Source organism: Pollutimonas thiosulfatoxidans (genome assembly GCF_004022565.1).
Classification (GTDB): domain Bacteria; phylum Pseudomonadota; class Gammaproteobacteria; order Burkholderiales; family Burkholderiaceae_B; genus Pusillimonas_D; species Pusillimonas_D thiosulfatoxidans.
This window is the reverse complement of the sequence record NZ_CP022987.1, coordinates 2,504,557-2,559,078: the sequence shown is the minus strand read 5'-3', so window position 1 is coordinate 2,559,078 and position 54,522 is coordinate 2,504,557. Positions and strand designations below refer to the sequence as shown.

The 54,522-nt window shown below is 60.5% G+C and carries 58 protein-coding genes, 2 pseudogenes and 1 riboswitch (2 of these 61 cut by a window edge); of the genes and pseudogenes, 30 read left to right on the top strand and 30 right to left on the bottom strand.

Annotated elements, in window-relative coordinates; translation table 11 throughout:
- Positions 1-867, top strand: the 3' portion of a protein-coding gene (gene lipA / locus CKA81_RS12430; protein ID WP_128355544.1) for a lipoyl synthase. It extends 126 nt beyond the left edge of the window; the window shows 867 of its 993 coding nt (coding positions 127-993); its start codon lies beyond the left edge, outside the window; the stop codon is at positions 865-867.
- Between the two features lie 373 nt (positions 868-1,240).
- Here the strand turns inward: lipA and CKA81_RS12425 are convergent, their stop codons facing one another.
- The gene (locus tag CKA81_RS12425; RefSeq protein ID WP_128355543.1) at positions 1,241-2,047 is read right to left on the bottom strand and encodes a metallophosphoesterase family protein; all 807 of its coding nucleotides are present in this window, start codon (positions 2,045-2,047) and stop codon (positions 1,241-1,243) included.
- On the bottom strand, positions 2,044-3,018 hold the full coding sequence (locus CKA81_RS12420; protein ID WP_128355542.1) for a diacylglycerol/lipid kinase family protein: 975 nt from the start codon (positions 3,016-3,018) through the stop codon (positions 2,044-2,046). Before CKA81_RS12420 ends, CKA81_RS12425 begins: the two co-directional genes overlap by 4 nt.
- A gap of 242 nt (positions 3,019-3,260) precedes the next feature.
- Here CKA81_RS12420 and CKA81_RS12415 point away from each other — a divergent pair, with 242 nt between their 5' ends.
- From CKA81_RS12415 to CKA81_RS12380, 8 genes are all read left to right on the top strand, one after another.
- The gene (locus tag CKA81_RS12415) at positions 3,261-3,596 is read left to right on the top strand and encodes a BrnT family toxin (protein ID WP_228255855.1); all 336 of its coding nucleotides are present in this window, start codon (positions 3,261-3,263) and stop codon (positions 3,594-3,596) included.
- On the top strand, positions 3,523-3,834 hold the full coding sequence (locus tag CKA81_RS12410) for a helix-turn-helix domain-containing protein (RefSeq protein WP_128355541.1): 312 nt from the start codon (positions 3,523-3,525) through the stop codon (positions 3,832-3,834). The genes CKA81_RS12415 and CKA81_RS12410 overlap by 74 nt, the downstream gene beginning before the upstream one ends.
- Before the next feature lie 353 nt (positions 3,835-4,187).
- Positions 4,188-5,768, top strand: coding sequence for an ABC transporter substrate-binding protein (locus CKA81_RS12405; RefSeq protein ID WP_128355540.1), 1,581 nt, complete (start codon positions 4,188-4,190; stop codon positions 5,766-5,768).
- Positions 5,769-5,783: 15 nt separating this feature from the next.
- On the top strand, positions 5,784-6,758 hold the full coding sequence (locus tag CKA81_RS12400; protein ID WP_128355539.1) for an ABC transporter permease: 975 nt from the start codon (positions 5,784-5,786) through the stop codon (positions 6,756-6,758).
- The gene (locus tag CKA81_RS12395; protein ID WP_128355538.1) at positions 6,755-7,648 is read left to right on the top strand and encodes an ABC transporter permease; all 894 of its coding nucleotides are present in this window, start codon (positions 6,755-6,757) and stop codon (positions 7,646-7,648) included. Before CKA81_RS12400 ends, CKA81_RS12395 begins: the two co-directional genes overlap by 4 nt.
- A 9-nt stretch (positions 7,649-7,657) precedes the next feature.
- Positions 7,658-8,683, top strand: a complete 1,026-nt coding sequence (locus CKA81_RS12390; RefSeq protein WP_128355537.1) for an ABC transporter ATP-binding protein — start codon at positions 7,658-7,660, stop codon at positions 8,681-8,683.
- Positions 8,680-9,699, top strand: coding sequence for an ABC transporter ATP-binding protein (locus CKA81_RS12385; protein WP_128355536.1), 1,020 nt, complete (start codon positions 8,680-8,682; stop codon positions 9,697-9,699). Before CKA81_RS12390 ends, CKA81_RS12385 begins: the two co-directional genes overlap by 4 nt.
- A complete protein-coding gene (locus tag CKA81_RS12380; protein ID WP_128355535.1) occupies positions 9,696-10,556 on the top strand; it encodes an N-formylglutamate amidohydrolase in 861 nt (286 codons plus the stop codon). The genes CKA81_RS12385 and CKA81_RS12380 overlap by 4 nt, the downstream gene beginning before the upstream one ends.
- On the opposite strand, the gene CKA81_RS12375 is transcribed toward CKA81_RS12380, so the two are convergent.
- Both CKA81_RS12375 and CKA81_RS12370 read right to left on the bottom strand, forming a co-directional pair.
- Positions 10,553-11,569: a C45 family autoproteolytic acyltransferase/hydolase gene (locus CKA81_RS12375; protein WP_128355534.1), complete on the bottom strand. Its 1,017-nt coding sequence runs from the start codon at positions 11,567-11,569 to the stop codon at positions 10,553-10,555. The genes CKA81_RS12380 and CKA81_RS12375 overlap by 4 nt on opposite strands.
- A gap of 14 nt (positions 11,570-11,583) precedes the next feature.
- The gene (locus CKA81_RS12370) at positions 11,584-12,450 is read right to left on the bottom strand and encodes a MurR/RpiR family transcriptional regulator (protein ID WP_128355533.1); all 867 of its coding nucleotides are present in this window, start codon (positions 12,448-12,450) and stop codon (positions 11,584-11,586) included.
- A gap of 76 nt (positions 12,451-12,526) precedes the next feature.
- Here CKA81_RS12370 and CKA81_RS12365 point away from each other — a divergent pair, with 76 nt between their 5' ends.
- Together CKA81_RS12365 and CKA81_RS12360 are read left to right on the top strand one after the other, a co-directional pair.
- Positions 12,527-13,852, top strand: coding sequence for an aspartate aminotransferase family protein (locus CKA81_RS12365; protein WP_128355532.1), 1,326 nt, complete (start codon positions 12,527-12,529; stop codon positions 13,850-13,852).
- Between the two features lie 26 nt (positions 13,853-13,878).
- Positions 13,879-14,409, top strand: a complete 531-nt coding sequence (locus CKA81_RS12360) for a carboxymuconolactone decarboxylase family protein (protein WP_128355531.1) — start codon at positions 13,879-13,881, stop codon at positions 14,407-14,409.
- Between the two features lie 11 nt (positions 14,410-14,420).
- On the opposite strand, the gene CKA81_RS12355 is transcribed toward CKA81_RS12360, so the two are convergent.
- Positions 14,421-14,996 (bottom strand): cob(I)yrinic acid a,c-diamide adenosyltransferase, encoded by a 576-nt coding sequence (locus CKA81_RS12355; protein WP_128355530.1) that lies wholly within the window; start codon positions 14,994-14,996, stop codon positions 14,421-14,423.
- A 67-nt stretch (positions 14,997-15,063) separates the two neighbouring features.
- On the opposite strand from CKA81_RS12355, the gene CKA81_RS12350 reads away from it, so the two are divergent.
- Entirely contained in the window at positions 15,064-15,366 is a 303-nt protein-coding gene (locus CKA81_RS12350; protein ID WP_128355529.1) for a copper-binding protein, read from the top strand.
- A 16-nt stretch (positions 15,367-15,382) separates the two neighbouring features.
- Here the strand turns inward: CKA81_RS12350 and hslU are convergent, their stop codons facing one another.
- The 5 genes from hslU to CKA81_RS12325 form a co-directional block, all read right to left on the bottom strand.
- On the bottom strand, positions 15,383-16,714 hold the full coding sequence (gene hslU, locus CKA81_RS12345) for an ATP-dependent protease ATPase subunit HslU (RefSeq protein WP_128355528.1): 1,332 nt from the start codon (positions 16,712-16,714) through the stop codon (positions 15,383-15,385).
- 12 nt (positions 16,715-16,726) lie between these two features.
- On the bottom strand, positions 16,727-17,260 hold the full coding sequence (gene hslV, locus CKA81_RS12340) for an ATP-dependent protease subunit HslV (protein ID WP_128355527.1): 534 nt from the start codon (positions 17,258-17,260) through the stop codon (positions 16,727-16,729).
- A gap of 117 nt (positions 17,261-17,377) precedes the next feature.
- Positions 17,378-17,821, bottom strand: a complete 444-nt coding sequence (gene dksA / locus CKA81_RS12335; RefSeq protein WP_128355526.1) for an RNA polymerase-binding protein DksA — start codon at positions 17,819-17,821, stop codon at positions 17,378-17,380.
- Between the two features lie 78 nt (positions 17,822-17,899).
- Positions 17,900-18,997: a CobW family GTP-binding protein gene (locus CKA81_RS12330; protein WP_128355525.1), complete on the bottom strand. Its 1,098-nt coding sequence runs from the start codon at positions 18,995-18,997 to the stop codon at positions 17,900-17,902.
- 142 nt (positions 18,998-19,139) lie between these two features.
- Complete coding sequence (locus CKA81_RS12325; RefSeq protein WP_128355524.1) at positions 19,140-19,613, bottom strand: Fur family transcriptional regulator; 474 nt, start codon at positions 19,611-19,613, stop codon at positions 19,140-19,142.
- Between the two features lie 218 nt (positions 19,614-19,831).
- Here CKA81_RS12325 and CKA81_RS12320 point away from each other — a divergent pair, with 218 nt between their 5' ends.
- The 3 genes and pseudogenes from CKA81_RS12320 (at position 19,832) to CKA81_RS12310 (ending at position 22,471) form a co-directional block, all read left to right on the top strand.
- Entirely contained in the window at positions 19,832-20,548 is a 717-nt protein-coding gene (locus CKA81_RS12320; RefSeq protein WP_128355523.1) for a metal ABC transporter ATP-binding protein, read from the top strand.
- Positions 20,548-21,446 (top strand): annotated as a pseudogene (locus CKA81_RS12315) (metal ABC transporter permease). The gene CKA81_RS12320 and the pseudogene CKA81_RS12315 overlap by 1 nt, the downstream one beginning before the upstream one ends.
- A gap of 128 nt (positions 21,447-21,574) precedes the next feature.
- Positions 21,575-22,471: a metal ABC transporter solute-binding protein, Zn/Mn family gene (locus CKA81_RS12310; protein ID WP_228255854.1), complete on the top strand. Its 897-nt coding sequence runs from the start codon at positions 21,575-21,577 to the stop codon at positions 22,469-22,471.
- On the opposite strand, the gene xerC is transcribed toward CKA81_RS12310, so the two are convergent.
- The 7 genes from xerC to CKA81_RS12275 all read right to left on the bottom strand — a co-directional run bounded on the left by xerC (position 22,472) and on the right by CKA81_RS12275 (position 28,286).
- Positions 22,472-23,422 (bottom strand): tyrosine recombinase XerC, encoded by a 951-nt coding sequence (xerC, locus tag CKA81_RS12305; protein ID WP_128355522.1) that lies wholly within the window; start codon positions 23,420-23,422, stop codon positions 22,472-22,474.
- A 9-nt stretch (positions 23,423-23,431) separates the two neighbouring features.
- Positions 23,432-24,118 (bottom strand): DUF484 family protein, encoded by a 687-nt coding sequence (locus CKA81_RS12300; RefSeq protein ID WP_128355521.1) that lies wholly within the window; start codon positions 24,116-24,118, stop codon positions 23,432-23,434.
- Positions 24,115-25,008: a diaminopimelate epimerase gene (dapF, locus tag CKA81_RS12295; RefSeq protein ID WP_128355520.1), complete on the bottom strand. Its 894-nt coding sequence runs from the start codon at positions 25,006-25,008 to the stop codon at positions 24,115-24,117. Before dapF ends, CKA81_RS12300 begins: the two co-directional genes overlap by 4 nt.
- Positions 25,009-25,425: 417 nt before the next feature.
- The gene (locus CKA81_RS12290) at positions 25,426-25,701 is read right to left on the bottom strand and encodes a type II toxin-antitoxin system RelE/ParE family toxin (RefSeq protein ID WP_128355519.1); all 276 of its coding nucleotides are present in this window, start codon (positions 25,699-25,701) and stop codon (positions 25,426-25,428) included.
- 45 nt (positions 25,702-25,746) lie between these two features.
- The gene (gene relB, locus CKA81_RS12285; protein WP_128355518.1) at positions 25,747-25,941 is read right to left on the bottom strand and encodes a type II toxin-antitoxin system RelB family antitoxin; all 195 of its coding nucleotides are present in this window, start codon (positions 25,939-25,941) and stop codon (positions 25,747-25,749) included.
- A gap of 603 nt (positions 25,942-26,544) precedes the next feature.
- Positions 26,545-27,435 carry a lysophospholipid acyltransferase family protein gene (locus CKA81_RS12280; protein WP_128355517.1) on the bottom strand — a complete coding sequence of 297 codons (891 nt, stop codon included), beginning with the start codon at positions 27,433-27,435 and terminating at the stop codon, positions 26,545-26,547.
- On the bottom strand, positions 27,432-28,286 hold the full coding sequence (locus tag CKA81_RS12275) for a lysophospholipid acyltransferase family protein (protein ID WP_128355516.1): 855 nt from the start codon (positions 28,284-28,286) through the stop codon (positions 27,432-27,434). Before CKA81_RS12275 ends, CKA81_RS12280 begins: the two co-directional genes overlap by 4 nt.
- A 245-nt stretch (positions 28,287-28,531) precedes the next feature.
- On the opposite strand from CKA81_RS12275, the gene metK reads away from it, so the two are divergent.
- The 5 genes from metK to metF all read left to right on the top strand — a co-directional run bounded on the left by metK (position 28,532) and on the right by metF (position 32,754).
- On the top strand, positions 28,532-29,695 hold the full coding sequence (gene metK, locus CKA81_RS12270) for a methionine adenosyltransferase (RefSeq protein ID WP_164878391.1): 1,164 nt from the start codon (positions 28,532-28,534) through the stop codon (positions 29,693-29,695).
- A gap of 2 nt (positions 29,696-29,697) precedes the next feature.
- Positions 29,698-29,943, top strand: a complete 246-nt coding sequence (locus CKA81_RS12265; protein WP_128355514.1) for a DUF1289 domain-containing protein — start codon at positions 29,698-29,700, stop codon at positions 29,941-29,943.
- Positions 29,944-29,994: 51 nt separating this feature from the next.
- Positions 29,995-30,068: riboswitch (S-adenosyl-L-homocysteine riboswitch) on the top strand.
- Positions 30,069-30,139: 71 nt separating this feature from the next.
- Positions 30,140-31,558: an adenosylhomocysteinase gene (ahcY, locus tag CKA81_RS12260; protein WP_128355513.1), complete on the top strand. Its 1,419-nt coding sequence runs from the start codon at positions 30,140-30,142 to the stop codon at positions 31,556-31,558.
- Positions 31,559-31,576: 18 nt separating this feature from the next.
- A complete protein-coding gene (locus tag CKA81_RS12255) occupies positions 31,577-31,915 on the top strand; it encodes a phage holin family protein (protein ID WP_128355512.1) in 339 nt (112 codons plus the stop codon).
- Positions 31,912-32,754: a methylenetetrahydrofolate reductase [NAD(P)H] gene (gene metF / locus CKA81_RS12250; protein ID WP_128355511.1), complete on the top strand. Its 843-nt coding sequence runs from the start codon at positions 31,912-31,914 to the stop codon at positions 32,752-32,754. Before CKA81_RS12255 ends, metF begins: the two co-directional genes overlap by 4 nt.
- Here the strand turns inward: metF and CKA81_RS12245 are convergent.
- A complete protein-coding gene (locus tag CKA81_RS12245; protein ID WP_128355510.1) occupies positions 32,751-33,380 on the bottom strand; it encodes a 5-formyltetrahydrofolate cyclo-ligase in 630 nt (209 codons plus the stop codon). The genes metF and CKA81_RS12245 overlap by 4 nt on opposite strands.
- A gap of 27 nt (positions 33,381-33,407) precedes the next feature.
- Here CKA81_RS12245 and CKA81_RS12240 point away from each other — a divergent pair, with 27 nt between their 5' ends.
- Both CKA81_RS12240 and CKA81_RS12235 read left to right on the top strand, forming a co-directional pair.
- The gene (locus CKA81_RS12240; RefSeq protein ID WP_128355509.1) at positions 33,408-35,552 is read left to right on the top strand and encodes a lytic transglycosylase domain-containing protein; all 2,145 of its coding nucleotides are present in this window, start codon (positions 33,408-33,410) and stop codon (positions 35,550-35,552) included.
- 20 nt (positions 35,553-35,572) lie between these two features.
- On the top strand, positions 35,573-36,709 hold the full coding sequence (locus CKA81_RS12235; protein ID WP_128356782.1) for a tRNA CCA-pyrophosphorylase: 1,137 nt from the start codon (positions 35,573-35,575) through the stop codon (positions 36,707-36,709).
- Between the two features lie 35 nt (positions 36,710-36,744).
- Here the strand turns inward: CKA81_RS12235 and CKA81_RS12230 are convergent, their stop codons facing one another.
- From CKA81_RS12230 to CKA81_RS17595, 3 genes are all read right to left on the bottom strand, one after another.
- Entirely contained in the window at positions 36,745-37,914 is a 1,170-nt protein-coding gene (locus CKA81_RS12230; RefSeq protein WP_128355508.1) for a class I SAM-dependent methyltransferase, read from the bottom strand.
- Complete coding sequence (locus CKA81_RS17095) at positions 37,911-38,066, bottom strand: hypothetical protein (RefSeq protein WP_206750839.1); 156 nt, start codon at positions 38,064-38,066, stop codon at positions 37,911-37,913. Before CKA81_RS17095 ends, CKA81_RS12230 begins: the two co-directional genes overlap by 4 nt.
- Positions 38,067-38,249: 183 nt before the next feature.
- Complete coding sequence (locus CKA81_RS17595) at positions 38,250-38,333, bottom strand: hypothetical protein (RefSeq protein WP_449421227.1); 84 nt, start codon at positions 38,331-38,333, stop codon at positions 38,250-38,252.
- A gap of 147 nt (positions 38,334-38,480) precedes the next feature.
- Between CKA81_RS17595 and CKA81_RS12225 the strand changes: the two are divergent.
- Positions 38,481-38,580: pseudogene (locus CKA81_RS12225) on the top strand (IS3 family transposase); the annotation flags it as partial.
- A gap of 66 nt (positions 38,581-38,646) precedes the next feature.
- On the opposite strand, the gene CKA81_RS12220 reads toward CKA81_RS12225, so the two are convergent.
- From CKA81_RS12220 to rpe, 9 genes are all read right to left on the bottom strand, one after another.
- Complete coding sequence (locus CKA81_RS12220; RefSeq protein WP_128355507.1) at positions 38,647-40,290, bottom strand: DEAD/DEAH box helicase; 1,644 nt, start codon at positions 40,288-40,290, stop codon at positions 38,647-38,649.
- Between the two features lie 327 nt (positions 40,291-40,617).
- On the bottom strand, positions 40,618-41,370 hold the full coding sequence (locus CKA81_RS12215; protein ID WP_128355506.1) for a uracil-DNA glycosylase: 753 nt from the start codon (positions 41,368-41,370) through the stop codon (positions 40,618-40,620).
- A gap of 10 nt (positions 41,371-41,380) precedes the next feature.
- Positions 41,381-41,833 carry an HIT family protein gene (locus tag CKA81_RS12210; protein ID WP_128355505.1) on the bottom strand — a complete coding sequence of 151 codons (453 nt, stop codon included), beginning with the start codon at positions 41,831-41,833 and terminating at the stop codon, positions 41,381-41,383.
- On the bottom strand, positions 41,830-42,624 hold the full coding sequence (trpC, locus tag CKA81_RS12205) for an indole-3-glycerol phosphate synthase TrpC (protein ID WP_128355504.1): 795 nt from the start codon (positions 42,622-42,624) through the stop codon (positions 41,830-41,832). The genes CKA81_RS12210 and trpC overlap by 4 nt, the downstream gene beginning before the upstream one ends.
- A complete protein-coding gene (trpD, locus tag CKA81_RS12200; protein ID WP_128355503.1) occupies positions 42,621-43,652 on the bottom strand; it encodes an anthranilate phosphoribosyltransferase in 1,032 nt (343 codons plus the stop codon). The genes trpC and trpD overlap by 4 nt, the downstream gene beginning before the upstream one ends.
- A gap of 28 nt (positions 43,653-43,680) precedes the next feature.
- Positions 43,681-44,247 carry an anthranilate synthase component II gene (locus tag CKA81_RS12195; RefSeq protein WP_128355502.1) on the bottom strand — a complete coding sequence of 189 codons (567 nt, stop codon included), beginning with the start codon at positions 44,245-44,247 and terminating at the stop codon, positions 43,681-43,683.
- A gap of 22 nt (positions 44,248-44,269) precedes the next feature.
- Positions 44,270-45,790, bottom strand: coding sequence for an anthranilate synthase component I (gene trpE / locus CKA81_RS12190; protein ID WP_128355501.1), 1,521 nt, complete (start codon positions 45,788-45,790; stop codon positions 44,270-44,272).
- A 226-nt stretch (positions 45,791-46,016) separates the two neighbouring features.
- Positions 46,017-46,688, bottom strand: a complete 672-nt coding sequence (locus CKA81_RS12185) for a phosphoglycolate phosphatase (RefSeq protein ID WP_128355500.1) — start codon at positions 46,686-46,688, stop codon at positions 46,017-46,019.
- A gap of 252 nt (positions 46,689-46,940) precedes the next feature.
- A complete protein-coding gene (gene rpe / locus CKA81_RS12180; RefSeq protein WP_394342514.1) occupies positions 46,941-47,675 on the bottom strand; it encodes a ribulose-phosphate 3-epimerase in 735 nt (244 codons plus the stop codon).
- 63 nt (positions 47,676-47,738) lie between these two features.
- Between rpe and apaG the strand changes: the two genes are divergently transcribed.
- From apaG to CKA81_RS12145, 7 genes are all read left to right on the top strand, one after another.
- Positions 47,739-48,113, top strand: a complete 375-nt coding sequence (apaG, locus tag CKA81_RS12175; RefSeq protein ID WP_128355499.1) for a Co2+/Mg2+ efflux protein ApaG — start codon at positions 47,739-47,741, stop codon at positions 48,111-48,113.
- A 23-nt stretch (positions 48,114-48,136) separates the two neighbouring features.
- Positions 48,137-49,429 (top strand): murein transglycosylase A, encoded by a 1,293-nt coding sequence (mltA, locus tag CKA81_RS12170; RefSeq protein ID WP_128355498.1) that lies wholly within the window; start codon positions 48,137-48,139, stop codon positions 49,427-49,429.
- On the top strand, positions 49,426-50,601 hold the full coding sequence (locus tag CKA81_RS12165; RefSeq protein ID WP_128355497.1) for an FAD-dependent monooxygenase: 1,176 nt from the start codon (positions 49,426-49,428) through the stop codon (positions 50,599-50,601). The genes mltA and CKA81_RS12165 overlap by 4 nt, the downstream gene beginning before the upstream one ends.
- A 23-nt stretch (positions 50,602-50,624) precedes the next feature.
- Complete coding sequence (locus CKA81_RS12160) at positions 50,625-51,497, top strand: DsbC family protein (RefSeq protein ID WP_228255713.1); 873 nt, start codon at positions 50,625-50,627, stop codon at positions 51,495-51,497.
- A 938-nt stretch (positions 51,498-52,435) separates the two neighbouring features.
- Positions 52,436-53,233, top strand: coding sequence for an IclR family transcriptional regulator (locus tag CKA81_RS12155; protein WP_128355496.1), 798 nt, complete (start codon positions 52,436-52,438; stop codon positions 53,231-53,233).
- 25 nt (positions 53,234-53,258) lie between these two features.
- Positions 53,259-54,413 (top strand): acyl-CoA dehydrogenase family protein, encoded by a 1,155-nt coding sequence (locus CKA81_RS12150; protein ID WP_128355495.1) that lies wholly within the window; start codon positions 53,259-53,261, stop codon positions 54,411-54,413.
- Positions 54,413-54,522 carry the 5' portion of a class I adenylate-forming enzyme family protein gene (locus CKA81_RS12145; protein ID WP_128355494.1) on the top strand. Its footprint extends 1,465 nt past the window's final position, so only the first 110 of its 1,575 coding nucleotides appear in the window; the start codon lies at positions 54,413-54,415; its stop codon lies beyond the right edge, outside the window. The genes CKA81_RS12150 and CKA81_RS12145 overlap by 1 nt, the downstream gene beginning before the upstream one ends.

Below are 54,522 nucleotides of genomic sequence, written 5' to 3'. Positions count from 1 at the left end.
CGCCTGAAAAAGCCCGACTGGATACGCGTGAAGGCGGCGGCGCCTGGCTCGCGCTTTTACGACATCAAGAAGATACTGCGCGAGCACAAGCTGCACACGGTATGCGAAGAGGCGTCCTGCCCGAATATCGGCGAGTGCTTCGGCAAAGGCACGGCCACCTTCATGATCATGGGCGACAAATGCACCCGTCGCTGCCCGTTCTGTGATGTGGGCCATGGTCGGCCCGATCCCCTGGATGTGGACGAGCCGGCAAACCTGGCCCGCAGCATTGCGGCCATGAAGCTGTCATATGTGGTGATCACTTCGGTGGACCGCGACGATCTGCGCGACGGCGGGGCTGCCCACTTTGTGGAGTGCATCCGTCAGGTGCGCGAGCGCTCGCCGTCCACGCGAATCGAGGTGCTGGTACCGGATTTCCGGGGGCGCCTGGATCGTGCGCTGGGTATTTTGAATGAAGGGCCGCCGGATGTGATGAATCACAATCTGGAGACGGTGCCTCGTTTGTATAAGCAGGCCAGGCCGGGTTCAGATTATCAGCATTCGCTGAGGCTGCTGTCTGAGTTCAAGGTGCTGCACCCTGGGGTTCCGACGAAGTCGGGGCTGATGCTGGGGCTGGGCGAGACGGACGAAGAGATCCTTGAGGTGATGCGGGATCTGCGCGCGCACAATGTGGATATGCTGACGATAGGGCAGTATTTGCAACCTTCGCCGCATCATTTGCCGGTGCTGCGCTATCCGCATCCGGATGTGTTCAAGATGCTCGAGCGCGAGGCCTATGCGATGGGGTTTACGCATGCTGCGGTTGGGGCGATGGTGCGGTCTTCGTATCATGCGGATGAGCAGGCTTCGCATGCTGGGGTTGCCTAAGGTCCTTATGAACCACGCCTCGTCGTAGCGGCGGAGTCCTTAAAACGGCGGCTGTGGGTGGGGTTTGCGCTTGGCTCGATGGGCACGATCATGGCCTGTGGCCATGACTTCCCGCGAAACAGCGCCGTTCGGGGCGGTCGCAAAACTCGCAACGTCGGGGCAGTGCCCCGACAAGCTTGTTGCTCAAGCAATTGCTCCCTTGAATCCCCGAACAACGCTGTTTCGCGGCGTGCCCATAAGCCGCCAAGCGCAAACCCCACCCACAGCCGCCTGCGTTGAATGGATGCGCGATGGCGTCGTTTCTTCTGCCTGTGTTAGGTGCGGGTTGACAGGTTTCTTCGGGCGCGGCGGCTGGGCTTATGAGCTTATGAGCTTATGAGCGTCTTATTGTGTGGGTGTCGACCATTGTGAACTCGGTCGCATCGTCGTTGTAGTCCCAGCGCTCTACGATGCAGTGGCGGGACATGCCATTAAAGCCGTGGCGAATCAAATTTACAGAGTTGTTGGAATCGTGCCGAATGCGTCCGGACACGGCGGTGCCGGCCTGGATGGCCCAGACCGGTTGGGCCAGGCCCGGAAGATGGTCATGCAGGGCGCGAATGAAAGGTCGGTGGATGTGGCCGCCCAGGATGAGATCGACGCCGGCTTCGGCCCACTTGCTGATGGCGCGCTGGTGGCCGCGCAGGAGGTGCTCCTGGTCGATAGCGTGGGTGACGTGCACGGGTTGGTGGGTTACGACTATGCGTAGTTGTTGATCGCTGGCCTGCCGCAGGCGCTGGGCGACGCGTTCGATTTGTCGGGCCGAGACTTCGCCTTCGATATGCCGATAGCGGCGCGTTGTTCGTACGCCGATGGCCAATAGGTCCGGGCTTTCATGTATGGGCTCGAGGTCGGAGCCGAAGATGCGTTTGTAGCGGGAGTAGGGGCGCAGTATACGGGTGGCAAGGTCGAACAGCGGGATGTCGTGGTTGCCGGCGATGACAAGGCGGGCAGGGGCGGCAAGCCGGTCCATGAAGGAACCCGCCGCTGTGAATTCCGCCCTTCGTGCGCGTTGTGTGATGTCGCCGGACAGGATCACCAAATTGGGCTGCTGCGCTTGCGCCAGGCGTTCCAGGGCTTTGACGACAGGCGGGCGTTCAGTGCCGAAATGCGGGTCCGAAATATGTAGCACTACCTTCATGCCGTGCCACCACGCTTGATCAACAGCAGGCGCTCCGGCGCTACGCGGAACTCCAGTGGCGCATGCAGCCAGACAATCTCGCCATCAATGGCGACCTTGATGCGATGCTTGCGTGGCGGCTTATTAGAGCCGCGCATCCCTCGCCATAAGCCCAGCGGGACGACGGTCAGATTTCGGAAGCTGAAGCCGGTGACGTTGTCGGCGTCGGCCAGCTTTCCCAGTGCGCCTCGCGCAGCTAGCCAGAGCATGGCCATGGTTCCGACGGGATTCACCGCGATGGCTGCAAGCTGGCCTTGCTTTACCGACTCGGCTTGTGGCATGCCGACTTGTTCCAGTTGCAGGCGATTATTGCCAATAAATAGTGTCGTGGTTCGAAGATGCATACGCTGGCCATTTTGTTCCAGTGCGATCTCCAGGTATCGATGCTGGCCGAACGCCGTGACAAGAGCAGACCATAGGGCCACGGCACGGCTGCGGCCATAGCGCTGCTTGAATTGCTCGCGATCCTCAAGCAGCTCCGGATACAAGCCCACGCTGGCGTTGACCAGAAAGACCCGGTCGTTCACCAGGCCCACCTGTACCGACAAGGGCTGGCCCTCCAATAAGTCCTGCAAAGCCGCCACTATGTCTTCAGGGATGCCATGGGTACGACCAAAATAATTGAACGTACCTTGAGGGATGGCGCCGAACAGGCAACCGCTGGCAAGTGCGGCGCTTGCCACCGCATTGATCGTCCCGTCTCCGCCCACAGCCACCACGGCACCGCCTTGTTCCTTGGCCGCGTCGGCTGCTTTTTGGATCGTTGCATCCAGATCCGCGACGTTTTCGATGATGAATATATGGTGGCTGCGTCCCGCCAAACGCATCGCGGATGCTATAGCCTCGCAGGCCGCGTCCAGATTGGGGCGCCCTGAACCACCGTTGATGACGAAAAACAGTGGTGGTGCAACTGCGTGTGGGGTGGGTTCCATAGGATCCGTTAGATGACCGCGCGATGCAATTGCTTATGGTAGTTTCCCGGACGCCGCACCGCAAACGGCGATGATTCCCAGCCTTCCCCTACGCTCACAATCCCACCTATCTCAGCAGCCACCTTTGTCGATTGACGCGGCTTGTTTTATCAGAGCGGTTCGCACAATTGTGCCCGGAATAATCTCGTGTGAGACTCATCCAAACAATTCTAGATAACCATTTCATCGTTCATTGGACTACAATGAGAATAAGTTTTGAATGGGACGGAAGCAAGAGCGATACGTGCTATCAGCAGCGTGGATTCGATTTCGCTTATGCAAGCCGTGTGTTCGATGACCTTGGCAAGATCATTGTTGAAGACCGAAGGTGGGGCTACCGTGAGCGCCGTTATCAGGTTCTAGGAAGGATCGAAGGAAGACTTTTCATCATCGTATACACGATTAGGCCTGGCCGGATCCGGATCATCTCCGCCAGAAAGGCAAATTATCGAGAGGTAAAGGCTTATGAAACAGGGCTTTATGAACCGCCCGAAGGGCCGCATCGATGCGGCGCGGGTAGACGCTACTTCGGAAGATGACATTCGTCGCCAAGCCGGGGAGGACGAACTTCTTGCGCTCCGGGACGTCGCAGAGTTCACCCGAAATGTGCGGCGGCGCTTGGGTTTGACCCAGAAGGAATTTGCGCGTCGCATTCATGTATCGCTGGATACCATACGCAACTGGGAGCAGGGTCGACGATATCCCACGGGCGCTGCCAAAGCGCTCCTTATCATTCTGGACAAAGCCCCCGAAGTCGGTCTGAGCGCGCTTCGATAAGCTTCATTATTGAAATCTTCCAGTAACCCAGAGGCGACCGCCCCGACCAGTGCTGTTGGCCCGGGCAGTCATGGCCAACGGCCATGACCGTGTGCGTCAAGCCGGGCACAGCCTCCGCCACAGCCGCCGCTGTTTCTTAAGAACACGACCCACAGTAATCCCACATTTAAAGAGCCAGCCAACAAACCCAAGCATGCAATAACCGCTCACCATTCATCGGGAAAACACTGATCATTCCCCGTTCGCCTCCTCGCTACACTGCCTTCATGCCACACCCCCGGCATCGCGCTCCGAGCAGCAAGCCCAGTTATCCGCTTACCCGTCCAACAGATCATATAAAGGGCAGCATAACCATGAAGCGACTTAGCAAAACCCTGATCGCAACCCTGGCAGCCAGCGTACTGTGCCTATCCGGCATCGCCCAGGCCCGCGACCTTACCATTGCGCTGCGCTCTGAGCCCAGTTCCATGGACCCTCAGTTTCACTCCCTGACGCCCAATACCCAGTTGTCCGAAACCCTGTTCGATCCATTGGTGCGCACGGACGGCACCGCCAAGCCCGTGCCATCCCTGGCTGAATCATGGACGGTCGACGGCAATGTCTGGACCTTCAAGCTGCGGCCCGGTGTCAAATTTTCTGATGGTTCGGACTTTACCGCCCAGGATGTCCTCTTTACCTACGATCGGGTTCCAAAAGTGCCCAACAGCCCGTCTTCCTACTCGCTATACCTGAGTACGGTCGACAAGGTCGAGGCGCCCGATCCCATGACGGTGGTCATCACGACCAAAGGGCCGTCCCCGGTCTTGCTGGCCAATCTGTCCATGGTTCCCATCATGTCGCACAAGGCGGCATCCGGCCCGGCACCCGAGGGCAAGACCACCGTCGAGCTTAACCGCGGCGATGGCCTGGTGGGCACCGGCCCCTATAAATTCGTGTCGTGGAAGCGGGGCGCCGAGATCATCTTCGAGCGCAACGAGCACTACTGGGGCGAGAAGCCGGCCTGGGACAAGGTTACCTATCGGCCTATTTCGAACTCTGCCGCGCGGGTGGCCGCCTTGCTGGCGGGTGATGTCGACGTAATTGAAGATCCCTCCACCGATGACCTGCCGCAGCTGAAGAAGGACGACAGGCTTTATGTGCAGGAAACGCCATCGGTGCGGGTCATTTATCTGGCGCTTAATCAGGGCGACGAAGTGCCGCCCGGCATGACGGGCACGGATGGCAAGAATCCGCTGACGGACCCGCGCGTGCGCAAGGCGCTGTCGTTGGCCATCGACCGTAAGGCCATTGTCGAGCGTGTGATGGACGGGGTCGGTCTGCCCGCCGGCAACTTGCTGGCCTTTCCGGCTTTTGGCACGTCCGAGAAGTATTCGAAGGTGGCGCCGGCCGATCCCGAGCAGGCCAAGAAGCTGCTGGCCGAGGCGGGGTACCCCGATGGCTTCAGCCTGTCGTTGGGCTCGCCCGATGGCCGCTACACCAACGACAAGCGCATTGCGCAGGTGGTTGCCGCCATGTGGGCTCGCATCGGCGTGAAGACCGATGTGCAGACCATGGCGCCGCCCGTTTTCTTCAAGCAGCGCAACGCCTACGCGTTCAGCACCTATTTGGCCGGGTGGGCTGCCAGCTCTGGCGAGATGCTTAACCCGCTGACCTCGCTGGTGGTAACCAAGGACTCGACCAAGGGTCTGGGTACGACCAACTGGAGCAAATACTCCAACCCGGAGATGGACAAGCTGGTGCAGGAAGCCTCGCAAACCCTGGATGACGACAAGCGTGCGCAACTGTTGCAACAGGCCGGCGCCATGGTCATGGACGATTACGGCATCTTGCCATTGCAGTTCGAACTCTCGGTGTGGGCGATGAAGAAAGATGTCCGCTATGGCGGCCGCGCCGACCAGATGACGCTGGCGCAAGACATGACGCTGGCAAAATAGCGGGCGGTCGGCCAGGTGTTGTCGGCTATCGTTCGTCGCTTGCTGCAAACCGTGGTGGTGGTGCTGGTGATGTCGGCACTGGTGTTCGCCGGCCTGTATATGGTCGGCGACCCGGTGCTGATGCTGGCCAGCCCCGAGGCTACCGACGCCCAGCGAGAACAGATTCGTCAGGCCCTGGGCCTGCATCTTCCCTTATGGCAGCAATACGGCCTGTTCCTTGCCAAGGCCTTCCAGCTTGATTTTGGCGCCAGCTTCCTGACCGGCGAGTCGGCCATGCGGCTGATTCTCGAACGCATGCCGGCCACGCTGGAACTTGCCACGCTGGCCATGCTGATGTCCGTACTGATAGGCGTGCCGCTGGGCATCTACGCCGGCCTGAGGCCGGACAGCGTGGGCGCGAGGGGCATCATGACGGGCTCGGTGTTGGGTTTCTCGCTACCTAATTTCTGGGTGGGCCTGATGTTGATCATGCTGTTCGCCGTCATGCTGGGCTGGCTGCCGGCGGGCGGGCGGGGGCCGGTGGAGGCTTACGGTCCTATCGAGCTCAGTGTCTTCAACTGGGAGGGCTTCAAAAGCCTCATCCTTCCGGCCAGCACGATAGCGACCGCCAAATGCGCATTGATCATCCGCGTAACGCGGGCGGCCACGCGTGAATGCCTGCCGCAGGACTACATCAAATTCGCACGCGCCAAGGGGCTGCGCGAAAAGCGCGTGCTGGGCGTGCACCTGTTGAAGAACATCATGATCCCTATCGTCACCATAGGCGGACTGGAGTATGGGCAGGTGTTTGCCTTTGCGGTCGTGACCGAGACGGTCTTCACTTGGCCGGGCATGGGCAAGCTGTTGATCGACTCCATCATTACCCTGGACCGGCCGGTGGTCGTGGCTTATTTGATGCTTACCGTGGTCTTCCTGGCCTTATTGAACTTGATCGTGGACATTGGCTACACCGTGCTGGATCCACGGGTGCGCCTGGAGGGCTCTTCATGAGCGCCGTTGCAGCCCGCGAAAGCCTGTGGCGCGTGTTTGTCGCCCAGTTCATGACCAGTAAGCTGGCCGTCTTCGGTTTGGTGCTGCTGTTCATTTGCCTGGTCATGGCCATCTTTGCGCCATGGTTCGCGCCGCAAAACCCTTTCGATATCGCCACCCTGGACATCATGGACTCCAAGATGCCGCCCGGCAGCACCAATATGGACGGCACGCTGACCTACTGGCTGGGCACCGACGGGCAGGCGCGCGATATCTTTTCGGCCATCCTGTACGGCCTGCGGATCAGCTTGTTCGTGGGCTTTGTATCGGTGACGGCTGCCTTCATCATCGGGACGGCGGTGGGGCTGATATCTGCGTACTTTGGCGGACGCGTCGATGCCTTGCTCATGCGCATTGTGGATATCCAGTTATCGTTCCCCTCCATCCTGGTTGCCTTGATTTTGCTGGCGGTGCTGGGCAAAGGCGTGGACAAGGTCATTTACGCGCTGATCGCCGTGCAATGGGCCTACTTCGCCCGGGCGGCGCGGGGCGCTGCCATCGTCGAGCGCAATCGCGAGTATGTCGAGGCGGCCCGCTGCATGTCGCTGTCATGGCATCGCATTTTGTGGCGCCATATTTTTCCGAACTGCATTCCGCCGCTGATGGTGATCGCCACCATCGACCTGGCGCATGCGATTGCCCTGGAGGCAACGCTGTCTTTCCTGGGGGTGGGAGTGCCGGTAACCGAGCCCTCTCTGGGGATGCTGATTTCCAATGGCTTCGAGTTTCTATTGTCGGGGAACTACTGGATCTCATTCTTTCCGGGCATTGCGCTGGCCTTGGTAGTCGTTGCCATTAACCTGGTGGGCGACCACTTGCGCGACATCCTTAACCCGCGCAACGAGATCTAGCAGGCAGCCATGACAACTTACACGTCGCATGAGCCAGTGGACGCCCCAGCCGAATACAGCCAGGGCGCTGAACTGCTGCTCGACGTGCAGGATTTGCGCACCTGGTTCCATACGCGCCAGGGCGTGGTCAAAGCCGTGGACGGGGTGTCGCTGCAGTTGCGGCAGGGCGAGATACTTGGGTTGGTCGGCGAATCCGGCTCCGGCAAGAGCATTACCGGCTTCTCCTTGATGGGCCTGGTGGACCATCCCGGTCGCATACAGGCCGGCCGCCTGCGCTTCAATGGGCTGGATCTGCAGCAGTTGTCGGCGGAGCATTACCGGCAACTTCGCGGTCGCGACATGGCGATGATCTTTCAAGATCCCATGATGACGCTCAATCCCACCCTGCGCGTGGACACGCAGATGATCGAAGCCGTGCAGGCGCATCGAAAGGTGTCGCGGGGGGTGGCTCGCGAGCGGGCGATCCAGGTATTGGGGATGGTGGGCATACCGTCGCCGCAGGAGCGGCTGCTGGTTTATCCGCACCAGTTGTCGGGCGGTATGCGACAGCGCATCGCCATAGCCATCGCCTTGCTGAATGAACCCAAGCTAGTTATTGCGGACGAACCGACCACGGCGCTGGATGTGACCATACAAGGCCAGATACTGTACGAAGTACAGAAGTTGTGCCGCGAGTCTGGCGTCGCCCTGATCTGGATCACGCACGATCTGGCCATTGTCTCGGGCCTGGCCGACCGGCTGGCCGTGATGTATGCCGGTCGCATTGTCGAGACAGGGAACGCGGGCGATATCATCGGCGGGGCGCAGCACCCGTATACGCAGGGCCTGATCGCCTCCATACCTTCCATTCATACCCGGGGCCAACCCTTGTTCCAGATTCCTGGCGCCACGCCTTCCTTGCTGAATTTGCCCGAAGGCTGTCCGTTTCGAACCCGCTGCAGGCGCGCAACGGCGCAGTGCGAACAAAGCCCCGCCCTGGAAAAAGTAGGCCCGGACCACTGGGTCAGTTGCTGGCATAAGGGTGTGCAGGCATGACGACGCAAGCCAGCCTGCCCATTCTGGCGCTGCGAGATGTGCAGCGCCATTATCGTCAGCCCGTCGGGCTGCTGGACCGGGTGACCGGTTTGCTTTCCAGGCAACATAAGCCGCGCGTCGTTCAAGCCGTGGCCGGGGTCGACCTGGACATCATGCCCGGTGAGGTAGTCGGTATCGTGGGCGAGTCGGGTTGCGGCAAGACCACCCTGGGCCGCATGCTTAGCGGTATTTTGCCGCCCAGTGGCGGGTCGGTGTTGTATCAAGGGCAGGCCGTCACAGGCCTGTCAGCAGCGCGGCGCCGCGAGTACGAGCTGGCAGTGCAGATGATCTTCCAGGATCCCTATTCCTCTTTGAACCCGCGCATGCGTATCGTCGACATCATCGGTGAAGGCGCGGTGGTGCATGGGCTGACCACGCGTGCGGGCAAGGAAGCCTATGTGGCCGAGCTGATGCGCAAGGTGGGTCTGGACCCAGCCTATCGCTATCGTTATCCGCATCAGTTTTCGGGCGGCCAGCGGCAGCGCATCGGGATCGCCCGCGCGCTGGCCGTAAAGCCCGCCGTCATCGTATGTGACGAAGCGGTGGCGGCCCTGGATGTGTCCATACAGGCGCAGGTATTGAACCTGTTCATGCAGCTGCAGCGCGAGTACGATCTGACCTATTTGTTCATCAGCCACAACCTGGGCGTGGTCAGCCATATTTCGGATCGAGTCGCCATCATGTATTTGGGCCGCATAGTCGAGATCGCCGGCACGGATGCGATATTCAGTCGCGCCCAGCACCCGTATACCCGGGCGCTAATAAAAGAGTTGCCACAACTGCGCACCGATAGACGCCACTTCGATCCCATACGCGGCGAACTTCCTTCGCCGCTGGACCCACCCACCGGTTGCGCGTTTCATCCGCGTTGCCCATACGCCATGAAGCGCTGCGAGGTGGAACGGCCTTTGCTGCAAGCCATAAACAATGATACGCGCCACCGTAGCGCCTGCCATCTGCTAGAGGAGACACCATGAAGTTCGCCGACGACGAGTTCGATCCGTATGTCCTTACCTTGCCGACCGCCAGCGCCATACCCCTGATTTGCGATTCTCCGCATAGCGGTACGATTTATCCTGCCGATTTCCAATCGTGCCTGCCCACGTCGCTGCTTCGTTCCGGGGAAGACACTTATGTGGAAAGCTTGTGGGAAGCGCTGCCCTCGCTGGGAGCCACCTTATTGGCGGCCAATTTTCCGCGCACCTACATTGATCCGAACCGGGATGTGGACGACATCGACCCCAACATCCTGGCCGAGCCCTGGACGACGACGCTGCACCCAACCGAGAAGTCGCGTCTGGGGCATGGCCTGATATGGCATTTGGCGCGCAGGCAGCCCATTTACGACCGCAAGCTGTGGGTGGCCGAGGTTGAGAACCGCATCGGCAGCTATTACCAGCCCTATCACGATGCACTGCGGCTACATGTCGAGGCTGCGCATGAGCGTTTCGGTGTGGTGTGGCATCTGAACTTGCACTCCATGCCTTCCGACTCATACGAAATGCTGGAGATCCCGACCGACAAGCCCCTGGCTGATTTCGTGCTCGGTGATCGGGACGGCACGACTTGCGATCCGACCCTGGTCGGCATCATCGAGGACTTTCTGGTGGCGCGGGGCTACACCGTAACGCGCAACGACCCCTTCAAGGGTGTCGCACTGATCGCTCACATGGGCAGGCCGGACGAGAATCGCCACAGCCTGCAGATCGAGGTCAATCGACGCCTGTACATGGACGAGGAAACCTACGAGAAGTCCGAGAACTTCGGCAACCTGCAACGCGACCTGGCCGAGCTAAGTGTGGTGGTGGCTGACTTCGTGCGGTCTTTGCTTTAGGCCAGTTCGGCCCCGATCAGGCTATAGCGCTCGGATTGCCCCGGGCGCTCCAGTACCTGCCAGCGCACCTCGGTGGCATGGATGTGGATGTCCGCTGTGGCCAAGGTGTTTTCATTGTCGCTGTCGTCAGGCTCGCTGCGAAAAATCGGAAACGCCTTGTTTTGCTGATCCGCCAGGATGGCGAGCGGATCCGTATCGCTGCCATTAAGCATGGCATCGCCTCGTTCCTGGCGGTGCCGGGACGAGTCGGTAATGACCTGAGGCAGATCACGCATGGCCGGATGGATGCAATGGTTGGCATGCAGGCTGGGCTGCTGTATGGGCAGCACCGATACGCCGTGGGCACTGAATTCCACGCTAAGCAGATCGTCGCGTCCGCGCTGTGCCACGGTCAGGTGGAAGCCGCCGGCACGGGGCGCATCGTTAAGCACTGCGAGCGCTGCGTCCAGATCGGCTTGATCCAGCAAGGCACGCGTCAGCACCATCCGGGGTACGCCGCCGGATATCTGCCGTGAACGTAAATTATTGACAGTGATCGCCAAGCCCTGCGCCGTCACCGCGAACGTGTGGCCGGGTATCGAGGCGGGGTATAAAAAGGATGCGAATCGCGGGCCGCGGTCGGGCCGGAACAGCCCCAAGCCACAGTAGCCTGCGAAACCGGGATCGCCATCCTCGTTGTGGGTGATGCGCAGGCTCTGGGTTGAGGGCAGTTGCACGGTCGTGCACCCGTCGGGCGACATGGACCACAAGTCGCCTCGGCAATTCCACAAGAAGACATCTTCAAAGGGCAGGTCCAGGCCCACAGCCAGGCCTTGTAGTTCCTCGTGGATGGCGGGAAAGCTTTCTTTTACCGCGGACAGCATTTGTTTGGCGGTATCGGTATTGCGAAAGGCAGTGACGCTGCGCCAGGCCGGCGAGGCAGTCAGATGCCTGTGCGCTGCTTCGGCGCCAAACCGGCCCATGGCCAGGCCCATTTGCCGGGGTGAGCCCGACAACTCTATCAATGACAGCATGCGTACTCGTAACCTCAGGTGTTCACATAAGCACCGGTTTGATGCAATTGGGTTTCAGCGCGTTCCAGGCCGGCGATGGCTTGTTTGCCGGCCTTGGCCAGCAGTTGTTCCACCAGTATCTCGACCAGCGCGACGGCGGCGGCGCTGGAGGGAAAGAAAGAAGGCGTGCCGGTGGCAAACACCAGCACCGCATCGGCTTTAAGCGCGATCGGAGCCACAATACTATCGCAGATCGCCAATACCTTGGCACCGGCGTCGTGGGCAGCCTGGGAAACGCGCAGGGCTTCCTGCGAATACGGGGCAAAGCTGGTGACCACCACGACGTCACGCTTGCCGATGGCGCGCAATTCCAGCTCCAGGCCCCCGGCGTCGCCACGCAACAGCGATACGCTGGAGCGAAACAGCCGGTACAGATAGTGCAGGGTGTAGGCGGGGGCGAAGGAAGCCCGAAAGCCTGCTACGTAGACATGCCCAGCCTTGGCCAACAGTTGTACGGCGCCGGGCAGGCGGGTGGCGTTAAGCCGCTCCAGCAAGCGGACGTTGTCGGCATGCATGGCAATGGCACGGCCCAGGACGTCAGCTTGGCGCTTGTTGCGGACCAGTTCGCGCGCCTGCTCGGTATAGCGCCGCGGCGACTGTTGTAAAGAGCGCACAAAGATCTGTCTAAGCTCGTCCCAGCCCTGATACCCCAGCGACTTGGCCAGTCGAACCAGCGTGGCTGGCTGTACGCCGGCCTGCCGCGAGATGCTGCGCATGGAGGTCACAGGCACTTCCGCAGGGAAATCCAACAAATATCGCGCGGCAATCTGGAACTGGGGCGACAGCTGCGCGAAGTCGTGTTGTATGCGGTCTATCAGGTCGTCGAGCGTGTTCGGGGGCATAACGGCCTCTTGATTTATTCGTTTCATCAGCTATCATACAAGAAACATTTGTTGAATCTCAAGCGGGCCTATCGCCATGACACACGTCTTTCACCGCAACCCCAAGCAACAGCTGGACTTCGCCGTCAGGGGCGAGGGCATACGGCTGTACGATCAAAACAACAAGGGCTATATCGACGCCTCCGGCGGGGCGGCCGTGTCATGCCTGGGCCATGGCCACCCGGATGTCATCCGTGCCATCAAGACGCAACTGGATGCCGTCGCCTACGCCCATTCGTCGTTCTTTACCACGCAAGTCACCGAAGACCTGGCCGACTTCCTCGCACAGCGTGCGCCGGGCGATCTGGACCATGTCTACTTCGTGTCGGGCGGCTCCGAGGCCGTCGAAGCAGCGCTGAAACTGGCCCGCCAGTATTTTGTTGAAATAGGGCAGGACACGCGGCGGCACTTCATTGCTCGTCGGCAAAGCTACCACGGCAACACGCTGGGGGCCTTGGCCATAGGCGGCAACGCCTGGCGGCGTGCACCGTTTCTTCCTTTGCTGGTGCCGGCGCACCACGTGGCCCCTTGCTATCCGTATCGCGATCAATTGGCCGGCGAAACCGAAGAGCAGTACGCCGAGCGCCTCGCGCAAGAGCTCGAAAGCAAAATCCAGGAACTGGGCCCCGAAAACGTGGCAGCCTTTGTGGCTGAAACAGTGGTGGGTGCAACGGCCGGGGCCCTCGCACCGGTTAAGACGTATCTGCAGCGTATCCGCCAGGTATGCGATCGCTACGGCGTGCTGCTGATCCTGGATGAGGTCATGTCGGGCATGGGGCGTACCGGCCATTTGTTTGCCTGCGCCGAAGACGGCATTGCGCCAGACATCCTGACTATCGCGAAGGGCCTGGGCGCCGGTTATCAGCCCATCGGGGCGATGATCGCCAGCAGCAAGGTCTACAACGCCATCCTGGCCGGTAGCGGCTTCTTCCAGCACGGTCATACCTACATGGGTCATGCGACGGCAAGTGCGGCGGCCCTGGCCGTGCAGCAGGTCATCGAGCGGGACCACCTTCTGGACAATGTGTTGGCTCGCGGTGAACAGTTACGCAGCGAGCTGCGCGATGTCTTTGCGAACCACCCCAATGTGGGCGATGTGCGCGGACGCGGCCTGTTTGTGGGCGTGGAGTTCGTGCAAGACAAGGCCAGCAAAGCCACGCTGGACCCGTCCCTGAAAACGCATGCCAAGCTTAAGAAGCAAGCCATGCAGAACGGCCTGATGATGTACCCCATGGGCGGCACCATAGACGGCGTGCATGGCGACCACGTGCTGTTGGCCCCGCCATTCATTTGCACGCCCGACGACATCAGCGAAATCGTCAACACTTTTGCCGCGACGGTTAATCAAATACTACCGGCGTAGGCTCCACCTCTTTTAGAAGGATATCCATGGCACGTTTACCTTATGCCGATCTGACGCATCCCGAGGTCAGCCCACTGGTCGAGCAGATCGTTGCAGAACGCGGCAGCGTGCTGCATCTGTACCAGATGCTGTTGCAAAGCCCGCCTGTGGCGCGCGGCTGGCTTAGTCATCTGACGGGCATCCGTCACCATAGTTCGTTGCCCGGCGACCTGCGTGAAATGGTGATCATGCGGATCGCCATCCTGAACCGTGCGCCTTACGAGGCCGATCAGCATGCGCCCATTGCGCTGAAGGAAGGCATGACACAGGAACAACTGGACGCCTTGCCCGAGTGGGAGTCATCCAGCCTGTTCAGCGATAAAGAGCGCGCTGTGCTGGCCTACACCGACGCCATGACGCGCGATGTGCAGGTGGCCGACGACATCTTCAATAGCGTCAAGCCACACTTCGAGCCGCGCCACTTGGTGGAGTTGACGGCCACGATTGCCACTTACAACATGGTGTCGCGATTCCTGGAAGCCCTGCAGATCCACAGCGACGACGAAAGAAAGTCCTAGGTCGTCAGGCCTTACGGCCGCGCCTGCCGGCCCCACTGCACATCGGGCTGTCCTGCCGCGCGGTTAAGCGCGCGGGCCAGCACGAAGCACAAGTCAGACAGGCGGTTCAGGTACTGCCTGACGGGCTCGTTGACGGCTCCGGTCGAGTCGGGGGCGGGGGTCTCGTCATTATTTAATGCCACCACGGCGCGTTCGGCCCGGCGGCATATGGTGCGGGCTACATGAGCCAGCGCGGCGGCCCGGGTACCGCCCGGCAAGATAAATTCTTCCAGTTTGCCCAACTCGGCGTTGTGCTCGGCCAGGGCTTGCTCAAGAAACAGCACATGTTCGTGCTTCAGCGCCACGTGGCCCGGTATGCAAAGCTCGGCGCCCATATCAAACAAATCGTTTTGCACCTGCTCCAGCACCGCGTCGATCTGGGCCGGTAGCGTTTCGGTACGCAGCAAACCCAACATGCTGTTCAGTTCGTCCACATCGCCCAGTGCCGCGATGCGAGGCGCGTCTTTGGGCACACGGCTGCCGTCGCCCAGGCCAGTCGTGCCCTGGTCGCCGGTACGGGTTGTGATGACGGATAAGCGGGTGGCCATGTCGGTGCCTGAACGTAGTAATGGGTTTGGCGTTATGCTGGGCGGGTATTCAACAGGAGTGTAGCTTATGGGGTATTCACATCAACGATGGCGCCAGGCTATTGCGGCTGCCATGGCCATCAGCTCGTTCTATGCTGTCAATGCGGTGGCGCAAGAAGGCAGCGCGTCCGGTGAAGTGCGGCGGGTCGACGCGGCCGCCGGCAAGATAACCATCAAGCATGGCGAAATCTCGACCTTGCAGCTACCGGCCATGACGCTGGTCTACCACGCCGAGCCGGCGCTCCTGGCCGACATCAAGCCCGGGGACAAGGTCAAGTTCACTGCCCGCCGAGAAGGCGGGCAGTATGTGGTGATAGCCATCAGCAAGTAGGGTGCGGCGCGCGGCCTTAAAGTACGTAGCGCGCAAGGTCCTGGCTGCCGGCGACTTCCTGAAGCTTGTCATTGACGTATTGGGCGTCGATCACCACGGTCTGGCTGCTGCTTGCCGTAGCCTCGAAAGACAGATCTTCCAGCAGCTTTTCCATGACGGTGTACAGGCGGCGCGCGCCTATGTTCTCGGTGCGTTCATTGACATCGAAGGCCAGCTCGGCCAGGCGGCGTATGCCTTCGTCAGTGAAGTCCAGCGTGACATCCTCCGTACCAAGCAAGGCATGGTATTGCTTGGTCAGCGAGGCGTCGGTGTCGCACAGTATCCGTACGAAATCGTCCGCGGTCAGTGAGTCCAGTTCTACGCGTATCGGAAAGCGCCCTTGCAGCTCGGGTATGAGGTCCGACGGTCGCGACAGGTGGAAAGCGCCCGATGCAATAAACAAAATGTGGTCGGTGCGTACCACGCCGTATTTGGTGTTGACGGTGGTGCCCTCGACCAGCGGCAGCAGGTCGCGTTGCACGCCTTGGCGCGATACGTCGCTGCCCGTGGCTTCCTGCCGTGTGGCGATCTTGTCGATTTCATCCAGGAAGACAATGCCGTTCTGTTCGGCGTTGGCAACAGCGGTGCTGCGCAGCTCTTCCTCGTTAACCCGGCGCGAGGCTTCTTCCTCGACCAATAGCTTGAAGGCTTCCTTTACGGGCATTTTGCGGGGTTTCTTTTTGTCGCGTCCCAGGCCGGCGAACATGCCCTTGAGCTGTTCGGTCATTTCTTCCATGCCAGGGGGCGCCATGATCTCCATCTGCGGCATGGTCTGGGCCACTTCGATTTCGATCTGCATATCGTCCAGCTTGCCCTCGCGCAAGCGCTTGCGGAAGGTCTGGCGGGCGTTGTTTTCTTCGCGTTCGGGCTCGCCCTGGGCGTTGCGGGCCGGGGACACCAGGACGTCAAGTATGCGGTCTTCGGCTGCGTCTTCAGCTTGTGTACGGACACGGCGCATTTCGACGTCGCGGGTCTGCTTGACCGAGATCTCGACCAGGTCGCGAATAATGGTGTCCACGTCGCGGCCAACGTAGCCGACCTCCGTGAACTTGGTTGCCTCAATCTTGATGAAGGGCGCATTGGCCAGCTTGGCCAGTCGACGCGCAATCTCGGTCTTGCCCACACCGGTGGGGCCTATCATCAGGATATTCTTGGGTACGATCTCGGTGCGCAGCGGCTCGGCCACTTGCTGGCGGCGCCAGCGGTTGCGCAAGGCGACCGCCACAGAGCGCTTGGCGCGGTTCTGCCCGACAATATTCTTGTCGAGCTCGGAGACGATCTCTCCGGGAGTCATGTTAATGGCTGACATAATGGATAGTGCCTAGAGTGTTTCGACGATGTGACTTTGGTTCGTGTAGATGCATAGGTCGCCGGCGATCTCCAGCGATTTCTTCGCGATGTCGGCGGGAGACAGCTGGGTGTTTTGCAACAGGGCCAGTGCGGCCGATTGTGCGTAGGCGCCACCCGAACCGATGGCCGCCAGCCCGTTCTCGGGCTCCAGTACGTCGCCATTGCCAGTCAATACCAAAGTGTGGTCCTTGTCGGCGACGATCAGCATGGCTTCGAGCCGACGCAGCACCCGGTCGGTGCGCCAGTCTTTGGTCAGCTCTACTGCAGCGCGCATCAGGTTGCCCTGATGCTTCTCGAGCTTGGCTTCGAAGCGTTCCTGCAGCGTGAAGGCGTCGGCGGTTGCGCCGGCGAACCCTGCAAGGATCTTGTCGTGATAGAGGCGGCGAATTTTACGCGCCGTCCCTTTGATGATGATGTTGCCTAGTGTGACTTGGCCGTCTCCGCCCAGAGCGACGTCGTTGCCGCGGCGCACACAGATAATAGTCGTAGCGTGAAATTGTTCCATGAGACCTTCCTTAGAAAGTATCAGGTGGGGGCACCTTTCCGATCTTTCAAGAGACCCACGCTACACAGGCAGCCTCCATGCCGAGCGGCCAGAGACTGCCTTCAGGGCAACTGCTTTTTAATCGCCGTAGAGCTTTTGTCGCATTTCGCGGCGCTCTTGCGCCTCGAGCGACAGGGTAGCCGTGGGACGGGCCAACAGACGGGGTACGCCGATGGGTTCGCCGGTTTCTTCGCACCAGCCATACTCGCCTGCGTCGATACGGGTAATGGCTTGCTGGACTTTTTTCAGCAGCTTGCGCTCGCGGTCCCGCGTGCGCAATTCCAGCGCATGCTCTTCTTCGATCGTGGCACGGTCGGCGGGATCCGGTACAAACTGCGTTTCGCGCAGGTTCTCGGTGGTAGCGTCGGCATTGTTCAGGATTTCTTGCTCGAGTTCCTTCAAGCGGTTTCTGAAAAACGCCAGCTGATCATGATTCATGTAATCGGATTCTGGCATTGCCAACAGCTCTTTCTCCGTTAGCAAATGACTCTGATTCTTAGCGGCGGCTGATTTGCTTGCCATGATGTATCCTCTTTTTGTAGTGTTGGTGCTACGAACCAGCGTTGCGGTGTTGCCTGTTTTACGCCCCGCCGGCCGTTATCAGACCAAGCATTGTTCCAGACCCCTGGTGAAAATTTCCTGGGGAAGTTTACGTCCAATGAAGACCATTTTGGTATTAGGCTTTTCGCCCGATAGCCAAGGCTTGCCGGGCTCCGCGCCCATCATCATGTGCACGCCCTGAAAGAGCATGCGGCGATTGATCCCTTTCAAATACAAAATACCCTTGTAACGAAGCAGGTCGGGTCCATAGACCTGCACGATACCGCCCAGAAATTCTTCCAGCCGCTCTGGGTCAAAGGCCTTGTTCGATCGGAACACGAATGCCCCGATTTCATCGTTGTGATGTGCATGATGGTGATGCTCGTGCCCGCAGTGGGCGCCGCACTCGCCTTCGTGCTCGTGTTCGTGATCATGCCCGTGACCGTGGCCATGGTCGTGATCGTGTGCATCGGGGTGCTGATCAGCCAGGAAGGCCGGGTCTATGTCCAGGATGGTATTCAGGTTGAAGCCGCTGATATCCAAAAGGGACTTGATGTCCGCCTCGCCGAAGTGCACCGCCGTGATCGTCGCACGCGGGTTGATCCGCACAATTCGTGCCCGCAAGGCATCGTAATCGGCATCGTTGACCAGATCTTTCTTGGAAATGAGGATGCGGTCGGCAAAGCCGATTTGCTTTTGCGATTCTTCCTGATTGTCCAGGGTTTCCATGCCGTGCTTGGCGTCGACCACTGTAATGACGGCGTCCAGGCGGTAGTAATCGGCGATTTCGTCGTCCATGAAGAACGTCTGGCACACCGGCCCCGGGTTGGCCATGCCGGTGGTTTCGATAATTACGCGCTCGAAGTTCAGCTCGCCCGCCTGGCGCTTGACGCGCAGTTCGTTAAGCGTGCGCATCAGGTCGCCGCGTATGGTGCAGCAGACACAACCGTTACTGAGCTCGACGATTTCTTCGTCGCTTTCTTGGACCAGCAATTCGTTGTCTATGCTTTCGGGCCCGAACTCGTTTTCAATGACCGCAATTCGCCGTCCGTGATACTCGGTCAGTATGCGCTTGAGCAGGGTGGTTTTCCCGGCGCCCAGGAAACCGGTAAGTATGGTTACCGGTACCATTTTGTTGGTGTCAGTAGCGGCTTTCATTGTATGCCTCGTGTCGCGCGACCCGAATACAAGTAAAGTACCGACGATTCAGTAACTTGCGGCTAATTCACGTATTCGCACCGCGCAGAAAAAACTTAACGGCAGATTACATCACAGCATACGCTTTAGAGCAAACATACGCTTAACATGTGTGTGGTCGGCAGTGGCCGCACAGTGCCCGAAGTTCGGTTTCGTGGCCGGTAAGAGCAAAGCCGGCGTCCGCAACCTTGTCTGCCAGTTGGCGGTTCAGTGCAGGATCGCTTAGTTCGGCGACTGCACCGCACTTTGTGCACACGACCAGCAGATCGTGGGGCGTGCCCCCCGCGTCCATGCAGGCAGTCCAGGCGTTGATGGCGTCCAACCGATGGACCAGCCCCACATCCACCAAAAAATCCAGCGCCCTATATACCGTGGGAGGCGCCGCACCGGGCTGCTCTGCGCGTATCAAGTCCAGCAATTCGTAGGCCTTGACGCTACGGTGCTGAATGAGGAGGATCTCCAGCACCTTGCGTCGTATGGGCGTCAGCCGCTTGCCGCGTTCAGCGCAAAGCGCATCCGCGGTGCGCAGGGTCGCCGCAATGGCCGGCCGGGAACGGTGCAGAGTGGGGGTGGACATAGCTATGTTATAACATAACCTTTGCGTTCCAGCCTGTAGCGCTATTACCGTTCTTATGCACGACTCTTCGCCTTCTGCCGCTTCTGAGCCTTCCCGACGCTATCGTGGCTCTGCGCTGCTGGCTTCCAGCGGCCGGCGCGTAGCCTGCGTCATGCTCGCGGTCGTTTTTCTGTGGCTGCTGACAGCCTGGGCGATGCAATGATGCCCAAGGACAAACAATGAGCAACGCTGTCATAGAGTTGGATCAGGTATGCCTGGGATGGCGCGACCGTGTCGCTGTACGCGACGTCACGGGCTCCTTCGAGCGTGGCTCGCTGACTGCTATCGTCGGACCTAATGGTGCCGGCAAGTCGACCTTGATCAAGGGAATCATGGGTTTGGTCAGCCCCGTGCGGGGCCGGATCCGCCTTGGCCGCGAAGCGTCAGAGCAGATGGCCTGCCTGCCGCAACTGGGTGAGTTGGACCGCAGTTTCCCGGTCACGACCTACGACCTGGTGGCCATGGGTGCCTGGAAGCGGACGGGCGCCTGGAAGGGCTACGGCGATGCAGAGCACGACAGGGTGCACGCGGCCCTTGCGCGCGTCGGCCTGGCCGATTTCGGGCCGCGCATTATCGGCACGCTATCTGGCGGCCAGTTGCAGCGGGCCTTGTTCGCACGACTGATGTTGCACGATGCCAGTACCTTGTTGTTGGACGAACCCTTTGCCGCAGTAGACCGGCATACCACTGAAGAGCTGATGGCTTTGCTGGAGAACTGGCATGGCGAGGGCCGTACGGTCATCGCCGTCCTGCACGACCTGGATATGGTCCGCAGCCACTTTCCGCAAACCTTGCTGATGGCGGGGCAGGCGGTTGCCTGGGGACCGACCGAGCAGGTGCTGACGAATGAGAATCTGCACCTGGCCCGTCACCTATGCGCAGGAGACTACCTGTAATGTGGATACTGGAGTGGCTGCTAGGCCCCTTTATCGACTACGGCTTCATGCGCCGCGCCCTGGCGGGGTCCTTTGCCTTGGCTTTTGCCGCAGGCCCCATGGGCGTGTTCCTGATACTAAGGCGCATGAGCCTGATGGGCGATGCGATGGCACACGCCATTTTGCCCGGTGTCGCGGTAGGTTTCCTGACCGCCGGCCTGTCCTTGACCGCCATGACGCTAGGCGGCATGATTACCGGCCTGATCGTGGCCATGCTGGCTGGCGCCGTTGCTCGCCTCACCCCGCAACGTGAAGACGCAAGCTTTGCCGCCTTCTACCTGGTGTCCTTGGGCCTGGGCGTGCTGCTGGTGTCGCTGCGTGGCTCGAATATGGATCTGATCCATGTGTTGTTCGGCACCGTGCTGGGTCTGGACGATGCTGCCCTGCTGTTGGTTACCGCAGCGTCCAGCGTGACGCTGCTGGTGCTGGCCTTGATCTTCCGACCCTTGATACTGGAGTGTCTGGATCCCCTGTTCCTGCGCAGTCAGGGCGCCGCCGGGCCGTATATCCACATGGCGTTTCTGGTATTGCTGGTATTGACCCTGGTAGCGGGTTTCCAGGTATTGGGAACCTTGATGGTCGTGGGCATCATGATGTTGCCGGCCGCCGCAGCGCGATTTTGGGTAGGCACGGCCGGACGACAGATGGTGCTGGCCGCCGCCATAGGCAGTTTGTCGTCTTATGCTGGTTTGCTTTTTTCGTATTACGCCAATGTACCCGCTTCACCGGCAATCATTCTTTCGGCAGGATGTTTGTACTTTCTGTCGATATTCCTGGGCCGCAAGGAGGCCTGTTGCAGGCAGCGCGACAGTCTCGTGCCCGCCGCCAACGGCTATCCCGTATTTCGGAGCATATTTAATGTCCAGCCCACCTATCGCCCGAGTCGTGCCCTTGTTACGCCGCCGGTTTGTTCTTCTGGCCGTCACGGCGCTGTGCACCTTAACCGCTCCTGGTTTTGCGGCAGCACCGCGCAGCGCCACCGCGGTCGTGAATGTGGTCGCCAGTTTTTCCATACTTGGTGACATGGTGCGCGAGATCGGGGCCGACCGGGTGCAGGTCACGACCCTGGTGGGACGCAACGCAGATCCCCATTCGTACGAACCCACGCCCGAGGATGTGCAGGCGCTGACCCGAGCTCAGCTGCTGGTCAGCAATGGCTTGGGTTTCGAAGCCTGGATACCCAGGCTCGTTGAATCGTCGGGTTTTGCCGGTACGCAGATGGAGGCCTCGCGGGGCGTCCAGGTGCGACACCTGCAGCAGGGCGAAGTCCTGGATGCTGGCCGCAAGGAATCGCGTCCGGCTCATGGCCAAGCCGGACACGATCATGAGCACGATCATGATGACCACTCCGTCGGCAGCGTCGATCCCCATGCATGGCAGGACCTGTCCAACGGCATGATCTATGCCCGGAACATTGCCCAGGCTCTGGCACATGTGCAGCCGGCCGACTCGGCTTACTTCAGACAACGCGCCACCAACTATATCGAGAAGATGAAGAAGCTGGATGCCGAGGTGAAGCAAGCGCTTGCCGCTGTGCCGGAAGAGAAGCGCACGGTCATTACTTCACATGATGCCTTTGGTTATTTCCAGCAAGCTTACGGCATACGGTTTATTTCGATTGCCGGCGTTTCCAACGAGGCCGAACCTTCCGCGCAAGAGCTCGCGGCCATCATCGACCAAGCCCGTAAGCAGAAGGTCGCGGGTGTGTTCGTCGAACGCAGTACGAACCCCAAGCTGGCGCAGCAGATCGCCCGAGAGACCGGCTCTAAAGTTGGCGGCACCTTGTATTCGGATGCCTTGGGCAAGGCGGATGAGCCTGCAGGCAATTACCTGGGCATGTTCAGCTGGAACGCCGGACGACTGGTTTACGTGCTGGGGCAGTGATCAGCTTTTTCGGCCGGCGCGCGGATGCGCCTGGTCGTAGGCCTGCGCAAGATGCTGGAAATCCAGCCGCGTATAGATCTGCGTAGTCGAAATATTGGCGTGGCCCAGCAGCTCTTGCACCGCGCGCAAATCTTGCGCCGACTGCAGCATGTGGCTGGCAAAACTATGGCGCAGGCTGTGCGGGTGCACGTGGACCGGCAGGCCGACCTTTAGCGCCAGCTTGTTCAATTGCAATTGCACCACCCGAGGCGAAATCCGTTTGCCTCGCGTCCCGACGAACAATGCCGCACTGGCGTCTGTATCGGGCTGGGCATTCAGCAACTCGTGCCGTACGGCCAACCACCGCTCGATGGCTGCGATGGCTTTGCCGCCTAGCGGCACGCTGCGCGTCTTGTTGCCCTTGCCCCGCACGGTGGCTTCCTGCTCTTTAAGCTGGATCCAGCTTTGCGATTCGTAGCCGTCGTGACGCGTGTAGCGCCAATCGAGGCTGATCAGCTCTGCCAGACGCAGCCCGCTGGAATAAAGCACTTCGAACATGGCCTGATCGCGCAGGTCGACAGTGCTGGTGGCGGTAGGCAACCCCGGTTGATCCAGCAGCACCTGCGCTTGTTCCACCGACAAGGCCTTGGGCAGGCTGCGCGGCGCCTTGGGTGCCCGCACGCCCGCCACGGGGTTGGCGTCCATGCCCGCTGCCGGTGCCCACCACTGGAAGAATCCGCGCCAGGCCGCCAGAGCTCGGGCCAGGCTGCGTGGCTTCAAGCCCTGGGCATGCAGACGTCCGATGGCGTGTCGGATATGGCTTTCGGTGTAGTCGGCCAGCGATGCCTGATCATGGCATTGGACGAGGTGCTGCAGATCCTGCCGGTAGCCCGCCAGTGTGTGCGGCGAGTAGCGTCGGTTGGCCTCCAGATGGCCCAGCCATTGCTCCATCGGTTCGGGCAGCGCATGCATGGCGGCTGGCTACGCGTAGTCGTCTTGGTCGCCTGTGGCGCGCAGGCGCAACAGACTGGCACTGGCCAACTGATTGATGGTGTCCAGAAAGGCGGTTCCCATGTCGGCGGTGAAGCGGTCAGGGTCGTCCGACCCCAGCACGAGCAGGCCTATGGGCTCGCTGCTGCCTTGCGGGCGCAGCGCAATAAGGGCCAACGATGCCGGGGGCGTGCCCAGCCAACTGGCAGCTTCCTGGTCGGCAAGCGGGCCGCAGTAAGGCGTAGTGAGTTCGCGCGCATACGCCCGGATGGCATCGCTGACATCTTCGTTGAACTCGCTGTCGACCAGTTTGGGCAAATCCCATACGCGCAGGGCGATGGTGGGCAGGTCGAACAGATCGCCAAGGCTGCGTACGATGTGCGCCGGAATCTGGCTGGAGTCGTGTTCGGCCAACATGCGACAACACCAGCCGGTTAGCGTTTTACTGATGCGCTCGTTGCCGCTGGCATTGTGCACCAGGCCGGAGAGCTTCCATTCCAGGTCTTTGGTGCGGGCGCGCAGCGTCATGATTTGGCGCTCGCCCAGCGAAATGGCTCGGGTTTCGTTGGGATGCGGGACGCGCAAATTCGAGAATACGTCGGCATGATCCTGGAAGAACGAGGGGTTGTCCTGCAGGAACTGGGCAACGTCTTCGGCGGAGAGGCTATCTGTATTCATGGCGTCAGGGGGTCCTTGGTAGTGAGCTGTTCTGTAAGTGCGTCGATGTCGATCTGTCCGGCAAACACGGTGACTGCCGGCCCGCTCATGATGACACGCTGGCCGTCCCAGGCGATGCCCAGCGGACCGCCGCGGGTATGCACCAGCACAGGGCTGTCGAGCAGGCCGCGGCGAATGCCGGCGACGGCTGCAGCGCAAGCGCCGGTGCCGCAAGCCAGCGTTTCGCCCACGCCGCGCTCGAAGACGCGCAATTGTATGGTGTGGCGGTCGCTAATCTGCATGAAGCCGGCGTTGACGCGCTGCTTGAAGCGCGGGTGCGATTCGATGATGGGGCCGATCTGCGCCACGGGCGCGGTATCGATGTCGTCGACGATCTGGACGGCGTGGGGGTTGGAGACGGCCACCAGAGACAGCGCGATGTTGCCGTGTCCGGGAATGGGCAGCAGCCATAGGGTATCTGTGCCCTGGGTCGTGGATTCCAGGCCGTCGGTGTCGAAGTGCACGTCTTTGGGGTCGAAGTGGGTAGGACCCATGTCGACGGAGACGTTGCCGTCAGGGGTGCTGTCCAGGGTAAGCAGGCCGGTGCTGATTTCTGCGCGCAAGGGGTTACGGTGCGACAGGCCTTGTTCGTGGACGAATTTGACGAAGCAGCGCGCCCCGTTGCCGCAATGCTCGACTTCGCTGCCGTCGGCGTTGAAGATGCGGTAACGGAAGTCGGCTTCGGGGTGGGAGGGGTTTTCGACGAGCAGTATCTGGTCTGCGCCGACACCGAAGTGCCGGTCGGCGAGGGCGCGGGCGCGCTCGGGGGTAACGTGCAGGGACTGACGGACGCCGTCGAGGACGACGAAGTCATTGCCGGCGCCGTGCATTTTTACGAAGTTCCAGATCATTTAAGGGATTATCGCGGATTCTGATGGCTTTGTGGGGATCTGGCCACGTGCCTGTTGGGTATGGACGGTGATTGGCTGACTTCGTTCTAAACCCGGCCTGGGGTGGCGTTTCACTGTTGTTTTTCTAAACCCGGCCCGAGGTGGGTGGGGCTGGCTGGGCTCGACGGTCACGACCCCGGCTTGCGCCGGGGCAAACCTTGCGTCAGCGCCACGGCGGGGCGCCTGCGGAACTCGCAACGTCGGGGCAGTGCCCCGACAAGCGCGTTGCTCGGTCAGCCGCAGGCTTGCCTCCCCGCCGCGACACTGCCACAAGGCGTGCCCTAAAGCCGCCCAGCCAGCCCCACCCACCCCAGGCCTGGCCGCTTGATCGGCACTCTGGCTTTGTGAATGAAGTGCCGGGCGGCGTTCGTGGCCGGTTTAGGGGTATTCCCGTCTGGCGTGTAGGACGCTGATGACCTCGATATCGGTAGGCGTGATTCTGTAAATGACTATGTAGTTGGGGTGCACCACGATCTCGCGGGTGCCTGAGAGGCGTCCGGGTCGGCCTAGGTATGGATACACGGCTATTTGTAGTATGGAGGCTTGTATACGGCTTTTGAGATCTCTTGCTGCTTGCAGGTTGCGGTCGGCAATGTAGGTGATGATCTCGGCCAAGTCATCGAAGGCGGTAGAACGCCAGGAGATTTTAAGCACGCCTCAGCCACGTAGATGTGAGCCGGTCCTGATGGTGGATACGTTTTATTCGTGGTTTGGCGTCTCTTTCTGCGCCTTCTCAATAATGGCGTCCATACGCGCCATGACCTGGTCATGTGGAATGCTGGGACGTGGATCGGCCAGGCTGGCTTGGACCTTCGCGCGCAGCCAGCGATCGTGGCTGGCCGCTTGTTCTTCGGTGTTGAATTCCGAAACGATCGGAGAGAGGGCAATGCTCATGGCTAAAGCTCCTTGTCTATGGTCTCAGTATAAGACAAAGATATATATTCGCCGACCCAGACTGGACATTTCTACGCGGCCAGAATTGAACAATCGTCCATGTGTCCGCAACCATTCAAAGTCAGCTCTTTCCTAAACTCATCCCAGGCCTAGCCGCTTGATCAGTACCGGCCTTTGTCAAGGAGTATTGGGCAAGGCCGGCTTCTTCGGTCCGTATTAACTGACAACGATTCAAAGCGAGATCTCCCGCATTTACCTTCTCTCTCTCTCCCACCCGTTCAAGATCGACCCGGGTACTTCGGAGTCCGAGGCCACCGCAAGACAGCGCCGTTCAATTGGACATATTGCAAAAGGTGTGCACGGGCGGGTGGCGGGGTGGCGCATTGGGCACGCCGGCTATCAGTGCGGATCAGGGATGCAAGGCCGCGACTGTTTGAGGCGGGGGCTTTGGATAGCCCGGGGGGCTATCCATCCGCCGAGTTTCGCGGCCGCCCTGATCCGCACTGATAGCCGGGAAGTCCGGCTCTGCCGGACCGTGACCATTAAGCCGCCCCGCCACCCGCCCGTGCGCGCCTTCTTAAGAACCCAATAAACAACCCCACTTCAGTAAATCCGCGCCTCTCCCTCAGGCCGCGTCTTGAACCTCCTATGCACCCAGTAGTATTGGGGCGGATCCACCTTCACCCAGCTTTCGATCAAGGTATTCAGCCGCGCCGTTGCTTCCTCTGGCGTATCGTCGCCCGGAAAGTCTTCCAGAGCGGGCAACACATCCACCTGATACTGTCCGGACTCGGCGTCCAGCCGGCTGATAATCGGCACGATCGCGGCATCCCAGGCGCGGCCGATTTGCGCTGTCGCCAACAAAGTGGCTGCTGGTACGCCGAAGAAAGGCACGAAAACGGCGCCTGCGCGCCCGAAGTCCATGTCGGGCAAATAATAGACAGGGATGCCGTTGCGCAGATGGCGCATCAGGCCGCGCACGCCATCGTGCCGACTGACCAGGTTCACCTTGTTGAAGCGGCCGCGTCCTTCGCGCACCAGTTGGTCGACATCCTGATCGCTTTGGCGCGTATACATGGTGGCCGACTCTTTCAGGTACATGGTCAAGCGCGTTGCGGCGGCGTCCAGCCCAATGAAGTGCGGCGCCAGCAAAATAATGCGTCGTTCGGCCTTCAGTAGTTCGCCCAGTCCGTCCAGCCCCGTAATTTGTATGGTTTGCTTGATGTCTTCGGGTTTGCCAAACCAGCACAGGCCGCGATCCACGACGGATTGCGCAAGCAGGTAAAAGTGCTGGTGGAACCAGGCGTCACGTTGCCACTGGGGTGCGTCGGGAAAGCACAGTTCCAGGTTGGTGCGTACGATGTGAGCGCGTGAACGCATCGTGCGCGATGCCAGCCAGCCCAGGGCGCGCGCCCAGCGTTGACGCGTCGCTGCGGAGCAGCGGCCAAAATAGGTGAAGACGGAACGAAGAACAGGAAGCTTGTTGACTCTCATGCGGCGGCATCCCCCGGGCGGGGTGGCGCCTCTGGTGGAATCTTGTAACGGTTATAGCTCCACAGGTATTGCTGTGGAAAACGGCGGATCAAGGTTTCCATGGCGCGGTTGATAGCCGCAGCAAGGGCTTGCGGATCGCGCTCCAGGGGCTCGGGCAAGCGCAGGTAGTGGATGCGCCAACCCTTGCCCCCGGGCAGGCGTTCACCCGCCGTGAGGATAACGGCCACCCCTGTTTGCAAGGCCAGTTTGCCGGCCAAGGTCATGGTGTAGGCTTGTTTGTCGAAGAAGGGGGCCCAGACGCCCTCGCCGCCGCTGGGTACTTGGTCGGGCAGCATGCCCACGGCTTCCCCGCGCTTGAGGGCCCGCACGAACTCGCGCACGCCTTGCATGTTGGCTGGCACAGCCTTCAGGCCCGAGGTGTTGCGCGCCTGTTCCATGAGGGGCTGCAAAAACTCCTGGCGCGGCGGGCGGTACATGACGGTGATGGGGCCGTGCTGGATCAGGTAGCGGGCGGTGATCTCGAAGCAACCCAGATGCGGGGTCAGGTACAGAATGCCGCGGCCCTCGGCCAGCGCGGCCCGCACGACCTCATCGTCATCGCTGTGCGTAAGCCGTAAACACGCTTGCCTGCGCAGCCATACCTTGGGCGTTTCCATGACCATGGCGCCGGTTTCTGCGGCTGCCTGTCGTGCGAAGTCTCGTTCCGGGTAGCCGGCCTGGGCCGCGTTGGCTTGCAAGCGCTTGCGATAACGACCCGGCCAGGCGTATACCAGCCGACCGGCCAGACGGCCCAGGCCATGCAGTAGTGGCAGTGGCAAAAGTGCAAGCAAGCGAAACAAAGCCAGGAGCATAGACGCGGACAATAACCCTTATATAACCAATGAGAAAGGATACATGGCTGCATTTTCGCTTAAAATACGGTTCATCGCTGAGTTAACCGACAACTTGCGGGGCGATGGCCGTGGTGCAAACCGCGTGCAAAAAATCCGCTAAAGCGTCGCGCCCTGATCACCGCTGCAAAGCAACGTCCGAGGTGCAACGCGTTTCGTTCAACCTCCATGCCGGTATTTTCCGGCGCTTTACAGGACGCATCGCTGTGGCAAATAACGATTTCCTCTTTACTTCCGAATCCGTCTCCGAAGGTCACCCCGACAAGGTCGCTGACCAAATTTCCGACTCCATCCTCGACGCCATCCTAGAGCAAGACCCCACTGCCCGCGTGGCGGCAGAAACCCTGTGCAACACCGGGCTGGTCGTGCTTGCCGGAGAAATCACCACGACGGCCAACGTCGACTACATCCAGGTGGCGCGCGACACCATCAAGCGCATAGGCTACGACAATACCGAATACGGTATCGACTATAAGGGCTGCGCGGTGCTGGTGGCCTACGACAAGCAATCGCCCGATATTGCGCAAGGCGTAGATCGCAGCAGCGAAGAAGTGCTGAACCAAGGGGCCGGCGACCAGGGCCTGATGTTTGGCTATGCGTGCGACGAAACTCCCGACCTCATGCCTGCTCCCATTTGGTACGCTCACCGCCTGGTGCAGCGCCAAAGCGAGTTGCGCAAAGACGGCCGCCTGCCCTGGCTGCGCCCGGATGCCAAGTCGCAAGTCACCTTCCGCTATGTGGATGGCAAGCCTGCCGAAGTCGACACCGTGGTGCTGTCAACGCAGCATGCGCCCGACATCTCGCAAGCCGAGATCCACGAAGCCGTCATCGAAAACATCATCAAACCCAGCTTTCCCGACGGTTTGCTTACCCCCAAGACCAAGTTCATGATCAACCCCACGGGCGTGTTCGTGATCGGCGGCCCTCAGGGCGACTGCGGGTTGACCGGACGCAAGATCATCGTCGACACCTACGGTGGCGCTTGCCCGCACGGCGGCGGCGCGTTCTCGGGCAAGGATCCCTCCAAGGTCGACCGCTCGGCTGCCTACGCCGCACGCTATGTGGCCAAGAACATCGTGGCCGCCGGGTTGGCTCGCCAGTGCCAGGTGCAGGTCAGCTATGCCATCGGCGTGGCCGAGCCCATCAATATCACGGTTTACACCGAAGGTACCGGCGTGATTCCGGACGAGCAGATCGCCCGTCTGGTGCGCGAGAACTTCGACCTGCGCCCCAAAGGCATCATCAATATGCTGGACCTGTTGCGCCCCATCTACGCCAAGACGGCGGCCTACGGCCACTTTGGCCGTGCCGAGCCCGAGTTCAGCTGGGAAGCATCCGACAAGGTGCAAGCGCTCAAGAAGGCCGCCTAAGCATGAAAATCACCGAAGCGCAGCGGGGCGCAAGCCCTGCGGGCCCTTCGGGGCGGGACGATGCGCATAGCCTGCATGTCAGCGACTCACCCTGTGTAGCCGTGTGTTCGACTTTGTACGACGACATCTGTCGTGGTTGTGGGCGCACGGCCATGGAAGTGGCCAACTGGGTGTTCCTGGACGAGGCCGAAAGGCTGGCCGTCTGGAAGCGCATCAAGGCGCAGGGTTACCCCAAGCGTCAGGGCTGACGCGCCGCATCCTGTCACAGAATTTTTTTCAGGCCTACGTTACAATCTGCCCTTCCTGAGGAGCGCTGCGACGGTACCCCCGCTAGGCTCAGGACTTCTTTTCGTTTCAACGGCGCTCATCATTCCCTGTTCCAGGCGAAGATGAGCACTTGTTTTCATGGTGCTTCGGCTGGTACGGGTTTACCGGAGCTCTACCATGAACACTATTGCCGAAGCCGGCCTGAACGACTACAAAATTGCCGATATCGCCCTCGCAGGATGGGGCCGTCGCGAAATTGCGATCGCTGAAACTGAAATGCCCGGGCTGATGGCCACGCGCGAAGAGTACGCAGCCGCGCAACCGCTGAAGGGCGCCCGCATCGCGGGTAGCCTGCACATGACCATCCAGACGGCTGTCCTGATCGAAACGCTCAAGGCCTTGGGTGCCGAAGTCCGCTGGGCATCGTGCAATATTTTCTCCACTCAAGATCACGCTGCCGCAGCGATTGCGGATGGCGGCACGCCGGTATTTGCCATCAAGGGCGAAACGCTGGAAGATTATTGGCAGTACACGCACGCGATCTTTGAATGGCCCAATGGCCAGCATGCCAACATGATTCTGGACGACGGCGGCGATGCCACGACGCTGCTGCACCTGGGCGCCAAAGCCGAAAGCGATATCTCTGTACTGGCCAAGCCGGGCAGCGAAGAAGAGCGCGTGCTGTTTGCCTCCATCAAGGCCCAGTTGGCGCGCGACCCGAAGTGGTATTCAACCCGCTTGGCCGAGGTTCAGGGCGTAACGGAAGAAACCACCACCGGCGTGCATCGCTTGTATCAGATGTCCCGCAAGGGTGAGCTGGCGTTTCCTGCCATCAACGTCAACGACTCAGTCACCAAGTCCAAGTTCGACAACCTGTATGGCTGCCGCGAGTCGCTGGTGGACGGCATCAAGCGCGCCACCGACGTCATGATCGCCGGCAAGATCGCGGTTGTGTGCGGCTTTGGCGACGTGGGCAAGGGCTGCGCGCAGGCTTTGTCGGCGCTGCGTGCGCAAGTGTGGGTAACGGAAGTTGACCCCATCTGCGCGCTGCAGGCATCCATGGAAGGCTACAAGGTCGTGACGCTGGACGAGGCCGCCGACAAGGCTGACATCTTCGTGACGGCTACCGGCAACTATCATGTGATCACGCGCGAGCACATGGAGCGCATGAAAGACCAGGCCATTGTTTGCAATATCGGTCACTTCGACAACGAGATCGATGTTGCCGCTGTGGAAGACCTGCAGTGGGAAGAGGTCAAGCCGCAAGTCGACCACATTATTTTCCCCGACGGCAAGCGCATCATCCTGCTGGCCAAGGGCCGTCTGGTAAACCTGGGTTGTGCCACGGGTCATCCTTCTTTCGTGATGTCGGCGTCGTTCACCAATCAGACCATCGCGCAGATCGAGCTATACACCCGAGGCGAAGCCTACGAAAAAGGCCAGGTCTATGTGCTGCCCAAGCATCTGGACGAGAAGGTCGCGCGCCTGCATCTGAAGAAGCTGGGTGTGAATCTGACCGAGCTGCGTCCCGATCAGGCCGACTACATCAACGTGCCGGTAGCGGGCCCCTACAAGCCTGATCACTATCGCTATTAAACCCAAGGAGCATGTGTGATGGAACTAATTCTTGTCTGGATTCTGAATGCGGTGGCCTTGTTGATCGTCGCTTATATCTTGCCCGGCATTACGGTAGCCTCGTTCGGCTCGGCCCTGATCGCCGCACTGGTACTGGGCCTGCTGAATACGCTGGTCAAGCCCGTGCTTATTTTGCTGACCCTGCCCATAACCATAGTGACACTGGGCTTGTTTCTGCTGGTGCTCAACGCGCTGGTATTCTGGTTTGTCGGGTCGGTGCTTAAAGGGTTCCAGGTCAATGGATTCTGGTGGGCATTGCTGGGCGCACTGGTCTACAGCATTGTGTCGGGTCTGCTGTCGAGATTGCTGACTTCATGACGACACAGCAAGCTATCAGCCTGGAGTTTTTTCCACCACGCGACATTGCCGCCCAAGAACGACTGGTACGCTCGGCCAAGCAGTTGCTGGCCTTGCACCCGGCTTATGTCAGCGTTACGTTCGGGGCGGGCGGATCCACCCGCTCGGGTACTGCAGAGACGGTCAAGCTTATGCAGAACCTGGGTTGCGATGCCGCGCCGCACCTGTCGTGCATCGGGGCATCGCGAGCCACGCTGGGCGAGATCCTGGATGCCTATCGGGCGCAGGGTATCAAGCGCATCGTGGCGCTACGCGGTGACATGCCTTCGGGCATGGGCGGAGACGCGGGCGAGCTGCATTACGCCAGCGAACTCGTCGCCTTCATCCGCCAGCACAGCGGCGATGCATTCCATATCGAGGTAGCCGCTTACCCCGAAATGCATCCACAAGCCAGTAGCGCACAGGCCGATCTGGATCATTTCGTGGCCAAGGTGCAGGCGGGCGCCGATAGCGCCATTACGCAGTACTTTTTCAACGCCGATGCCTACTTCGATTTCGTTGAAAGGGTACAGGCGCGCGGCATCAACGTACCGGTGGTGCCGGGCATTATGCCCATCACGAATTACGCACAGTTATCGCGTTTTTCGAACATGTGCGGCGCGGAGATTCCCCGCTGGATCCGCTTGCGGCTGGCCGATTTCGGCGATGACAAGGCCTCCATCAAGGCGTTTGGCATCGACGTTATCGGCAAGCTGTCACAAGACCTGCTGGACAAGGGCGCACCCGGCTTGCATTTTTATACGCTTAACAACGCGGACGTCACGATGGCGATCTGGCGTCAGCTGAGCCTGGACGCTTAAAGTACCGGCGCCGGCACGGCCCAGCCTTTGTCGGTCAGGATGGCATCCAGTTTTTCGTCGTGGGGCGCCGGCACATGGCCTTGGCCAGAAAGGTCGCCGGTGGCCCAGGCTATGCCTATGCTGGTAAAGCTGTGGCCTTGTGCCTTCAGTTCGGCCAGCGTCCGATCGTAATAGCCTTTGCCATAGCCCACGCGGTCCCCTTCGCGGGTATAGCCCAGTGTCGGCACCAGGATGACATCGGGCAGCGGCGCGACCGCACCTACGGGCTCCTGGATGCCGTAGGCGCCTTCCTGCAGTTCGGCATCGGGCGTCCAGAAGCGAAACTGTAAGGGCGCATCCGGAGCCGTGACGACGGGCAGGGATACGCGGTATCCTTCTTCTTCCACCCACTGTTGCAGCAGCGGCTGCAGCGTGGGTTCTTCCGCCGTAGACCAGAACGCCGCAATATGCTTGGGCTCGGGTCTGCCGGCTTCCCGTAATCGGGTGCGCGTTGTGGCCAGCCAGGTATACAAGCGTCCTCTGATCAGCAAGGCGCCCCGGTTTCTATCGACGGGGGCTTGCTCGGCACGCAGTTGTTTCAGGCGTGCCCGTAACGGGACTGCGCTATTCTCTATTTTGTTATTCATGGGCGGTATGAGGTGGAACGATTCAATATGGTAGCCAATAGACAACGGTATCAGAAAACCCCGAAACATTCTGCGCCCCGGCGGCCCGGATATCCGCAGATTGCATTATGGCTGTCTCTGGGTTTGGGCCTGACGGGCTGTGCCGGCGCCGAACGCAGCGACGCCGTGGCCGCCGCCGAGCCGCCCGCTACGACAGCTTCTGCTCAGGCAGCCACCCCGGCGTCCGACCAGTTCGCTGGCGCCATCCAGGTGGCATCGCTGCAAAACACCAACGTCGATTCCGTCCTGCTGGTCACGCCGCCGGCCGCGCGTAAGGCCGTCATTGCCGCCCGCGACGCCATGCAAAAAAAGCAGTGGGCCGCGCTGCAAAGCTTGCTGCCCATCGCGAAGTCCGATCCTGTGCTGGGTGTCTACCCAGAGTACTGGATGCTGCATCAAAAGCTGATCGACCCTACACAGCCAGTGCCGGACGAAGCCATGCGTGAGTTCATGGCGGCCCACCCCACTGGTTATCTGGCCGATCGCCTGAAGGGCGATTGGCTGGTGGCGGCCGCCCGTTCCGGCAACTATGCCCTGGCGGCCAGCCTGGGCCCTGTCGTCAACAGCAACGCCAGCGAAACATGTTCTTATCTGCTGGCGCTGCACATGACCGGCAAACGCGTCAACGCGACCCAGGCCATGGACGCCTTCAAGTCCACGTCAGCATGCTGGACCATGCTGGATCAGTTCGCAGACAGCAAGGTCGTCGGATGGAAAGATCTGCAAGGCTTGCTGCGCGCTACCCTGGAAACCAGCAAGTCCGCCGATACACGCCGCGTGGCGGCCATTATGTTCGACGGGGCCCAGATGCAGCAGTACACGGCCCTGATGCAAAACCCCAAGAAGTGGCTCACCGGCCGCAAGCCGCCCAAGTCGCTTGCTGACATCGAATTGGTCACCATCGCCTTGTCTCGCCTGGCCTACGGCAACCAGCGCGAAAGCAACGCTGCCTACGTCGAGCGCGAATGGGCCAAGGCCATTCCCAAGGCCGACCTGCAATGGGTATGGAGCCAGTTCGGATTGGTCGCCGCCCTGAATGTCGAGCTGAATGCCATCGATTGGTATCGCAAGTCCGGCACGGCTCCCATGACCGATTACAACCATGCCTGGCAGGTTCGTTCCGAACTGCGGCAGCCGCGCATCGATTGGGATCAAGTGGCCAAGGCCATACGCCGGATGACAGCCCAACAGGCGGCCGAGCCGGTGTGGGTGTATTGGTATGGTCGATCCCTGGCGGCGCTGGGCAATCAGCAAGCCGCCACACAGCATTTCCAATCCATCGCGCACGAGCTGAACTTTTACGGTCAGTTGGCCAGCGAAGAACTCGGCCATACGCCGTCCTTGCCGCCCGCGGCAGCGCCGGTGACAGAAACCGAAATGCAGGAGGCGCTACGCCACCCCGGCTTGCAGCGTGCGATAGCCTTGTTCGACCTGGGCTGGCGGCCAGAGGCTGTGCCCGAATGGAGCTATTCGCTGCGCGGCATGTCTGATCGCCAGTTGTTGGCAGCGGCCGAGCTGGCCCGCAAAGAGCATATCTACGACCGCGTGGTGAACACCTCGTTGCTGACCAAGAACGAAGTGGATTTCTCGCAGCGTTTCATTGCGCCATTCGAAGGCCGGGTTTCAGAGAAGGCGCGCGAGATCAACCTTGATCCTGCCTGGGTATATGGCCTTATCCGCCAAGAGTCCCGCTTCATTACGGACGCGCGTTCGCGGGTCGGGGCGTCGGGCTTGATGCAGTTGATGCCGGCCACGGCGCGCTGGGTGGCACGCAAGATAGGCATGAAAGACTTCCAGCCATCGTCGGTCAACGATTTCGACACCAACACCATATTGGGCACCAATTATCTCAGCATGGTGCTTAACGATTTGAACGGCTCCCAGGTGTTGGCAACGGCCGGCTACAACGCTGGCCCGGGCCGACCCGTGCAGTGGCGCTCCAAGTTGAGAGCCCCCGTGGAAGGCGCCATCTTTGCCGAAACCATCCCCTTTACCGAGACACGCCTGTATGTCAAGAATGTGCTGTCGAACACCAGCTACTACTCAATGATGTTTACCGGCAAGCCGGATTCGCTTAAAGAGCGGCTGGGCACGATTTCACCCGCGCCCAACAAGCGGGTGGCCCTGCCTTGACTGGCACGGACAAACCCGCGGTGGATGCCGCCCACGATCCGGCCATCGCCGGCCTGGATGTCTATATTGTGGGGGGCGCCGTACGCGACGAACTGCTCGGTTTGCCCGACAGTGATCGCGATTGGGTCGTAGTGGGAGCGACCCCGGAAGCGATGTCCCGGCGCGGGTTCATTCCGGTTGGGGGCGACTTCCCCGTATTCTTGCATCCGAAAACCAAGGAAGAGTACGCGCTGGCACGCACCGAGAGAAAGTCCGGTCGCGGATATAAGGGCTTTACTTTCCATACCGGCGTGGATGTCACACTGGAAGACGACCTGCAGCGCCGCGACTTGACCGTTAATGCCATTGCCAGGGCGCCCGACGGACGCCTGATCGATCCGCTGGATGGGCAGGCCGACATACTTGCAAAGGTGTTGCGCCATGTGGGGCGAGCCTTCGTGGAAGACCCAGTGCGATTGCTGCGGCTGGCCCGTTTTGCTGCGCGCTTCCATGACTTCACCATTGCACCGGAGACCTTGACACTTGCCCGCCAGCTGGTCCAGGACGGCGAGGTTGACGCGCTGGTGCCAGAGCGCGTGTGGCAAGAGGTAGCCAAGGGTCTGATGACGCAACATCCGGGACGGATGTTTCAGGTGCTGGCCGCCACGGGAGCCTTGCCTCGCGTCACGCCAGGACTGAATTTTGACGAAGCTACGCTAACTCCCGAGCTTGAAGCCGCCGCGCAGGCCGGGTTGGGGCTGGCGCCGCGCTTTGCGCTGGTATGCCGGCTTTCGGAGGCGCCGCAAGACATCGGTCGTCATCTGCGCGCGCCGGGCGAGTGCCAGGACTATGCGCGCTTGCTGCCTGGTGTGCTGGATGCCTTGCACGACGATGATGCGCCCACAGAGGCCAATGCCTCGGCAAGCCAGCTGCGCTGGCTGGACCTGATGGAGCGCTGCGATGCCATGCGCAAGCCCGCACGCTTTCTCGAATTGATCGATACCGCCGCCTGCGTTGACTCGCTTAGCGTCAATGCTTCGGCATGGCAGCAACGTGTCCAGGCCTTGCGCTCGATAGACGCCGGGGCGATCGCGCAAAACCTGCAGGGCGAGCCGCAGCGTATCAAGCAGGCAATGCGCGAAGCGCGCTTGCAGGCGCTGGCTGATATCGGTCCATAAGCGCCGAGCGGGGCTCGACTGGCGGCCAAGGCAGATTAAAGCCTGTCGCGTCGGTCGCCGCGCTGAAAGCCTATCAGCCCTTCATCGATATGGCGCCCAACTGCCAGCACTTTGAACAGCTCGCCCATCTCGGCCTCGGACAACAGCTTCTGAACTGCCGACAGCGCGGCTGGGCTCTGCGTGATCAATAGGTCGGCAATGCCGGCATTCATCAGGAAGCGGGCTTGCGATGTGTAGCCCAACACCTGAAGGCCGGCGTCCAGGGTAGCATCGGCCATGGCCGTGAAGTCCACATGCGCGGTGATGTCTTGCAGGCCCGGATAGATCAGGGGCTGGCTATGTGCGTGGTGGCGGAAGTGGCACATCAGCGTACCTTCCGCCCGCTGCGGATGGTAGAACTCCCGCTGCGGAAAGCCATAGTCGATCAGCAGTGCCGCGCCACGCTCCAGCCAGTCACCGATGTGCCGCATCCAGGCTTCGGCGCGCAGGTTGATCTCGGATTGGTAGCCGGGCAAGGCGGGCATGCGTGCCGAGATGGTGTGACTGAGCGCCGGGCTGGCCGCGCGCTGCGCAAACTCAAACGGCAAGGCCTGGTCAGCGCTTGCAGACAAGCGCACACCCACCTCCATCACCTGTCCATCGGCGGCCCATTGGAACAAGGTGGCAGGCATCGCATCCAGCACTTCGTTGGCCAGCACGCATCCGGCAAAACCCACCGGCAGGGTATCGAGCCACACGACGTCTGGCGCGAAGTCGGCCAGTCGCTCTTGCTGGCGCGCCCGCAGATCGGCAGAAACTTCCAGAATCTGATAGCGGACCGGGATGCCGGCGTCGCGCAAGACGGGGATCAATGATGCCGCCAGGGCGCCAGACCCTGCGCCGAATTCCAGCACCGTGGTCGAGTTCGAAAGTTGCAAGATTTGCGCCACTTGCCTGGCCAGGGTCTGGCCAAACAGCGGGGTGGATTCGGGAGCCGTAGTGAAGTCGCCGGTGGGCAGGACGCCGCCAAATTTGGTGTTGCCGGCAGCGTAATAGCCCAGTCCGGGTGCATACAAAGCCAAGTCCATCCATTGTTCAAATGGCATGAAACCGTCGGGCATGGCCGATATGGCATCGGCCAGATGACTATGCATGGCATGCAAGTGCTTGACCAGATGGTCTTCGAGCGGGGGCAGGCCTGGCGGCAGCAAGCTGGTCGTGTTCATGGGTTCTTTCTCTTTTTCATGAGATACAGCGAATAGCCCATGGATATCAGGAAGGCCACCAGCAAGCTGACGACCAGAGCCACAATGAAGTTGTTGAACACAATCCAGAGCGGGAGCGACAGCAGGAAAGCCATCAGCAATGGCTTGTGCATAAGCAGTTTCATGGCGGACAGCGTGCTTCAGTGGTATCGACAGCCTGCTATTGTAGTGTCAGCCATCTTTTCGGTCGCCCACAGAATAAACTCCAGAAGATCGCGCTCACGCACATGGGGTAGGGGTCGAAGGACGGGAGTAAGCCTTCACACTTTATCGTCTGAAAGCGTGCGGGTCTACGCTCAAAAGATGAGGCTAAATACGCCGGTGATGGTAAGAAGGCCTACGATGAAAACAATTCCCAGTATCCATAGCAGTATTTTCATGCTTTATCCTCTAAAACGGTTTGGGGCGTCAAAGGGAAGCAAAATTTGCGCCTGACTTCATAAAGCCCGTTCAACGTCCCACTCTGTATCCAAGTCATGGGATGCGTCTACGGATTGTAGTGGTCAATCTGTAAGTGCCACTCGCACGGCGTCCGACACTACATCCATACATAATCACCAACGCATCAAGCTCAAACTAAAAGGCCTGAGTCCGGTGCAATACCGAACCCAGGCCTTGAGCCCTTAACAGGAGTGGCGTCTGTTCTTCTAAACCGGCTGCGCACTGGCGCAGCCGGTTTATTCGTGCGTAGCCTTATGCGGCAAAGTCGCTACGGCGCGCGGCACTCTTGCCACGGGTCGATGTCGGCTTGCCGGCAAAGCCAGGGCGTGCCGTGGGGCGGGCGCCAGGCTTGGCTGGGCCTTTATGTGCGAACTCTGGACGAGCCGGCCGTGCGGGACGATCGCCAAAAGCAGGGCGGTCGCTGTTGCCCTTGTAGCCGCCGGTGCTGCGCGCTTCGCCGCCGAAGCTCTTGCGACTGTCGCTGGCACGGTCGTAGGACGGACGGCCTTCGTAGGCAGGACGCTCGCCGGTGTGAGCCGGACGGCCTTCGTAGGCGGGCTTGTCGCCAAAGCGCGGCTTGCCTTCGTACGCTGGCTTGTCACCAAAACGTGGTTTGCCTTCGTAGGCCGGCTTGTCGCCGTAGGCGCGGTCGCCGCCGGGCTTGCGGCCGTATGCGGGCTTGGCGCCGCCGTAGCCGCTGCGAGGAGCAAAGCTCTTGCCGCCGGGCTTGCGGTCCGTGTAGGTGGGGCGGGCCGTTTTCTTGGGCTCCAGGCCTTCGATGACTTCCGACGGAATCGGTTGGCCTATGAAGTGCTCGATGCGGCGTATTTTATGGCGCTCGGAATGCGTGGCCAGCGTGAATGCCAGGCCGCTGCGACCCGCGCGGCCGGTACGGCCGATACGGTGCACGTAGTCTTCGGCCTGCATGGGCAGGTCGTAGTTCACGGCGTGGCTGATGCCCTGCACGTCGATACCGCGTGCGGCGACGTCGGTAGCCACCAGGATGCGCAGTTGGCCTTTTTGCAGCATGCCCAGGGTACGGGTACGCTGGCGCTGGTTCATGTCGCCATGCAGTGCGGCTGCGGCAAAGCCTTGACCGGACAGGCGGTCAGCCAGGTCGTCGGCGCCACGCTTGGTGGACGTAAAGACAATGGCCTGGTCCAGGTTGGCGTCGCGCAGCAGGTGGTCCAGCAAGCGCATCTTGTGGCCGTTGTCGTCTGCATACAGCAGGCTTTGCGTAATGTTGGAGTGCTTCTCTTTTTGGCTGGACATCTCGATCTTTTGGGGATCGCGCATCATCTTTGCTGCCAGGCGCGCAATCGTGCCATCCAGCGTGGCCGAGAACAGCAAGGTCTGGCGGTCTTTTGGCGTGCTGCCAACGATGGTTTCAATATCTTCGATGAAACCCATGTCCAGCATGCGGTCAGCTTCGTCCAGCACCAGCGTGTGGACGGTAGACAGATTAACGCGCTTGGCTTGCAGGTGATCGATCAGGCGGCCGGGGGTCGCAACCAGGACATCGACGCGGCGCGACAAAGCCTTCAGTTGGGCGCCGTAAGGCATGCCGCCAACAACCACGGCAATGCGCAGGTCTTTGATATGGGCGCCGTACTGCTTGGTGGCTTCCGCAACTTGCATGGCAAGCTCGCGGGTAGGGGTCAATACCAGCACCTGCACGCCAGTGCCCTTGTTGGGCGGCATGTTCGAGATGCGGTTCAAGGCGGGAAGCATGAAGGCTGCGGTTTTGCCGCTGCCGGTTTGCGAAGAGACCATCAGATCCTGGCCTGCCAGGGCCTTGGGGATGGCCGCTGCCTGGACTGAAGTGGGCTCGGTAAAGCCGGATTTCAGGACGGCAGACAACAGGGCAGGCACGAGACCTAAAGTTTCGAAAGACATGAGTATCCTTTGCCGTGGTAACGGCATACACATAGCGGGGGCATTGATAGTGAGCCCGGAGCGCTGGTTGATTGGAGCATCGTGCCGACCAATCAACCTAAAGTGCAGCGTAGTCTTAAAGACGCGGCGAAAGGCTCGGGGGTCAGGGAGCGATGGTGTTCGACATGGGTGCTGAGAAAATCAGACAACTGCTATGGGGCAACGAATGCTGCCTTGAAAATGTCGACGCGTGAAAAATGCAGTGCGCAAATTATAAACGTTTTCGCAGTCGGGGGAAACCCCTATGTTGTGATGCGGCAACGAGCGGCATGTAAAAGCCGGTTTTTTCTAGGCAGGCTGCAGCCAGTCGATAGTGGCTTGGCCTTGTGCTTGCAGCCAGGTGTTGGTTTTTTCGAAGTGCCCGCAGCCTATGAAAGGAACCGGCGGGCGCTGCGCTGACAGCGGCGAGGGATGATTGGCCGTCAACACCAGCATGGGGCCGCCCTTATGCTCCGCCAGCAGTTTTTGTTTGCTTTGCGCGTGGGCGCCCCACAGCAAAAACACCTTCGGTTGGGGTGTTTCGGCGACGCGGTGAATAAGCGCGTCGGTAATCTGCTCCCAACCCTTGCGGGCGTGTGAGCCGGGTTGCTGCGCCTCGACCGTCAGGGCGGCGTTAAGCAAGAGCACCCCCTGACGAGCCCAGTCTTCCAGGTCATTGCGCTGGCGTAGGGGCGTTCCGGGGTACTCCAGCGCTATCTCCTTGAAGATATTGCGCAAGCTGGGCGGGCGCGGGCAGGCGTCGGGTACGGAAAACGCCAGGCCCTGCGCCTGGTTGGCGCCATGATAGGGGTCTTGCCCCAAAATAATGACGCGCACTGCGTCGGGCTCCATATAGCTCAGTGCCCGAAAAGGGTGGCGCGGGAAGATCTGCGCCCCCGCTTGAAGGCGATCTGCCAGATAGCTGTGCAAGGTTTTCAGTGCCGCTTGGGCCGCCGGGGTCTGCAGCGCCGCGGCCCAGGCAGAGCTTAGCCTGCTTACATGCACATCCAGCGGCTCTTCGAGCGTGTTCTGAGCCGTTTCGAACAGATTACGTTGCGCCATGGCAGTCTCGCTACAAGACCGCCAAGGCGGCTTGCAAGGCGTCACGATACGCTGCTAATTGCGCACTGATCGCAGCGCGCCGCTCTTGCCACGCCTGCTGGTCCGCCACAGTGCGCGAGGGTGGCGCCGCCCAGATCGGTTCCGGAAAGTGCGTGTCGACCATCCACCGCGGAATGACGTGCCAGTGCAGGTGGGGCACGACGTTGCCCAGTGCGGCAAGGTTCACCTTGTCGGGCTGAAGGATCTGGCGCTGCACCCGTTCAACAGCCCAGACGGCCTGCATGAGCTCGTGGCGTTGCTGCGGGCCGAGCTCGGTCATTTCAGACACATGGCCGTTCCAGATTACTCGCGTGAACCCCGGGTGATCGCTATCGTTTACCGCAATAACGCGCAACTGGCTGCTGCGCCACAGGACGTCTTCAGCGTTGCTCTGGCATAGCGGGCAGTTGGCAAGCGTCGTCATGCCGCAAAGAAGAGTTCGTGCATGGCCACGCCCGGTTCAGGCGCGCGCATGAAGGCTTCTCCGACCAGGAAGGCCTGGATGTCGTGGTCGCGCATCAGTTTGACGTCTTCGGTGGTCAAAATACCGCTTTCCGTAATCACGCGCTTGCCTTCGGGCACGGCCGCGAGCAGGTCCAAGGACGTTTTCAGCGATGTTTCGAAGCTGCGCAGATTGCGGTTATTGATGCCGATTAAAGAGGTCTGCAACTGCAGCGCCGTATCCAGTTCGGCCCTGTCGTGCACTTCTACCAGTACATCCATGCCCAACTCCATGGCCGCGGTCTCGAACTCGCGCAATTGCTGCGGTGTCAGTGCCGCGACGATCAGCAATATGCAGTCGGCGCCCAGTGCCCTGGCGTGGGCGATCTGGTAGGGATCGATCATGAAGTCCTTGCGCAAGACGGGCAGTGCACAGGCTGCGCGGGCCTGGCGCAAGTAATCGTAAGACCCCTGGAAGAACTTGACGTCCGTCAGTACCGACAGGCAGGCTGCGCCATGGGCGGCATACGAGGTGGCGATATCGACAGGGTTGAAGTTTTCGCGTATGACGCCGCGGGAAGGCGAAGCTTTTTTAATCTCTGCAATAACGGCAGGTTTGCCCTGGGCGATTTTTTCTTCGATCGCCAGGGCGAAGCCGCGTAAATCCTTGCGGCTTTTTGCCTCGCGCAGCACATCGGATTCGCTGCGCATCTGGCGCGCGGTGGCGACCTCTATTTTTTTGGTTTCAAGTATGTTGGCGAGAATGTCGTTCATGCGCTAAGTGTCCGGGTGTAAGTGCAGAATTCATCGAGCTTGGCGCGCGCTGCACCGCTGGCAATCGCCTCGAAAGCAAGTTTCAGGCCATGCTCGATGGAGTCGGCCTGGTTGCCCGCGTAAATCGCCAGGCCGGCGTTAAAGCCAACGATATCACGAGCCGGTCCGGCCACGTTGTCGAGCGCCTGCAGCAGCATTTGTGCCGACTCAGTGCGGTTGCCAACCTTGATGGAGCGGTTCGACACCATGGGCATGCCAAAGTCTTCCGGGTGAATCTCATATTCGCGCACCTGGCCGTCTTTCAGCTCGCCGACCAGCGTGGCTGCGCCCAGTGACGCCTCGTCCATGCCGTCCTTGCCATGCACGATCAGCACGTGCCGCGAGCCCAGCCGTTGCAATACACGAACTTGTATGCCGACCAGGTCAGGGTGGAACACGCCCATCAACTGGTTAGCCGCCCCGGCCGGGTTGGTCAAGGGTCCGAGGATATTGAAAATCGTGCGTACGGCAAGCTCTTTGCGCACGGCCGCCACGTTCTTCATGGCGCCATGATGAGCGGGCGCAAACATGAAGCCGATGCCGATACGTTCGATGCTCTCGGCTACCTGCTCAGGACTAACCATGACGTTGGCGCCCAATTCCTCCAGTACGTCGGCGCTGCCGGATGAAGACGAGGCACTGCGGTTGCCGTGCTTGGCGATCTTGACGCCCTGGGCCGCCGCAACGAACATTGCCGCAGTGGAAATATTGAAGGTGTTGGAGCCGTCGCCCCCGGTGCCGCACATATCGAGCAGATCGCCCGCGCAGGCGGTGTGCACCGGCAATGCAAACTCGCGCATCACCTCGGCTGCGGCGGTGATTTCTCCTACGGTTTCTTTCTTGACGCGCAAACCCATGATCAGGGCGCTGGCAATCTGGGGAGTCATCTCGCCGCGCATCAGCATGCGCATCAGGTGCAGCATTTCGTCATGGAAAATCTCGCGATGCTCGATGCAGCGCAGAAGGGCTTCGTTGGGGGTGATGGTCATGGTCGGGGTTCCGTCAGTGGGTTTGTTGTTATGAGATGTCCAGGAAATTCTTGAGCAGGGCATGTCCGTGCTCGCTGAGGATGGATTCGGGATGGAACTGCACGCCATAAACGGGCAGGGTCTTGTGACGCAAGCCCATGATTTCGCCGTCCTCGGTCTGCGCAGTAACTTCCAGGCAGTCGGGCAGCGTGTCGCGCTCTACCGCCAGCGAGTGATAGCGCGTCACGGTGTACGGCGACGGCAGGCCGGTAAAGAGGTCGGTACCGGTATGGGTAATCGGCGACACCTTGCCATGCATCAGTTCGCGCGCGCGCACGACATTGCCGCCAAAGGCTGCGCCGATGGCCTGATGCCCCAGGCACACGCCCAGAATCGGCAGCGTGCCGGCGAAGTGCTTGATCAACTCTACCGATATGCCGGCCTCTGCGGGCGAGCAAGGGCCGGGCGAGACGCAGATGCGCGCCGGTTTCAAGTCGGCAATTTCAGCCACCGTGGTCTGATCGTTGCGCAGCACCCGAACGTCTTCACCCAGTTCGCCAAAATACTGCACCAGGTTATAGGTAAACGAGTCGTAGTTATCGAGCATCAATAACATGTGAATTCTCCAGAGGCATGCATTAAATGGGTTCGTCCAGTCCAAACTGGACTTGTTCGGCGGCGCGCAGTACGGCGCGTGCCTTGGCCTCTGTTTCCTGCCATTCTTTTTCGGGATCCGAATCAGCCACGATGCCGGCGGCCGCTTGTACGTAAAGCATGCCGTCCTTGATGATGCCGGTGCGTATGGCAATGGCGACGTCCATCTCGCCGCCGTAGCTCAGGTAACCCGCCGCACCGCCATAGATGCCGCGCCGCACGGGTTCGAGCTCGTCGATGATCTCCATGGCGCGCACCTTGGGCGCGCCGGTAAGCGTGCCCGCCGGAAAGGCGGCGCGCAGTACGTCCATATTGCTCATGCCATCATGCAATTGGCCCGATACGTTGGACACCAGATGCATGACGTGCGAGTAGCGCTCTATGGTCATGGTATCGGTAACCTGCACGGTGCCAGTCTTGGCCACCCGGCCTACGTCGTTGCGCGCCAGGTCGATCAGCATGACGTGTTCGGCGCGCTCTTTCGGATCGGCCAGCAGCTCTTCGGCCAGTTGCAGGTCTTCCTCGGGGGTTGCGCCGCGTTTGCGCGTGCCGGCCAGCGGACGGATCGTTACCATGGTCTTTTCGCGGTCTGCTTCGTTGATGATTTCCTGCCTGACGAGAATTTCGGGCGAGGACCCCACCACCTGGAAGTCATCGAAATTCCAGAAATACATGTAGGGGGATGGGTTCAGCGAACGCAGCGAGCGGTACAGCGACAAGGGCGAATCGCGAAACGGCTTGGCGATGACCTGGCCGACCTGCACTTGCATGAGATCGCCGGCGGCGATGTATTCCTTGGCTTTCAGGACCGCGTCTATGTAGTCCTTCTTGGCGAAGTCGCGCCGGCTTTCCGTTTGCATGCTGGCGTAGGCATAGGGAATCACGACAGGCGTACGCAGCTTCTCGCGCAGGATCTTCAAGCGGCGTCGCGCAAGGGCAAAGGCTTCGGGTTGCGACGGATCGGCGTAGACGATCAAATAGGTGCGGCCAGCCAGGTTGTCGACGATGACCAGTTCATCGATATGCAGCAGCATGATGTCCGGCGTGCCCTCGTCCTGGCCGGCAGGGAAGGGCTTGGTAGCCGCGCCCAGACGCGGTTCGATGTGCCTGACGGTGTCGTAGCCGAAATAGCCGGCCAATCCGCCCGCGAATCGTGGCATGCCGGGGCGCAAGGCCACCTTGAAGCGGGCCTGGTAGGCCTCGATGAAGGCCAGCGGGTCGCCTTCGTGCGACTCGACAACCTGCCCCTGGTGCACCACCTCGGTCAATTGCCCGCTGGATCGTATGACAGTCTTGGCAGGCAGGCCGATGAAGGAATAGCGTCCGAAGCGTTCGCCACCGACCACCGACTCCAGCAAGCAGCTGTTGCGGCCGCCTTCGGGGCCACTATGTGCAAGCTTCAGGTAGATGGCCAGCGGTGTGTCCAGGTCTGCATAGGTTTCCGCAATGAGCGGTATGCGGTTGTAACCCTGCGCCGCGAGCGCGTTGAATTCGATTTCTGTCATGGTCTTCTCTGTTGGGGTGCATACAGGCCGGGACAGGAATCAAAAAAGCCCGGCCAAATTTTGGTTCCGGGCTTAGCTTCTTCTGGTAATGCTGACGGCACACGAAGACAAGGTCTTGGAGCCGGGAGTGGATTACCGCTACCCAGAACACAAACGCCACCAGCGCCAATTGGCGCGGAGCGTGGTGGGGTAATAAAGGGTAGCGGTCATGTTTTTGGTCTGGATTTTATTGGCGCGCCGCCCACTGGGCAGCCTGCGCTATGGACGTAACTATATCATCGACTTCAAGAGTGCGCACGTCCATGCCTTCGTTATAACCATAAGGAACGGCCAGCACGGTGATGCCCGCGGCCTTGGCAGCCAGTGCATCATTGACCGAATCGCCGATGGCCAGCGCCTTGGAGGGGGGCACGTCCAGCAGCTCGCAGGCATGCAGCATGGGCATGGGATCGGGCTTTTTCTCTTCGCAGGTATCGCCGCACACCACACCAGAAAAATAAGAGGCAATATCGAAGCGTTCAAGCAAGGGGACGGTAAATTCGGTCGGCTTGTTGGTGACGACAGCCATCTTCACACCAGCCCGGGCGAAGGCTGCCAGGCCGTCAAGCACGCCGGGGTACAGGGTGGCCGCGTCCCCATTGACGGCATGGTAGTGCCGCCCGAAGCTCTCCAGACCCCGTGCCATTTGCGCCGGGTCGGGCACCGTGGCTGCCGGATTATTGGCCAGCGTACGTTGCACCAGATTGGGGGTGCCTTTGCCCACATAGGTGGCAAGCGTGGCTTGCGGTAGCGGCGCCAGCCCCAGCTCCTCGCGCATGGCGTTGGCCGCGTTGGCCAGGTCGGGGATGGTATCGAGCAAGGTGCCGTCCAGGTCGAACAAAATGGCGTCAAAACGCATGGGTGGGTTTCCTTATAGTGGGCAGCAGTACACATGGCTGTCACATGCGCTTGCTACATTCCTTTTCGCCTTCCGGCCTTCTGCCGCGGGGCGTGCAATATGAGGTGTGCGTTATGGCTGCTGCATTGAAGAAGCGACGAGTCAACCGCGAGGCCGCGATCGTGGGCGATTTTTATGCTCATAGCGTGGCATTGCTGGCCACGGTCCGGCAAACGATGGCGGGTCAGGCGGCGACGGATAGTTCGTCGCAGCTTAGGTCGAGATCGATTCGCCCTTCAGAATTTCCTTCCGCAAGGCATCAATGACGGTTTTATAGTCTGGCTGGCTGAAGATGGCCGAGCCGGCAACGAAGCTGTCTGCGCCTGCGGCCCGGATGGCAGCAATGTTGTCTACTTTGACCCCGCCGTCGATCTCCAGGGCGATGGGCTGGCCGCCATCTTGCTGCCAGGCATCTATCTTGCGTCTGGCCTGCGTAAGCTTGGCAAGCGTACCCGGAATGAAGCTCTGGCCGCCGAAACCGGGGTTGACCGACATCAGCAGCACGATATCCAGCTTGTCCATGACGTAGTCCATCCATTCGAGCGGCGTGGCCGGGTTGAAAACCAGCCCTGCCTTGCAGCCATGCTCTTTGATCAAGGACAGCGTGCGGTCAGGATGGCGCGATGCCTCTGGGTGGAAGGTAATGATGTTGGCGCCGGCCTTTGCGAATTGCGGGATAATGGCGTCTACCGGCTCGACCATCAGGTGCACATCTATGGGTGCGTCCGTGTGCGGACGTATGGCGGCGCACACCATGGGCCCTATCGTCAGGTTGGGCACGTAATGGTTGTCCATCACATCGAAGTGGATCCAGTCGGCGCCGGCCGCAACAACGTTACGGACTTCTTCGCCCAGGCGGGCAAAGTCGGCGGCAAGCAGGCTGGGGGCGATACGGGTAGGGCGGGTAAAGGGCATGTCGGTCAGGAAGCAAAGCGGCGAATATGTCATTATTGCAGGTAAGCGCTGATATTCCTGTTAAATACGGCTGAACCATTTACTGGAACCCGAAAAATGAAGCCTTACGACATCAAGGTTATCGTTACACCGCAATATTTGCCGGATCAGTCCGAGCCTGCGGAGCAGCAATACGTCTTTGCCTATACCGTGCGCATTACCAACAGCGGGCAGCACGCCGCCCAGGTCATCAGCCGGCACTGGATCATTACGGACGGCAAGCAGCAAACGCAGGAAGTCCGTGGACTGGGCGTGGTGGGTCAGCAGCCCCTGCTGAACCCGGGCGAGTCGTTCGAGTACACCAGCGGCTGTCCCTTGCCCACGCCAGTGGGCACCATGCGGGGCACCTACCACTGTGTCGGTGAAAACGGCATTCCCTTCGAGGTGCCCATCCAGGAATTCGTTCTGGCGATGCCGCGCACCCTGCACTGATTCTGTCGTTTATTGCGAGATTTATGAAACGTATTCTGCTTTCTTCGCTTTTGTTGGCTATGTTGGCAGCCTGCAGTTCGGTGCCGATCGAGTCCGACACGCCTGCCACGGCTACACCCGCCGCCGGCGCCGTCAATATTGCCGAGCAGCCGCTGCGCGTACCGCCCCTGGCTTCATTGCCGGACACCCCGGCACGGCCTTTGGCTGGAAAGTTTCAACAGGCGTCCTGGGCCACCTTGCCGGGCTGGCAGGCCGATGACCTGACACAGGTATGGAAGGCATTCGTCAATAACTGCAAGGGCTTGATGCGGCCGGTGTCCGGGTCGTTGGCCATGCAGGCCAGGGCCACCCCCCGTGCCTGGCAACCGGTATGCGCGGCGGTCGCGCAGTCGGGGCTGGGCGAGCAAGGCGCCGATGCGCAGGCGGTGCGCCAGTTTCTGCAAACCCATCTGCAGCCATGGCGCTTGCTTGACGCCAGCGGCAAGCCCGCACGCAATACTGTCACCGGTTACTACGAGCCGCTGGTTCATGCCGCACGTGAGCGTGGGGGCGAGTATCAGTGGCCTCTTTATGCCGCGCCTGCCGACCTGCTGACCATCGATCTGGGCACGGTCTATCCGGAACTGGCCGGCAAGCGGGTGCGCGGCAAGTTGGTCGGCAAAAGAGTAGTCCCTTACGACACCCGAGCCGAGATTGCCGCCACGCCAACTCGACAGCCGCCTGTCATTGTCTGGGTCAATGATCCTGTCGAGGCCTTTTTCCTGACCATACAAGGCTCCGGTCGCGCGCAACTGCCCAATGGCGAGACCATACGGGTGGCCTATGCCGACCATAACGGCCGGCCCTACCGTTCGATAGGCCAATGGCTGGCAACGCAAGGCGAGCTGCCGCTGGCCCAGGCATCAATGCAGAACATCAAGGCATGGGCCCGCAAGAATCCGAAGCGCGTGCAGGAAATGCTTAATGCCAATCCCGCCATGGTGTTCTTCAACGAAGAGACCGTTACCGATCCAGAGCTCGGCCCCAAGGGTGCTTACTCCATACCGCTGATCGGACAGCGCTCGGTGGCCGTCGATACCCAATTCGTACCGCTGGGTGCACCGCTATTTCTCAGCACCCAGTATCCGGCGTCCTCCAAGCCTCTGCAGCGGCTGGTCTTTGCTCAAGACACCGGCGCTGCAATCAAGGGCGCGGCGCGCACAGACTTTTACTGGGGTTTTGGCGAGGAAGCCGGCGCCTTGGCCGGGCGCATGAAGCAGCCCGGAGAAATGTGGGTGCTTTGGCCCAAACAGGCAGGAGCCCCCAGCGCACGATGAAGAAAGAGTCCGTCGTCATATGCGGGACCGGCATAGTCGGGCTGGCAACCGCCTTGGGACTGACCAAGGCCGGTTTCGACCTTACCTTGCTTGGGCCGCGCAAGGCACCGGGCGTAGTGCAGCCCGACGTTTACTGCCCCCGGGTGTATGCAATCTCGGCGGCCAGCCAGGCGCTACTGGCGCGCCTGGGCGTATGGTCCATGATGGATGCTGGTCGCGTGACGCCCGTGGAGTCCATGGAAATCTATGGCGATGCAAGCGGCATGGTGAATCTGCATGCCTGGCAGGCAGCCGAAACAGAGCTGGCCTGGATCGTCGAATCCAGCGAAATGGAGCGAGTGCTGCAGCAGGCGGTGCAGGTCTTTGGCATTTCGTGGCTTACCGAAAAGTTCGAGCGCCTGGAAAGCCGAACCGTGTTCACGGACACCGGCCGCGCCATGACGCCCAGCTTGCTGGTGGGCGCGGACGGCGCCGCGTCGCCGGTGCGGACTGCAGCAGGTATCAGCCAGCAATCGCGCGCCTATGGCGATACCGGCGTGGTTTGTCACCTGACCTGCGAGCTTCCTCACCAGCATGCAGCACTGCAATGGTTTACCGGCGATACGGTATTGGCCCTGTTGCCCATGCCCGACACGGCGGATGGTCATCAGGTTTCCATGGTGTGGTCGATGCCGGAGGCCATGGCTGCCGAACTGCTGGCCATGCCGCAGGAACAACGCAGCACCACGCTCGCGACTCGCCTGGCGGCCGCCACGGGTGGTCGTTTGGGTGCATTGCGTGTGCGTAGCCCCCTATTCGGTTTCCCCTTGTTCCTGCAGAGTAGCGGTATGGTCGCGCCGGGCGTTGCACTGGTGGGCGACGCCGCGCATCGCGTGCATCCGCTGGCAGGGCAGGGGCTGAATCTGGGACTGGCCGACGTGGATGCCTTGGTGCAAACGCTGACCAATAAAGAGCCGTATCGCAACGCCGGCGATATGCGGGTACTAAACCGCTATCGCCGCGTGCGGGCTGAACCCCTTTTGGCGATGCGCCTGGCAACTGATGGCTTGCATCGTCTTTTCGCGGCCCAGGCGGCTCCGCTTGCCTGGGCACGTAATGCAGGCATGCAATGCGCTGACCGTTTACCGTTTATCAAACGTCTGCTTATCGGCGCAGCCGCCGGCCGACACTAGAACAGATTATCAGGAGTAGTGGCATGAATAACCCCTTGAAAGCCTGGCTGGCTGCCATCGCATTGATTGCGATGCCTCTGGCCACCACATCGGTCTTCGCTCAAGCGACGATCACGACCAACGACAACCGGATCGAGACCCCGGCCAATGTGCTGTCGACGCAAGGCAACGAAGGCGCTAAACCGGCCGATGTGCTGTCGACAGAAGGCAACGAGAATGCCAAGCCGGCCAAGGTGTTGACGACTCGCGATCTGGCGACGCCGCAGGAAGTCCGCAAGTCATTCGAGACGCGCTTTCCGGGCATCGAGATTGTTGCGGTTGTACCCACACGTTTTCCAGGCATCTACGAGGTGCAGGTTGGCATGGATGTGCTGTATACGGATGCCAACGTGGACTACATTTTGCAGGGCTCGCTGATCGACGCAAAGTCGCGGGTGGATCTGACGGCAGAGCGCCTTGAAGAGTTGACGCGAGTGCCGTTCGCCTCGCTGCCGCTGGACGATGCGATCAAGCAGGTGAAGGGGGATGGCTCGCGCCAGATTGCGGTGTTCGAGGACCCGAACTGCGGGTACTGCAAGCGTTTGCACGAGACCTTGAAGGGCGTCGATAACATTACGGTTTATACGTTCCTGTTCCCGATTTTGTCGCCGGATTCGACGGTAAAGGCGCGCAATATCTGGTGCGCGGAGGATCGTGCGGCGACGTGGAATGCATGGATGCTGGAAGGCAAGGTGCCGGCGGAGCTTAACTGCGAGACGCCGCTGGAGACGAACCTGGTGCTGGGGCGCAAACTGCAAGTGCAGGGGACGCCGGCGATTGTGTTTGCCGACGGCAGTCGGGTGAATGGGGCGCTGCCTTTAGATGCGCTGGAGCGGAAGCTGGCTTCAGTTAAATAGCTTGTAGGCTGCTGGCTTGTATAAGTACGGAATTTGGTTTCTTAAGAAGGCGCGCACGGGCAAGCGGCGGGGCGGCTTAATGGTCACGGTCCGGCAAGCCGGACTTCCCGTCTATCAGTGCGGATCAGGGCGGCCGCGAAACTCACAACGTCCGGGCAGTGCCCGGACAAGCGTGTTGTTCGAACAGTCGCGGCCTTGCCTCCCTGATCCGCACTGATAGCCGGCGTGCCCAATGCGCCGCCCCGCCGCTTGCCCGTGCACACCTTTTACAGTAGCTCAGGTTGAACGGCACTGGTTGCTGCGGACTTGAGATGCAATAAACCGCTGTTGGTGTGAGGTGCCAGCACCCGTATGGGGTGGAGAGAAGGTATATGCGAGAGACCCGGTTTCGAACCCAGACCTGCTGATACGTTACCTGAGAAGCCTGTCCTCTACCGATACCTCCTCAAAGAAAAACGGCCGTCGCTTCCGATCACTGCGCCAATGATCTCAATCGGAGGCCTGGGGTGGGTGGGGCTGGCTGGGCGCTTTAGGGCACGCCTTGTGGCAGTGTCGCGGCGGGGAGGCAAGCCTGCGGCTGTTTGAGCAACACGCTTGTTCGGGCATGCCCGAACGTTGCGAGTTCCGCAGGCGCCCCGCTGCGGCGCTGACGCAAGGTCTGCCCCGGCGTTAGCCGGGGTCGTGACCGTCGAGCCCAGCCAGCCCCACCCACCCCGGGCCGTCTTTAGAACGAAAACTGTGCCAATCTCGATACAAGCCGGCAAGCCGCCAAGAAGCGTCTGGATACAAGCACCGAAAAGCGCCCCGCCTCACTCAATTCCGCACAGCGAACCACCGTTTCGAAATATTTGACCCGGGTGTTTGCATCATGACAGAATCAATCCACCGTATCCCACTGCCCCAACCTAGAGGCGCAGGCACGGCAGGAGACTCTGACCATGATGCAGGAAACCAGTGTCGTCGTTGACGACGACAATTCTGATCGCCAATTCGTCAATGCCTTGGCGCGCGGTCTGGAGATTCTGCGTTGTTTCCAGCCGGGTAAGGCCTACCTGACCAACGCCGAGCTATCCCGGGAAACCGGCTTTCCCAAGCCCACGGTGTCGCGTCTTACTTACACGCTGTGCAAGCTGGGCTACCTCGAATTTTCCGAACACCTGGGCAAGTACTTGCTCGCTCCAGGCGTACTGGGCCTGGGCTATTCGATGCTCGCCAATCTCGATGTCCGCAATCTTGCCCGTCCCGCCATGCAAGAACTGGCCGAATACTCCCGTGTCTCGGTCGCCATCGGCGTGCGCGATCGCTTAAGCATGATCTATGTCGAGACCTGCCGCAGCAGTGCGCGCGTGACCTTGCGGCTGGATGTCGGATCGCGCATACCGATCGCCACCACCTCCATGGGCAAGGCTCTTATCTGCGGCATGCCGCAAGCCGAGCGTGACGTCCTCATGGACGAGATCCGGGACGCGGACCCAGAGAATTGGCCGCGCATCAAGGCCGACCTGGAAAAGGCACAAGACGATTACGAGCGCCTGGGATTCTGCATCGCGCTGGGCGAATGGCAGCCCGAGATCCGGGCGGTGGGCGTGCCGCTGCTGGGCGTGCGCGGCGAAAAGCAAATGGCGTTTAATTGCGGTGGGCCGGCGTATCTGCTGGCCCGCGACAAGCTCGAAACTGACCTGGGCCCCCGCCTGGTCGAGCTGGTAAGAAACGTGGAAAAAAACATGGGCGGCTGATCGGTTGCCCAACGAAAGGACGAAGATGATACGAGATCAGGAAACGCTCACGATGTTGCTGGACAGTGTGTCCCGCTTTGTGCGCGAGCAGTTGATTCCCCTGGAAGATGAAGTTGCCGAAACCGACCAGGTGCCGGATCGCGTGGTGGCGCAGATGCGCGAGCTGGGGCTTTTTGGCCTGGCCATTCCGGAAGCGTACGGGGGGCTGGAGCTGACAATGGAAGAGGAAGTGCTTTTTGCATTCGCCATTGCCAAGACCTCGCCCGCCTTTCGCTCGCTGATCGGCACGAATAACGGGATAGGTTCACAAGGTATTGTGATCGACGGCACCGAAGCGCAAAAGCGCAAGTATTTACCCCGGCTGGCGTCGGGGGAGATTATTGGTTCGTTTGCCTTGACCGAGCCCGGTTCGGGCTCTGACGCAGCGTCGCTGCGGACGTCGGCAGTTCGCGATGGCGATCACTATGTCTTGAACGGCACCAAGCGCTTCATCACCAACGCGCCCGAGGCGTCCATCTTTACGGTCATGGCGCGTACCGATCCGCAAGCGCGCGGTGGCCATGCGATTTCGGCCTTTATTGTCGAAAAGGAAACGCCGGGCCTGTCGCTGGGCAAGATAGACAAGAAGATGGGACAGCAAGGCGCGCATACCTGCGATGTGGTGTTCGAAGATTGTCGGGTGCCGGCCGAGAACCTGATCGGCGGGCGCGAAGGGGTGGGCTTCAAGACGGCCATGAAGGTTCTGGACAAGGGGCGCCTGCATATTGCCGCTGTCAGCGTGGGGGTTGCCGAGCGCATGTTGGACGACGCCTTGCGTTATGCGATGGAGCGCCAGCAGTTCGGACAACCCATCGCCGAGTTCCAGTTAATACAGGCGATGTTGGCCGATAGCAAGGCAGAAATCTACGCGGCGCGCTGCATGGTGCTTGATGCGGCCCAGCGGCGCGATGCCGGGCAGGACGTATCGACCGAAGCCTCGTGCTGCAAGCTTTTTGCAACCGAGATGTGCGGACGGGTGGCCGACCGCGCCGTGCAGATCCATGGTGGGGCGGGCTATGTGTCCGACTATGCGATCGAGCGCTTCTATCGCGATGTGCGCCTGTTCCGCATCTACGAAGGCACGACGCAGATCCAGCAATTGGTGATTGCGCGCAACATGATCAAGGAGGCGGGCGGCTGATGTCTGCGCCTACCGATATTGTTCTGGATCGCTTGCCGGCACGCTTAAGCGGCATAGTCGAGCATTGGGCGCAAGACGCGCCGCAGGCCGTGGCCTTGAGCCAGGATGG

Bases quoted from the DNA above. Each gene is read 5' to 3' on its own strand.
- CKA81_RS12420 (WP_128355542.1), bottom strand. From the start codon at position 3,018: ATGGAACCCACCCCACACGCAGTTGCACCACCACTGTTTTTCGTCATC.
- xerC (WP_128355522.1), bottom strand. From the start codon at position 23,422: ATGCATGCGCTGCCCGAACCGATGGAGCAATGGCTGGGCCATCTGGAG.
- CKA81_RS12415 (WP_228255855.1), top strand. From the start codon at position 3,261: ATGAGAATAAGTTTTGAATGGGACGGAAGCAAGAGCGATACGTGCTAT.
- CKA81_RS12350 (WP_128355529.1), top strand. From the start codon at position 15,064: ATGGGGTATTCACATCAACGATGGCGCCAGGCTATTGCGGCTGCCATG.
- CKA81_RS12160 (WP_228255713.1), top strand. From the start codon at position 50,625: ATGAATAACCCCTTGAAAGCCTGGCTGGCTGCCATCGCATTGATTGCG.
- CKA81_RS12280 (WP_128355517.1), bottom strand. From the start codon at position 27,435: ATGAGAGTCAACAAGCTTCCTGTTCTTCGTTCCGTCTTCACCTATTTT.
- CKA81_RS12390 (WP_128355537.1), top strand. From the start codon at position 7,658: ATGACAACTTACACGTCGCATGAGCCAGTGGACGCCCCAGCCGAATAC.
- CKA81_RS12245 (WP_128355510.1), bottom strand. From the start codon at position 33,380: ATGAATAACAAAATAGAGAATAGCGCAGTCCCGTTACGGGCACGCCTG.
- CKA81_RS12425 (WP_128355543.1), bottom strand. From the start codon at position 2,047: ATGAAGGTAGTGCTACATATTTCGGACCCGCATTTCGGCACTGAACGC.
- CKA81_RS12185 (WP_128355500.1), bottom strand. From the start codon at position 46,688: ATGCGTTTTGACGCCATTTTGTTCGACCTGGACGGCACCTTGCTCGAT.
- CKA81_RS12375 (WP_128355534.1), bottom strand. From the start codon at position 11,569: ATGCTGTCATTGATAGAGTTGTCGGGCTCACCCCGGCAAATGGGCCTG.
- CKA81_RS12410 (WP_128355541.1), top strand. From the start codon at position 3,523: ATGAAACAGGGCTTTATGAACCGCCCGAAGGGCCGCATCGATGCGGCG.
- CKA81_RS12230 (WP_128355508.1), bottom strand. From the start codon at position 37,914: ATGAACACGACCAGCTTGCTGCCGCCAGGCCTGCCCCCGCTCGAAGAC.
- CKA81_RS12150 (WP_128355495.1), top strand. From the start codon at position 53,259: ATGATACGAGATCAGGAAACGCTCACGATGTTGCTGGACAGTGTGTCC.
- CKA81_RS12360 (WP_128355531.1), top strand. From the start codon at position 13,879: ATGGCACGTTTACCTTATGCCGATCTGACGCATCCCGAGGTCAGCCCA.
- dapF (WP_128355520.1), bottom strand. From the start codon at position 25,008: ATGATCTGGAACTTCGTAAAAATGCACGGCGCCGGCAATGACTTCGTC.
- CKA81_RS12325 (WP_128355524.1), bottom strand. From the start codon at position 19,613: ATGTCCACCCCCACTCTGCACCGTTCCCGGCCGGCCATTGCGGCGACC.
- CKA81_RS12165 (WP_128355497.1), top strand. From the start codon at position 49,426: ATGAAGAAAGAGTCCGTCGTCATATGCGGGACCGGCATAGTCGGGCTG.
- dksA (WP_128355526.1), bottom strand. From the start codon at position 17,821: ATGGCAAGCAAATCAGCCGCCGCTAAGAATCAGAGTCATTTGCTAACG.
- apaG (WP_128355499.1), top strand. From the start codon at position 47,739: ATGAAGCCTTACGACATCAAGGTTATCGTTACACCGCAATATTTGCCG.
- CKA81_RS12240 (WP_128355509.1), top strand. From the start codon at position 33,408: ATGGTAGCCAATAGACAACGGTATCAGAAAACCCCGAAACATTCTGCG.
- CKA81_RS12220 (WP_128355507.1), bottom strand. From the start codon at position 40,290: ATGTCTTTCGAAACTTTAGGTCTCGTGCCTGCCCTGTTGTCTGCCGTC.
- trpC (WP_128355504.1), bottom strand. From the start codon at position 42,624: ATGAACGACATTCTCGCCAACATACTTGAAACCAAAAAAATAGAGGTC.
- CKA81_RS12365 (WP_128355532.1), top strand. From the start codon at position 12,527: ATGACACACGTCTTTCACCGCAACCCCAAGCAACAGCTGGACTTCGCC.
- mltA (WP_128355498.1), top strand. From the start codon at position 48,137: ATGAAACGTATTCTGCTTTCTTCGCTTTTGTTGGCTATGTTGGCAGCC.
- CKA81_RS12155 (WP_128355496.1), top strand. From the start codon at position 52,436: ATGATGCAGGAAACCAGTGTCGTCGTTGACGACGACAATTCTGATCGC.
- CKA81_RS17595 (WP_449421227.1), bottom strand. From the start codon at position 38,333: ATGAAAATACTGCTATGGATACTGGGAATTGTTTTCATCGTAGGCCTT.
- CKA81_RS12385 (WP_128355536.1), top strand. From the start codon at position 8,680: ATGACGACGCAAGCCAGCCTGCCCATTCTGGCGCTGCGAGATGTGCAG.
- relB (WP_128355518.1), bottom strand. From the start codon at position 25,941: ATGAGCATTGCCCTCTCTCCGATCGTTTCGGAATTCAACACCGAAGAA.
- trpD (WP_128355503.1), bottom strand. From the start codon at position 43,652: ATGACCATCACCCCCAACGAAGCCCTTCTGCGCTGCATCGAGCATCGC.
- CKA81_RS12320 (WP_128355523.1), top strand. From the start codon at position 19,832: ATGAGCAACGCTGTCATAGAGTTGGATCAGGTATGCCTGGGATGGCGC.
- CKA81_RS17095 (WP_206750839.1), bottom strand. From the start codon at position 38,066: ATGCACAAGCCATTGCTGATGGCTTTCCTGCTGTCGCTCCCGCTCTGG.
- metF (WP_128355511.1), top strand. From the start codon at position 31,912: ATGACGACACAGCAAGCTATCAGCCTGGAGTTTTTTCCACCACGCGAC.
- ahcY (WP_128355513.1), top strand. From the start codon at position 30,140: ATGAACACTATTGCCGAAGCCGGCCTGAACGACTACAAAATTGCCGAT.
- CKA81_RS12330 (WP_128355525.1), bottom strand. From the start codon at position 18,997: ATGAAAGCCGCTACTGACACCAACAAAATGGTACCGGTAACCATACTT.
- CKA81_RS12355 (WP_128355530.1), bottom strand. From the start codon at position 14,996: ATGGCCACCCGCTTATCCGTCATCACAACCCGTACCGGCGACCAGGGC.
- CKA81_RS12255 (WP_128355512.1), top strand. From the start codon at position 31,577: ATGGAACTAATTCTTGTCTGGATTCTGAATGCGGTGGCCTTGTTGATC.
- rpe (WP_394342514.1), bottom strand. From the start codon at position 47,675: ATGACATATTCGCCGCTTTGCTTCCTGACCGACATGCCCTTTACCCGC.
- hslU (WP_128355528.1), bottom strand. From the start codon at position 16,714: ATGTCAGCCATTAACATGACTCCCGGAGAGATCGTCTCCGAGCTCGAC.
- CKA81_RS12265 (WP_128355514.1), top strand. From the start codon at position 29,698: ATGAAAATCACCGAAGCGCAGCGGGGCGCAAGCCCTGCGGGCCCTTCG.
- hslV (WP_128355527.1), bottom strand. From the start codon at position 17,260: ATGGAACAATTTCACGCTACGACTATTATCTGTGTGCGCCGCGGCAAC.
- CKA81_RS12300 (WP_128355521.1), bottom strand. From the start codon at position 24,118: ATGAATACAGATAGCCTCTCCGCCGAAGACGTTGCCCAGTTCCTGCAG.
- CKA81_RS12380 (WP_128355535.1), top strand. From the start codon at position 9,696: ATGAAGTTCGCCGACGACGAGTTCGATCCGTATGTCCTTACCTTGCCG.
- CKA81_RS12370 (WP_128355533.1), bottom strand. From the start codon at position 12,450: ATGCCCCCGAACACGCTCGACGACCTGATAGACCGCATACAACACGAC.
- CKA81_RS12275 (WP_128355516.1), bottom strand. From the start codon at position 28,286: ATGCTCCTGGCTTTGTTTCGCTTGCTTGCACTTTTGCCACTGCCACTA.
- CKA81_RS12405 (WP_128355540.1), top strand. From the start codon at position 4,188: ATGAAGCGACTTAGCAAAACCCTGATCGCAACCCTGGCAGCCAGCGTA.
- CKA81_RS12210 (WP_128355505.1), bottom strand. From the start codon at position 41,833: ATGACGACGCTTGCCAACTGCCCGCTATGCCAGAGCAACGCTGAAGAC.
- trpE (WP_128355501.1), bottom strand. From the start codon at position 45,790: ATGACAGAAATCGAATTCAACGCGCTCGCGGCGCAGGGTTACAACCGC.
- CKA81_RS12195 (WP_128355502.1), bottom strand. From the start codon at position 44,247: ATGTTATTGATGCTCGATAACTACGACTCGTTTACCTATAACCTGGTG.
- CKA81_RS12215 (WP_128355506.1), bottom strand. From the start codon at position 41,370: ATGGCGCAACGTAATCTGTTCGAAACGGCTCAGAACACGCTCGAAGAG.
- CKA81_RS12395 (WP_128355538.1), top strand. From the start codon at position 6,755: ATGAGCGCCGTTGCAGCCCGCGAAAGCCTGTGGCGCGTGTTTGTCGCC.